Origin of the sequence: Croceitalea sp. P059 (assembly GCF_031846365.1) — a bacterium.
Taxonomy (GTDB): Bacteria; Bacteroidota; Bacteroidia; order Flavobacteriales; family Flavobacteriaceae; genus Croceitalea; species Croceitalea vernalis.
On record NZ_JAVRHW010000001.1, the window covers coordinates 57672 to 115342 of the forward strand.

A 57671-nucleotide genomic window follows, 5' to 3' on the forward strand; every position below is an offset into this window, starting at 1 on the left:
AAGTTACTTAAAACAACAAGGTGTTTACCATCAATTACGGGTAGCTCCAAAAGCATATTACAAAACAGTAAAATCAAAAACGACTCTTTTGGGCTTAGCCTCAAACTTTCGTGAACGGCTAATTGAAAAACTTCATAAAGCTCCTTTTGGTAGTGAAGAACTAAGTATTATTCAAGCCTTATTATTAGGTCAAAGAAACGATATTACCTCTAACACCTATGACAATTACAAAGATGCTGGAGCAGTGCACATTCTTGCCGTTTCTGGGCTTCATGTAGGTATCATTTTATTGCTGCTTCAATTTCTATTAAACCCATTAGAGCTGCTGCCAAAAGGAAAAACAGTAAAACTTGTGATCATATTGCTTTTACTTTGGGCATTTGCTTTTGTAGCAGGTTTATCACCTTCTATTTTTAGGGCAGTAATGATGTTCTCATTTATTGCGTATGCTATGTATTTGAACCGTCCTAGCAACACCTTTAATATTTTAGCATTATCAATGTTTTTTATTTTGCTGTTAAAACCTTTGGTTCTTTTTCATTTAGGGTTTCAAATGAGTTATGCGGCCGTTTTTTCTATCGTTTTAATCTATCCTAAATTACAGCGGTTTTGGTATCCAGAACATTGGTTTTTAAGAAGAGCATGGCAATTATTATCCGTTAGTTGTGCCGCCCAACTAGGTGTTTTACCTCTAAGCCTATTTTACTTTCATCAATTTCCTTCTTTGTTTTTTATTTCCAATTTGGTTGTAATTCCCTTTTTAGGAATAATTCTTGGAATAGGAATTTTGGTTCTGGTTTTAGCACAACTAGATACATTGCCTGACACTTTAGTACTGGCATACAATTATTTAATAGGAAAAATGAATACAGTAATTGCTTGGGTTGCTCAACAAGAAGCTTTTGTTTTTAGAGATATTCCTTTTGACCAGATTCAACTACTACTATCTTATGCTTTAATCATGATTTTTATTATAATAGTTTCTAAGGCTACTTTTAAGAATATCAGCTGGTTTTTGATAGTTCTATTTACTTTTCAAAGCTGGGTAATTTACAGTGAAAGGAAATTAAGTAAAACTGAGCAATTCATTTTAGGACACCAAACCGCGCACACGTTCTTTCTTCATCAAATAGGAGATGATTTATCTGTTTTAGAAAGTAATCAAAAACCACTTAAACGTATCATAAATAATTTTAAAATTGGAGAACGTATTAATTCAATTAGTAGAGATTCACTCCAAAACGTATATCGTATTGGTTCCAAAAGTTTATTTATTATAGATAGTTTAAATGTTCTACCGAATCAGAATAATCTAGATTACTTTTTACTGACTCAGTCACCACAACTCAATCTTGTCAGGGTTATTGATAGGTTACATCCAAAAATGATTTTAATAGATGGTAGCAATTATAAGAGTTACGTTACCCGATGGAAAGAAACCTGTATTAAAAAAGAAATCCCTTTTCACTATACTGGTGAAAAGGGAGCCTATTATTTTGAATTGGAAAGTTCAAATTTTAATTAATGTCTCCCATCCATTTTTTTATAAAAGGACTGATAGCAAAAAATATTAGTCCTGCGCCAACCGAAACCCAAACTACATTTAAAAATATGTTCGGCATTTCAAGGACATTTTCCGGATCGAAATTACCTCCTATTAGACCAGCAATGAGATTTCCTAAAGCGGCACCCACAAACCAAATACCCATCATCTGACCAAGATATTTTTTGGGAGATAATTTACTGGTAGCACTTAGACCTACAGGGCTAATTGTTAACTCTCCAATCGAATGTAAGAAATAAGTGAGAATCAAGGCAAACATACCTGCTTTAGCCCCACTTGCAGCAACATGAGCTGCCTCAACCATAACCCAAAAACCTAATCCCAATAAAATCAAACCTATAGCGAATTTAAAAGGAGTTCTTATATTAATATTTCTCGCCGCTAGTTTTACCCAAAGGGCACCAATAATAGGTGCAAAAATAATTATGAAGCCAGAATTAAAAGACTGCAACATACCTGCTGGCATTTCCCAACCTCCTATAAATCTATCTGTAAAATCTCTGGCAAATAGGTTAAGTGAAGATGCGGCTTGCTCAAATCCAGACCAGAAAATCGCGATTCCTACAAAAAGAATAAAAATTACTGAAACTTTCTTCTTTTCCTCAATTGAAAGGCCTCCATTAAATAGTATATTTAAAAAATACCCCATTGTAATAACTACAATAATTAACCCAAGAGCCTTTGCTATGCCTGTTGCTGTAGTAACGTCAATATAATTTAGAAATTGGAGAGAAACTAGCAAAACAGCCACAATGGCAATAATAGCATAAGTTATAGTATTATTTGATTTTTCAACCTTGTCTATTTGCTTTACCTTAGGTTCGATTCCTATATCTCCAAGGTGTTTAGGAGCATAAAATTTATAGGCAAATAAACCCAAAAGCATTCCCACTGCCGCTAAACCAAAACCTAAATGCCAATTATATTCGGCAAGAAGAGGTACAAATATTTGTCCGAAAAAAGATCCTAAATTAATTCCCATATAAAAAATAGAAAATCCTGCATCCCTTTTAGCACCGCTTTCATTTGAATAAAGCTCTCCAACTAATGTGCTAATATTCCCCTTTAGCAATCCCGTGCCTAAAGCTACGAATGCAAGACCAGTAAAAAATATGGCTGGAGATCCGGGAATTGCAAGAATTAAATGTCCAATCATAATTAAAACGCCACCATAAAAAACGGCTTTTCTTTGACCAAAAACATTATCAGCAAGCCAACCTCCTGGAAGAGTCATTAAATATACACAAGCAGTATATAGACCGTAGACGGCACCTGCGGTTTCTGTAGTTAGTCCAAGTCCTTCTTGCACAACATCTGTTGTCATAAAGAGAATAAGGATAGCTCTCATTCCGTAATAGCTAAATCGTTCCCACATTTCAGCGGCAAACAGCACATACAATCCCTTAGGATGACTAAACTTTTCTTTACCGCCCTGCGATTTTACAACATCCGACATATCTTATTTTATTAGTTGGTTTGATTAATAATGACTTTAATTATCCTTTTATCTTCTCACTTTTTAATAAAGATTCCTCTTTTTGAGGTCTATCACGAAGGTTCTTATGAGCAAACTCTGTCATTTTTTTATAAAGATGATTTCTTGTATTACCTCCAAAAATACCGTGATTTCTATCAGGGTAAATAGCCCATTCAAAATCTTTATCTGCCTGAATCAAAGCTTCAATCATACGCATTGAATTCTGCACATGCACATTATCATCACCTGAACCATGAACCAATAGATAATCACCTTGCAATAAGTCTGGATAATTAAAAGGTGAATTATCATCATAACCACTTGGGTTTTCTTGTGGAGTTTGCATGTAGCGCTCTGTATAAATAGTATCGTAAAAACGCCAGCTTGTTACGGGTGCAACAGCTATAGCCATTTCAAAGGTTTCACTGCCTTTTAACAAAGCATTGGTTGACATAAAACCTCCGTAGCTCCAGCCCCAGATTCCTGTTCTATCTTCATCAATATAAGGGAGTTTACTTAATTTATCTGCCGCCGCAATCTGATCTTCAACTTCATATTTTCCCAATTCTAATTGTGTGACTTTTTTAAAATCACGTCCTTTTAAACCTGTTCCCCTTCCATCAACACAAGCAATAATATAGCCTTCGGAAGCAAGCATTTGATACCAATAATCATTCGTTCCATTCCAACGATTAGCTACAGATTGAGAACCTGGTCCGCTATATTGATACATTAAAAGTGGATATTCTTTGGAAGGGTCAAAATCAGCTGGTTTTATCAGCCACATATTCAAATCATTTCCATTAATTGAAATTGTAGAGAACTCTTTATTGCTCATTTCATAACCTTCAAGTTTAGTTGCCAAAGAACTATTATCCTTAATTTGTTTAAGCATTTTTCCGTTTAAGGCTTTATGTAATGTAAAGACATAAGGAGTGTTCGCACTTGAAAAAGTATTAATAAAATAGGTGTAGTCCGCACTAAAAGCCGCTGAGTTAGTACCCTCAGATGTAGTTAATCTCTTTTTATTATCACCAGAACTGGAGATACTATATACATCTCTATTAATTGAGCCATTCTCGACAGACTGATAATAAACCCTATCTTCTTTTTGATCATAACCGTAATAATTGGTTACCTCCCAATCACCTTTTGTGATTTGATTCATTAAGTTACCGTCTTGATCATGCAAATAAATATGATTGTAACCATCTTTCTCGCTAGTCCATATAAAACTATCGTCTGCTAAAAACGTTAGATTATCATGAATATCTACATAAGCCTCGTCCTTTTCTTCAACAAGCGTTTTTACCGAGTTGTCAGTTGCATTGATCTCATGTAAAATCAAGTGGTCCTGATGACGATTTATGGTTTGTACACTTAGATAATTCGGATTATTCATCCATTTTATTCTCGGTATATAATACGGTTCACCTAAATCTACATTGGAACTAGTGCCTTTTTCAACATCATACATTAACAAATTTACTGTAGCATTTATCTCACCTGCTTTTGGATATTTAAACTGATTTTGGGTTTGATATAAATCGGAACCATAAACATCCATTGAAAAATTAGGCACCTCCGTTTCATCAAAACGCAAAAAAGCTATTTTAGTACCATCACTGTTCCATTCATATGCTTGAACAAATGAAAACTCCTCTTCATATACCCAATCCGTTACACCATTGATTATAGTTCCTTTTTTACCGTCGGTAGTAAGTTGTTCAGTCGTGTTCTCTTTTAAGTTATTAATGTAGATATTGTTTTCAAAAACATAGGCTACTTTAGAACCATCTGGAGAGAACTCTGGCTCTTGAATTTTATTGTCTGAAATTTTCACTAGGGATTTATCAGCAATATTGTAAACATAATAGATTCCGATTCTTGATCTTCTAAAAACTGGTTCCACCTCTGTTGCCAAAATGACTTTAGATTCATCATCACTAAACTCATAAGAACTGAATGGTGGTATGGCGTCTGAAGATGAAACTATTGTCCCCACTTTTTCCTGTGTTTTATAATCATAAGTATCTATACTTCTAGCTCCAGAACTTCTATTAAAATTTAAAATGGTGTATTGCTTTCCATTTTTCATAGAACGAAGAACATCTAACTGCTGTGTTCTAAAAGTTCCTCCCCAAATTTCTTCAAGTGTGATTTTTTGTTTTTGAGCTAAAGAAAAAGAAGCGATGAATAAAGAAAAAAGAAGTAGAAAAGTAAGTTTTCTTGTGATCATATAAATTGATTAAAAACTATCAAGTTTACTAATAATTTATCGAATAGTAAACTTTAGCTATTGATTTGAATAACAATAACAAGATCAGGTGGTGTATTTATTATATTTGAACCTCTAAGAAAGAACTATGCACACACCTGTACAAGGGTTTTCAAAACTTACTAAAGAAGAAAAAATTGACTGGATTGCCAAAAATTGTACCGAAAACGAAACAAAAACTAAAGGAATTTTAAAACGTTATTGGAATAGTGATGCTTCTTTACAAAAAGTACATGATGAATTTATTGAGAATACCATCTCTAACTACTACTTACCCTTTGCAATAGCACCCAATTTTTTAATAAATGAAAAATTGTATGCTATACCTATGGCAATAGAAGAAAGTTCTGTTGTCGCTGCTGCAAGTAAAGCCGCAAAATTTTGGCTAACAAAAGGAGGGTTCAAGACTACTATTGTAGGCACTGAAAAAGTGGGGCAAGTACATTTTATGTATAACGGTAAAAAAGAAACGCTTTTTCAATTTTTTAATACCATCAAATCTCAATTTTTAAATGACGCCGGGGTAATCACCCAAAGTATGGAAAAACGTGGCGGTGGCGTCACCGATATTGAACTGCGTGATAAAACAGAACAACTGTGTGACTATTATCAACTGCATTGCACCTTTGAAACATTGGATGCAATGGGTGCTAATTTTATTAATTCTTGTCTCGAACAATTTGCTAAAACTCTAAAAGAACAAGCGAATTTGTACAAAGGCTTCACAGCTGACGAAAAAGAGTTTGAAATTGTCATGAGTATTTTAAGTAACTATGTTCCTAATTGTATTGTTAAAGCCGAAGTCAGTTGTCCAATAGGTGATTTGACAGAAGGTGAGCTTGAAGGAGGAAAGTTTGCTAGAAAAATAGTTCAAGCAGTTCATATCGCCAAGTCAGAACCCTTCAGAGCTGTAACCCATAACAAGGGTATTATGAATGGAATTGATTCCGTGGTTTTAGCCACAGGAAATGATTTTAGAGCTGTTGAAGCCGGTATACATGCTTATGCCGCAAAAGATGGTACATATTCTAGTCTTACGCATGCCACTGTTGATGATGGAATATTTAGATTCTGGATTGAAATTCCATTAGCCTTGGGGACTGTTGGCGGACTTACGTCGCTTCATCCTTTGGTAAAGCTAGCCTTAGAAATATTACAAAAACCGAATGCAAAAGAATTAATGCAGATTGTTGCCGTTGCAGGTCTTGCTCAAAATTTTGCTGCACTCCGTTCTTTAGTTACCACTGGCATACAGAAAGGGCATATGAAAATGCACCTTTTAAACATGCTTAATCAATTGGGTGCAACCGATGAACAAAAAAAACAGTTGGTTGTTCACTTTAAAGACAATCTAGTTTCAAACGCATCGGTGAAAGAAGCTCTTGAAAAAATTCAAAAAGATTAATGAAAGAGAATTTTTACAGTAACGGTAAATTATTAATCACTGGTGAATACGCTGTTTTGGATGGAGCAAAGGCTTTTGCAATACCAACAAAATATGGTCAAAGTTTGGTTATCTCTAAAAATGATTCAGGCACTATAGAATGGACAAGTTTTGACAATGAGCAAAATAGCTGGTTTAAGGCAATAGTTTCTATTCCAGATTTAAATGTACTTTTTACTACTAATGAAGAAATTGCCAATACCCTTAGTAAAATTTTAGAAGCTGCTAGAAATTTGAATTCAGACTTTTTGATTACAGATACTGGTCTTGAAATCGCAACCCACCTTGGCTTTCCAAAAGACTGGGGCCTGGGAAGTTCTTCAACTTTAATCAATAACATCGCCAATTGGGCGGAAATTGACCCCTACAGCCTTTTGGAACAAACGTTTGGAGGTAGTGGTTATGATTTGGCCTGTGCGGCAAATAATAAACCAATAGTTTATCAATTAATAAACGATAAGGCAACCGTTGAAAAAGTAGATTTCAAAGTTCCTTTTTCAGATAAACTTTTCTTTGTCTATTTGGATAAAAAACAAAATAGTCGTGATGCCATTAAAAATTATAGAGCGCAATCATTTGACAAAGATATCTTGATTGATTCTATCTCAACAATAACGGAAAAGACAATTAAGTCAAAATCTCTTTTAGAATTTGAACTTCTAATAAAAGAACATGAAGCATTACTCTCTAATGTTTTAAAAATAAAAACTGTTCAAGAAAATTTATTTTCAGATTATACTTATGGTGTAGTTAAAAGCCTCGGTGGCTGGGGTGGAGATTTTGTACTCGCTACTGGCACTAAAAAAACCCCTGAATATTTTAAATCCAAGGGTTTCAATATTGTTATTCCTTATCAGGAAATGATTTATTAATAAAAAGTAGCTCTATTATCTTCAATTTCTGCCCCTTCTTTTAGGGCATTGTAAACGGCTGTATTTACTGCATTTTTATTTGCAGTGGTAAGTGTATTACTAAATGTACTAAAATTCGGAAGCGTAACAGCATCATTCTTTTTGGTAACCTTAAACATAAATATCCCGGTCTCACCTTCTAATAAACCTGATGTTTGACCTTCGTCAAAAGCAAATGCATTACCAACAATCATCGGCTCTCTACCTGCCCCTGGAATGGTTGGTGATTTTCTGCTTAAAGCTGAAGCATTAGAGACAGTAACATTATTATCCTGTGCTAAATCTTCTAAACTCTTACCTTGATTAGCCGCAATAATTTGTGCAGCTTTACGCTCTTTTCTAATTTTTGGAAGTGCTTGAGCTGAAGCATCTTCAGAAGCCATTAAGCCTTCTCTATAAGTTTTGGTAACTTGTACAACTGCATAACCGTTAGATAGATCAAAACGCTTTATATCGCCTACATTAGTATCATCATTAAATGCCCATTGCACAATATTACGTTGTGTACCAAGTCCAGGCAGATTTTCATCCATCTCTTTCAACTTGTTAACTGGTAACACAGCATATTCACTTTCTTTTGCAATATCATTAAAAGATTCAGGAGCGGCATCTGTGGTAGCCATTTCAAATTTTGTAGCATCTGTAAACAATGTGTTGATTGTTTCATCAGAAGGCTCAATTTCTCTTGACAAGGTTGCCACCTGTAAAATATCTTGCTTGTCATCTACCTTAATCACGTGAAAACCAAATTCAGTTTCTACAAGACCAACAGTACCAACATCATTACCAAAACAGAAATCATTAAACTCATCTGCCATAATACCTTCTTGAAAATAACCCAAATCACCACCTCTTGGTGCAGACGGACCATCAGAATTATCACGAGCTAATGCAGTAAAATCCGCGTCAGCCTTTTTAGATTCAGTCAAAAGTCTTTTAGCTTCTGTCTCAGCTTCTTCCTTTGTTCTTTTTATTTCAGGGTTAGCTCTTGTTGCTCCCTCATAAGTAATTAAAATATGGCTAGCTTTTGCAGAACCGTTCTCTTTGGCATCTACAACTTTAGAAACCTTGAAAAAATCTCCATCTCTATACGGACCATACATTCCGCCCACGCCAACATTCATTAAAGAATCTGCAGCAATTGCTGGCAGGTCTTTTTTTGCCTTGTAAATAGTATCAAACTTAGTATCAGAGTTTCTATCCAAAAAAGCCATGATATCTGTGGTACTCTTGAAACCAGGAATAGTATCAGTTTCATCTCTATCTTCCGAATACTCCAATGAATCCTCTAAAAGTTTAACTACCTCAGCTCTAACATTATTTTCATCTTCTAAAGAAGCTTTTTCTTCAAAAAAGGAAAACCTTAGGTCTCTAGCACTTTCTTGATTATAATCGTCCGGATTTTCTTTTATATACGCAGTAATTTCCTCTTTAGAAACTTGTATCGTACTATCAGCTATACTGCTATAAGGTACTCTTACATACTGTATATCAACTTTATCATTGGTTAATTTATAATCAAACTCACCTTCAGCTAAAGTTGCACCAGCACCTGCTTTTACGAGGTTAAAATACATTTGTTCTTTTGCAGATTGCATAATTGATTTTTCAATCTGCAACCAATTATCATAACGTAAAGGGTCGGTTTCTCTCCAATCAGCAATAGCAGTTTTAAAAACTTCTACATTAAAAACCCCATTCTCATCTTGAAAAGAAGGTTCTTGAGCGTAACCAGTATTTTTAATAAAATCAACAATCTGATCACTTTCAACATCTACCCCTAAGTCTTCAAACTGTTGGTTTAAAATAGTTCTCCTTACTTCTTGGTCAAATACGGTATTCACCAATTGTGTTGATGAAAAATTACTACCATACTGTCTCTGAGCTTGCTCCAACTTTGTATTGAAGTCTTCCATCGAAATTGCTTCATCATTAATTTCAGCCAATGTTGAACCTACTTTACCTCCTGCAAAATCATTATTTGTAAAAACACCAGAAATCACAAAAGCGAACAATGCCAAACCAATAATCAATATCAATACAGTTGTTCGTTTTCTTATATTTTCTAAAATTGCCATTTATGCCTTGTTTTCTTTAATTTCAGTGGGCGAAAATACTATTTTCTTTTCAAATAGGAAAGGTAAAAAGAGGGGTATGAGCCTTTGACACCATCAATTCTGGTTGATTATTCGCTATCTAATCGATGCAAACGAACTAAATCAATTTTATTATTAGAAACTTCTAATATGTGAAACAAAAAGTTGTCAACTTTAATCTCCTCGTTTTGTTCGGGTATTTCCGCTGTATGACTCATAATAAGACCGCCAAGCGTTTCAAAATCATCTCCCTCAGGAAGTTCTAACTTATAATTCTCATTTAGATAATCAACTTCTAAACGTGCTGAAAATTTAAACACATTATCGCTAAGTTGCTCTTCATCTAAATTGGTCGTATCGTGTTCATCTTCTATTTCTCCAAAAAGCTCTTCTACAATATCTTCTACCGTCATAACACCCGAGGTTCCTCCGTACTCATCTAAAACAACAGCCATGCTCTTTCTTCGTTTGGTGAGCACATTCAATATATCATGAACCAACATAGTTTCTGGCACAAACTCTACCGGCAATAAAATACTTTTAATAGATTTTGGTTTTTTAAACAGTTCGTACGAGTGCACGTATCCAATAATATCATCTATGGTTTCTTTGTAGACCAATATTTTTGACAAGCCCGTTTCGGTGAAAAGTTTAGTAAGGTTTTTAGGAGTGTCATTAAGTTCTACAGCAATAATTTCAGTTCTTGGCACCATTACTTCACGAGCTTTCACCTCAGAAAATTCTAAAGCATTTTGGAACAATTGTATTTCAGAGTCAACGATGTCTTCCTCCTCAACTGATTCCATTTGTTCTGTTATATAATCCCCAAGTTCAATCTTTGTAAATGCTAATTGTACTTCATCACCTTCAGTTTTAAAAAAGGTTCTTAAAATAAAATCTGAAACTTTAATTACAAACCAAGAAATTGGATAAAACAGCATATAAAAAACATAGGCTGGCACTGCAAAAAACTTCAATAAAGTATTGGAATAAATTTGAAATAAGACTTTAGGTAAAAATTCTGCCGTAAGCAGAATGACCATTGTAGAAATGAGTGTTTGTGACAACAGGCTAAAATCTGTCAACAACAGATTAATAAAAGATAAGTCTGTGGGTAAAAATTGGACGAACCATTTCATCAAAAGGTCTCCCATAAAAAGACCATATACTACTAAAGCAATATTATTACCAATTAACATGGTAGCAATAAATTTTGAAGGTTTTTTAGTTAACCAAGTCAATACTTTGGCTAAAAATCCTTCCTGCTTTTTTTCTAGCTCTATATGAATTCTATTTGCCGAAACAAAAGCGATTTCCATTCCTGAAAAGAATGCTGAAAACAATAAGGATAGAATAATTATGAGAACAGCAGTATCCACAACTACTTCTGATTTTGTTTAGCTCTATCTTCAAATCGTTTACGGTACTTTCTTCTAAAAATAAACATAGCTAAAGAAACCACTGCAAAGAATATAAAGATATATGTCTCCTTTGGATCCACTGACCATAAGGTTACTATTTTGTAAATAGCAGCTATAGCCACAACTAAGTATAAGTATTCAGTGTATTTTAAAATTTTAACCATTTTATTCGTCCTCAGAAATTGTCATTAACCCATATGTTTTGTGGGCATTAAAAAATGTAAACTCTCTATTAAAATCCATCCCTTCACCATCCATCACAGTACCTTCTTCAAGGTTGGTGTAAGTGAACTCCTCCTCTGTAAAAATCCATTTATTGGTTCTATCCCAATACAATTGAGGAGTCTCAAGTTTCTTTCCGTCATGCGAAGTTAATACAACATTACCTTGTAAATCAATAACATTTGTTTTGGAATATATTATAGCATAATCTGCTTCGATAATACTCTTCTGTCCCTTTTCATCAAAAACGTCAAGATGCAGTCCTTCAGGAAATTCTTTAAAGCCAAAGGTTAAGTTATCAAAGTCTTTGTTTATTGGACTCTTTAAAATGGCAACTACTCTTGAGGCAGAAGAGTCTTGTGTTGAGACTTCTTTAATAGCTTCAGTATAAGTGAAGACAAAATTTTTGGCAATCCCTTGCGGATAAATATTAGTAGCAGCCTCTTCACCTACTCTTTCATAGTTATCACCGCAGCCATAAAAAAGGATTGCCACAGCAAAAGCTGTGGCAAATCTTAAATAATAATATGTGTTATGTGCACTCAACGCTATAAGTTCGGCACTTTAATACTACCACCAACCCAGCAACTAAAAGTTACAGTTTTTCCGGCCATAGCATTATTAAATATCATCGTCTTGTCTGGAGCTCGTTGATCATAACTTGCAGCCGTTTTATTAGCTCTTGACTTTAAAGAAGGATCAACTCTACCTGCCTTACGAGCCATATCAGCAGCTTTCCAATAAATCGCACGCTTTTCAAAAGGAGTACTACCACAAGCGTTAGCACTACTAGCATACAAATTTGCGATTAGTAAATAAGCTTTTCCATTAGCCCCATTAGCGTTTATAGCTTTTTGCGCATAATTTCTTGCTTGAGATTTGCTACCTTTTCTAACAATAGTTGCAATCTTGTATAAGATATTTGATTTTCTGTAAGCATCTGATTCTAGTTCTACTGCTTTGTTAAAATCAGCAATTGCTCCTTTACTATCTCCTGACTTTGATTTAAGAGTGCCTAAATAAACATACACATCAGCAGAAGGATCTAACTCAGCCTGTACCTCAACCATTTTACTAAATAAAGGATCATCAGTACATTCTTTACTAAACATTCTTCCAACGGCTCTTTTAACCCATGTAACATCGTTCTTTTTTGCTTCAAAACTCTTTTCGTATAATGGAATAAGGTTCCCACAGTCAGCAAGTGCTCCTAATTTAGAGTCAATACTACTAGCAATTTTACCGTAAGATTCAGAGTTAACAGTAGCAGCTCTCTTTTGTCTTTTCTCTTTAGAAGTTAATGGAGTACCTGCATCTTCTTTAGCTAAAATTTTAGAAAGAACTCCGGTCAATTTTTTATTCTCTTCTTCAACTTTTTCAGTTACATCATCATATACGTCAAAAACCTCTTGCAATTCTTTTTTACCTTCATTATGCAAATCAACTAAACTTGAAAAGTATAAGTAAAGTGCTTTAGGGTTTTTAAAATTCTTTTTATCCTCTTTAAAAGCTTTACCTAACATATCATAAAGCTTATCGTTTGATGCCATTTTGTTTTCATACATCAAAAGGCCTTTATCAATTTCTCTATCAGCCATAGGAAATTTATCAGCAAAGTACTTTCCACTATCATCATAAAGCGTCATTAGGTCTTGAACATAACCATCTTTATCTGCTCCAGAAGAGTTTTTAATTTTATGTTTTAGAATTCTTTCACCATAGGTAAAATTGGCCTTATTAATATCTGGGCAAGCCTCATAAACCATTTTCCATGGTTCGTAAGCTGCATCATAATTCTTGACTTTTGCATGTTCTGCATAGATTGACAAATTGGTCATGCATTCAGGGTTTTGGGCTTGGGCCATACTTAAACCCATCACCATCAAGACCGCTATCATCGTTAAGTAGAGTTTCTTCTTCATCTTATTAATTTTAAAGTGGTTAATGTACAAATTTTTATAAAACTAACTTACAGAAGGCTGGTTACACCTTGGTTATTTATGAATTCTTCAAAAAACTTTAGTTTATTTTCCTTTTTTGGAACCATCTATCGTTTAATGATAAGCCAACGTTAACTTGGAAATAACTTTCTTCAATAAGTCCGGCGTCAGTAGTTCCTCGTCTTCCTAATTCAAATCCTATATTTAAATTTGAAAAGCTTGTAGGACCTCCAGTTACACCATTCATTGGTAAACCAAATCCAAAAGTTATGCCAAAGTTGTTTATTTCCTTATCATTAACTATTAAACCCGTTTGCTCGTAACGCAATCCGGCTCGGTATGTAATTCTATTTAAATAGCCTGAAAGTGAACGATAGTCAGGAATAAAGTAGGTTCCAAAAGCCATAACACTGGCATCTTCGTAAGCAACATTTTCTTGGCCCAGAAATTCGTTACTAAAAGAACTTAGTTGTTGAAAACTATACTCACCACCTATAAACCATTTTTTATTTTGCCCAAAACCAAGACCAACCGTAGTTACTGTCGGTATTTTTAATTCGGTATTTTTTAAGCCCTGAGCTTCTAAATCAATATCAAAAACTTCTATCTCTCCTCCCTCTAAAGAGAATGAACCTATTCTTGCGCTATTCTTGGAAACCAAATTCACTTGAGTATTAACACCTATATGAGTATATAATGTGTATTTCTCTTTTATAGTTGGTGTATAATTAAGGGCATAGTTAAAATCGAAGCCGTTAATTCGTGAAACTCTAGTGTCTAGCGTTCCTAATTGTACGTTCTGAACACTTTGAATACGTTGATACGTAAGCGAACCAAAATTAAAATTAGCTGTGGCACCAATACTTAAATTTTTCTTGGGTTGATACCCAAAAGACAAATAAGCTCTGTTCAAACCCCCTTCACCAGAAAATATATTAGTGACGGTATCTTGAACTGCGTTGGTGGTTTGCTGATTTAAACTATAACCAACGGAAGAAAAAGGCATGATACCAAAACCAATACCAGCATTCTTTGTAATAGGTAAACCTATAGCCAGGTAATCTAAATTGGTTACGGAAGCATTTTGTTCTTCTATAGCATCTTTTAATCTATACTCCGAGTGAGAAATACCAGCTGTATAAGTTGTCAATTTTAATTGAGAATAAGCGGAAGGATTTTTTAGATTTACATGTATACTATCAGCATACATCTGAAGCCCGCCCATCATTTGATTTTCAACAGTACCATTACTTCTAAAATCACCAACACCAAAAATTGAATAAGGAGAAATAGTACCATTTTGAGCATAAGAGCCAAAAGACAAAAGGCATATGCATCCAATCAGAAAATTCTTAACCATCTAGTTTTTATTGTATTCCAGCAGGTAATTTAACCCCTCCAACAGAAATTTAGAATTCGCAAATATGGAATTTTTTAGCCGTTTGGCAAAAAATTGAGCGTCACCGCCTGTTAAAATAACTGTTAAAAATTTAAAGCGGTCTTTATATTGATTTATTACCCCGTCTAGTTCTTGGCAAATTCCGTTGACTACACCGCTCTGCATAGACTTTTCAGTAGAGTTCCCAATAAAATCTAAAATTGGTTCTCCTATCAATAATGGAAGTTGCGCCGTTTGATCATTCATTGCTTTAAAACGCATATTCATGCCAGGAGAAATGGCCCCACCCAAATATTCTCCGTAATCATTCATCATTTCATAAGTAATACAAGTACCCATGTCAATGACCAAAGTGTTTCCTTTTGGATTTTCATAAAAAGCTCTTGTTGCTAAAGCGATGCGGTCAATCCCCAATGTTTGCGGATTGATATAACTATTTTTAAAAGGAATTTTTGATTCGTGTGAAAGCAAATGAACTTTGCAAAAAAGAGATAGTACTTCATACTCTTTTTTAGGATGACCTCCTACTGAAGAAATGATAGCATGAGTTATTTTTGGATACACCTCAAATAAATCTCTGACCATAGTTAGAAATAGTCCTGAATCGGAATGCTGATCAATGACTAATTTCTTTTTATCAAAAACAGCGTATTTCACTCGAGTATTACCTATATCGACTACCAAATTCATATTGCAAAAATACAAACAAAACGATTTTAACAGTGCTTAGTTTGAATATACAGGCAACAAGAGATTTTCACAATTACCTTTTAAGTTTTGGTAATAGCCAAAGCAACCCGATACTTAAAAGAAAGCATAAAAAAGGCCATACTCTTGACAACGATTTAAAAACAACTACTTTTTCGGTCAATCCAGTTGTTTCTTTAAATCGTATTTGGTTTTTAGTAATAATTTCAGCTCTTCGTAGAGTCTTCCATTGGGTTGAATCCATAACAAAATAAGCGTAGCGCAACAAACTATCATTCTTCATATTGACCGAATTCCATCCAGACTTAGTGGGATAGGTTCTCGTTCTCCATAACTCATTATTTATAGGATCTTGACTTAAAGGAATTACATATCCGTCAGCGTGGATAACAACAGGCTCCATTAGGGTTGAGGATATCTCCAAAGGATAAGGTTCATCTAAAAAGGCAAATTGGTTTATAGCACTAATTGCTCCTTGCCGAATATTTACTTTAGCAACCTTTGTAATGATTTGAGACCATATTTGACGGTATTTCTCAAAATGACCATCTAAAACTAGTTGATAAGTATTCTTTAAGGTTGTTGTTCCTATTTTTCCGTTCCCGTTATACTCAAGAAAAGAATGTTTTGCGAGAGCAAGACCATTTAAGCTGAGACTATCAGAAAACTTATAAGGATATTTTTCAAATTTTAATTCGGGAAAATCTGCGATATCTATATTCTTTTCCCCATCACTCACCACCTGAATTTGATTAAAAAAGCTTACTCTCTTAAATAGTTGATCATCTGGTTGCATAAATACTCCTAATCCATCGTCATATGAAGCATTAGATAAATTGTTCTTGGCTGATCTTGATAGTCCTAAATAAGTATCAGTATCAAGGATAACCAAATCAAATTCTTCCAAACTCTCTTTTGAAAACCTATAAAATGGGTTGCGTTTGGTATTTAAATACTCAAATTTATATTTACCCTTTGTGATTTGACTGCGAACGACAAGCTTATGACCAGACTCACTTAAAAAATTCTTTAAATATTTTGTCTCAAAAGAGGGGAATTGATTTATTATCAAAATATTTAATTGCTCCTTTTTATTAATAACAGTTGGTAGTTGATTTATCTGTATTTCTTTACCTAGACTATCTTTCTCAACTAACTTATAGACAAGGTTGCCTTCAACTTTAGTTTTAGTCTCTAATTTAAATTGACAAGTAATAGAATCTGTTAAACTTATTGAATCTAAAACATTCCCAGCTGGTCCTTGCAACAACAAATAATGCCCTTTAACAGGTTGATTATAAACACCAATAACCGAAAAGTTATCACCTTCAATCAATTCTTGATTGTATTTTAATCTAATAATTCCTGAAAGATTTTCACCTTCTAAATACCTAACAGATTTACCTTGAAGCTGCCAAAAATCATATTCTGGAACTCCATCACCTAAAATTTTAATCTCGCCAACTGAATCTAATTGAGAGCTTAAATCAGATGCCTTTTTGTATGTGGTTATCTTTAGTTTGGGGAAAACTTTTTTAAGGCTATCCAATTTTTTAGTCTGATAACCATCGGTCAATAAAACTCCTGTAGTATCTTGTTCCTTAGCTAAAGAAGGCTCTAGAACCAATACGAGCAATGAAGTGATAGCAACAAAACCTAAAAATAAATTCAAAAGAAATGTTTTGTTAAACAAACCATTCCACTCTTTCCACCAAAATATTATGAATAATAAAAGACCCAGTATTAAAACAGGAGTTGTCATATCATCGTTTATAAACCGAATCCTATCAATCATCCTTTGTGATTTCTTGAAGCAATAATTGATTTATTTTATTGGTATACGCTGTATTCAATGAAGGGGTCGCATCATTATTAGGTATGGCAGCTATTAATCCACTTTGAACTTCTTTTAATTTTTTAGTGTTAAAACTACTCCCCTGAGAAAGCAATTTTAACTCTTGGAGAGTAATCAAATAATTTCCAGGTTTAGCAATTGCCAAAATTGCCAATTCATTTCCTGCTCTTGAAAATAGTTCTTGATCTTGTTGATTAATAGCCCCATTAGAATTAAGCAACTCATTCAATCTTGAAATTGCTTCTCTCATATATGGGTATAACCGTTCATCATCAAGTTCCTTATTCTTAATAACATTTTTAATTTCATCAAGATCACCCGTTAAACGCTTACTTTCTTTTATTGGAGGCGGGTCAAATCCAATTCGATGCACATAAATACGGGCACTATTCTTTATTTCTTGAATCAGTTCTAAAGCTTTATATTGATATGGAAGCGATTTTTGTGGCTCATATAATCTTAAATAGAGCTCGGCATCCCACATTTCGGCCATTGCTTGTTTCAGTTTGCTTTTTAACGACTTGGCAAAAAGTGTAGATGACTCAGGGTCTTCGTGATTATGCAAATATTCTTCTAATGGATCTTCTTTATCTTTAGAATTTTCAGATTCCTCATGTTCATGGTCTTGTTCGTGTTCAACTAAATTGTGATCATTATCACCATCATGGTCATGGGTATACTCATCTAAATGATCTTCGTCTTCATTTGATTCAGAAGACTCGTTAGTAGATGAGTCAAAAGCGCCTTCTGATTCATCACCCATAAACTCACCGTACTTTAATCGCAGTGCTTTTTGGTCAAAACCAAGTTCATTACTTGTAAAATTGAATTCCTGCTTTTTAAGAACTGACTTTTGAGCAATGAGTTTTTCTGTATCGATAATTAATTGACGCTGGCTTCTGAAATAATCAGGCATTAAATCAGCTCCTAAAGTTCCTTCAACAGCAAATCCATTTGTTACTGTATCTCTAATTACTGAGAAGTACGTCTCTGTTCGCCCTATGTTAGCTTTTGGTTCTTTCAAATCTTGCGCCTCAACATAAAAATACAGTTCGTCACCGGGTTCCATTTTCATGTTTCTAAGGTCAATCCTCTTGTTTAATAGTACTTGTTTAGCGCCTTTTTTAAAAGTGGTATCAAAACTTAATCTTTCTTCACGAAATTTAACTGACTCACCTGAACCTTTACTTACTGTTGCAATGATAGTCGCTGAAGCAATACCAAAATCATCACTTATACTGGTCGTAAATTCTATTATTTGTTCATCATCATAATCAAATGTGCTGAACTGAGGTATCTCTTGAATTTCAATAAATGGTGTTTCATCTTTGATTATTTCCAATGAATATAATTCAGATAAGTATGAATTTCCGGCTTTATCAATAAACTTTAGGTTATAAATATTTGCATAGTTTACTGGTAAAGATTTTAAATAATTTGGGTTGCTAAAACTCATGTTATGTTCTTCAGATCCAATTTGCATTAAAGCGGCTTCAACCTCTTTGTCAAATTGTACTGCCCAATTAATTATTGATCCTTCTAAAACCTTAAGATTAAAATTCGTTGTAGTGTTATTATTCTTTTTTGTGTAAGCTGGATAATTAATAGTTACCAATTGTTTAACCACATTTGGAGAAATCTCTTTTTGTTGTAAACTATCTGCGGTTACAAACTGGATCGTCTCATTAGACGTATTTATAATTTCATCGTTTTCAAGACTATTTAAAAAACCTGAATAATGAAGCAAAACACCCAACAACACCAGTGAAATACTTACAACTATATTTCTAAGTATGTTATTCTTAAAAGTGATAGCACTTTCATTATTATTTAATTGCTGTGCAATCTTAACCTGCTGTATCCTTCCTAGTAGAGATAACTCTTCTTCAGATTCTAATAATAAAGAGGTGCTGAATTCCATTTTTGGAAGAAAACTATCTAGATAATTACAGACCTTTATTAAAGTGTATTGTTTTGGTTTTAGAATAGCTATATAAATAGCAAGGCTCAAAATAAAAACCAGCATTGAAACAATTAAACTATTAGTGATAATAAAACTTAAAATAGCTAGACCTAAACAAAAGATAACAACTTCCGCAATTTTTATTAAAAGCCATTTTTGTCGAGCGTTCTTTAAAAGTTGAAGTGCTTGTATCATTGTTTTCTCAATTTAGCTAAAACACGTTCAACACCTAGAAATACAAATAAAGCCAACCACACCCATGAAGAAAGGTCTACTAATTCAGCTCTAGAGAAGCTACTTTCCACTTTGTTATCTATTAAATTTGGTTTTAACTCAATTGGGGATATTGCTCTTTGATCAAATAATTCTAGCTGGTCTTTTAAGTCTTTTTCTAAATCTAAAAGGGCCAGCAAATCCTTAGTGAAATTACCATTAATAACATTTTCTACAGTTAGTCTTTTAGTTAAAACGTAATCATTCACAGAAGAGGTATTTTCAACTAAATGCTTGGCAAAAAGGTCTGCTTTATATGTAATTCTTTTACCTTTTGTGATTGGCAACTGCTCTGATTTCAACCAAACCAAAACATTCAAATTTTCCGCTTTACTAGCAATCACATCTGAATCCAGTTCAATTGAAATTGGTGAATTTGTATAATTCGCAATTACATTAAATGCTTTTTGAAAGTAAATGGCTTCATTATAAAAATTTTCTTCAAATAAAATTCCAATTGAAATTGAGTCCTTTCCTTTCAATCTAACCGACTCTAAATTATTTGAGAATTCAATGATTATACTATCTTCTTTTCTTTGAAAGTTTTCACTTCTTTTATCCAATAGAACAGTTTCAAAACTTGTTCTTTGGATACTACTTTTTATTTTAATAAGGGCGATACTGTCTTTAAAATCTTTGGCAATCAACCAATTTTCATTGTCTTTAGCCTCATTTAAAACAATCCAATTAAGTTTGGCAGCAGTGCTTGGTCTAATACCGCGAACGGCTGAAATATTGCCTTTACTAAAAACAACAATACTATCAGCAGGCAACTCTTCTAGACCATCTACTAATTGCCAATAATTAGGTGTAATATTCCGTTCAAAAAAAGGTAGCTCTTCTAACTTAACTTTTGGAAAACCCTTAGTTAAAAATCTTAATTCTGCACCTTCTGGCAATTCTTTTAAATATGTTTCTAACGAATTTTCATGAATTAATGAAGGTTCAAAAACATAAATTACTTCTTGTTTATTTACTTCAGTTTTGAACTTTAGACCTGTTAAAATTAAAACTAATAAGCTGATTATAATAAGTCTTAAAAAAAGAAGTAAAAGTTCGTTCAGCCTGATATTTCTTGCCTGCTTGGTTTCAGATTGTGGCAAGAATTTAATGCTACCCACTTTTATTACTTCGACATCACCTTTGTTTAAAAGATGAATAGCTATTGGCACTAAAAGTGCCATTAAACCCCATAGATATGTCGGATTCAATAAGGTCATCTCAACTTAGGCTTTTTCTTCTTTTTAAAAACAGCTGTAAACCTTCTTCAATAGGTGCATTAAAATGAAAAAGCTCATATCCAATATCTTTCATTAAAAAAGAGTTTTTTACCTTTTTTAAATGTTCTTCAAATGCATTCAAATAATACTGTTTGACGTCTTTAGAATTCACTTGAATACGCTTATTGGTCTCCAGGTCTTCAAAAACAACATCTCCTGAATAGTCAAACTTAGTTTCATTTTCTCCAACAATTTGAAGCACGGCAACTTCATTTTTTGAAGTTTTTAAATGACCAATCCAATCAGACAATTCTTGATCATCTTCATGCATATCAGTTATAAAAAAAAGTAATTCCTTATGATTTCTATTGTGTACTTTATGAATATCATCAGAGGTTTTAGGCCAAATTCCGGCGCATTTAATTTGAATAAGCTCTGCTAAAATTCTATTGTAATGCTGTTTATGCGTAGTTGGATATAACCTATTTATTTTTTCATTATTTAATGAAAAAAGGCCTACAGCATCACCCTGCTGGTGAGCTAAATAAGCTAAAGAAGCTGCTAGTACACGGGCATAATCCATTTTTGACAATCCCTCTTCTGTATAGTTCATTGAGGCACTGGCATCGATGATAAATTTTACAGCCACTTGAGTTTCAATATCCGCCTGCTTAATATAATATCTACCGGACCTCGCCAGCATTTTCCAATCTAAGAGTCGCATATCATCACCGGCCTGATACCCTCGGTATTGACTAAATTCTAAACCCTGCCCAACGCGTCTACTTTGATGTTTACCTGATAAGAATCCATCAACAATAACGCGAGCTATTAAAGAAAGCCCCGATACGCTATTGATAATATTAGGCTGAAATAAATCTTTGTAGCTAGATTTCACTTGGTTCTATTTTGGTGAAAACTGAAGATGTTCTATTAATTTAATGGCAACTACATCTGAAGTAATTCCTTCCGCTTCAGCACGGAAATTAACCAGTATTCTATGTCTTAAAACTGGCAAGGCAACACGTTTTAAGTCATCTAAGTTTACTGCAAATCTACCCGCCTGCAATGCTCTAGCTTTAGCAGTCAATATCATGGCTTGCCCCGCTCTTGGCCCAGCACCCCAACTAACCCACTCCTTGACAAAAGAATTGTTTGATGTATTTGGCCTTGTCGCACGAACTATTTGATTTACATAAGCAATGAGGTCGTCGCTAATGTAAACTTGTCTCACCAATTTTTGCAATTGCAGAATTTCATCACCGCTAATTACTTTTTCAATTTCGTCAACTTTAGACCCGGTTGTGTTTTTTAAAATTTCAGCTTCCTCTATTTCTGTTGGATAACCAATCTTTATGTAGAATAAGAATCTATCTTGTTGCGCCTCTGGTAAAGGAAATGTACCAGACTGTTCTATTGGGTTTTGAGTTGCCAAAATAAAGAAAGGTCGATCCATCTTATAGGTGATACCAGAATAAGTTACCTCAAATTCTTGCATAGCTTCCAATAGTGCAGCTTGCGTTTTTGGTGGCGTTCTATTGATCTCGTCAGCCAATATTATATTTGAGAAAATAGGCCCTTTATTGAACTTGAAAAACTTTTTGCCTGTTGATTGGTCTTCCTCCATTATTTCAGTCCCAATAATATCAGAAGGCATTAAGTCTGGTGTAAACTGTATCCGATTAAAATTTAGGTCCACAGCTCTTGCCAAAGTTCTTATCAAAAGTGTTTTTGCTAAACCTGGAACACCCTCTAACAAAGCATGACCTCCAGCAAGAAAAACAATCAAAAGTTGTTCAACTGTTTCTTCTTGACCAACAATTACTTTACCAATTTCTTTTTTTAAAAGTTCTATTTTATGGGTAAGTGCTTTTATTTCTTTTTCCGCAACTACTAAATTATCGTCCATTATAAATATTAAGAAGTTAAAGCGTACATCACGATATTAACACCAAATCGTGTGTTATCTATCTTGTACCATCGCTTGTTTCTAAAATCATAGTCCCATTCACAACCATAATCTTTATTACTATACAAAACACCAACTCGATTGTTGACCTCAATTGCTTTTAAGTACTCATGAACCAAATCATCTCCCCAACCGTTCAATTCTTGTGAAGTAGTCGGCGGCCCATCATCAAATTCAAAAAATACAGAATATATCTCATGATTATTTGGTATTTTCTTTAGCGAATCACGGCCAAAAATTTCTTCCATTTGGCGCTCAAAAGACTTAGCAAACAAACCATCAATATCATGGTTACAGTCGTCTACAAATACGAATCCTCCATTGTTTATATACTTTTTAAAATTTTCTTTCTCTTTTTTAGAAAATTGAACCAGTTTATGACCAGACAAATAACAGAACGGACACTTGAAAATATCTTCACTGGCCAAAGGCACAATGTTTTCTATGGTATTCACACGTAAAGTGGTGTACTCAACTAAAGAATTCAAAAGGTTAGAAGGCATGCGTTGATCAACATCCCAATCACCTGATTCATATTGTAGTCTAGTAAAGAAAAAGTCGTTACTCAACAGTATTTACTTCTATTTCGGATTAAAATAAAAACTGGTTGCGATTATATTGATCACAACCAGTTGTATAAAGTTATTTAAAATCTATACCGCATCAGATAAACTTGTAAAAGTAAAGTCTCTAATTTTCATGAATGGAATCAAATTTCCTTCTACCCTAACTTGTTGACCTAAAGTCTCTAAGTTATTTAGCATAATAATTGGGCTTTCATTGAATCTTAAATTCTTAATTGGATGCTTAATAGCACCATTTTCGATATAAAAAGTTCCATCTCTAGTCAAGCCAGTGTAAAGTAATGTTTGTGGGTCAACAGATCTGATATACCATAAACGTGTAACTAAAATTCCCTTTTTAGTACTCTTGATTAAATCTTCAAGAGAAGCATCACCACCACCCATGATAAAATTACTTGGGAATGGAACAGGGTCAACGCCCTTTTCTTTTGCCCAAAAACGACCATAAGCTAAATTTTTAACTACGCCATTTTCTATCCATGTTGTTTTCTTCAAGGGCTGACCAGCACCATTCCAAGTTGCACTCGGAACTTCTGGATTAAGAGGGTCTGACCATAATTGAACTCTTTCGTCAACAATTTTCTCCCCAATTTTATTACCACCATCTTTAGACATAAAACTTCTGCCTTCATCTGCTGTACGAGCGTTCATTGCTCTGCCTAATCCATTTAATAGTCCTAAACCTGCCGATGGTTCTAAAATCACCGTATACTTACCAGGTTCAATTGCTTTAGCTTCTTTTGACATTACAGCTTTATCAATCGCCGTATTACTAGCTTCTGTCGCATCAAACTTTGATACATCATTTACATCTCTAGTTACCCAACCAGATCCAGTACCATCATTAGTTCTCATTGTAACTGTAAATTCAAGGTTGGTTTCTTTGTTATATGCGAACAAACCTTTTGAATTCATCATCGCACTAAAACCAGCTGAATCGTCTAAAAAACCAGCCGCAGTAACATCTTTTGCAGCTGCAGGGGTAATACTACTATTAGCAACTTCAGCTCTATACTCAGGAGTAATATTAGCTGTAGCATCAATATAATTAATTGCCTCATCATAAGTCTGTGGACCTAAGGGGCCCATAAACTCAGGATTCTCAGGGGAAAGTTTTGCTAACTCCTCTGATCTTTCAACTACTCTTTTCAATGATTCATCATCAAATTCATCAATGGTTGCAGTACCCATTTGTTTACCAAAATTTGACTGAACTACTAAAGTCTGATTCGAACGATATCCGGCTGTGGAAACAGAGTTTCTTGCATATCTAATATTCCCGCTTTCACCACCATCCAAATTGACTTCACAAGCATCTGCTTTGGAAAAGCTCAATGCTTTTTCCATTATCTTTTTTGCTTCTTCTTTTGTATATATTGCCATTTTATTTTTTCTTTTAATGAAATTTGGAATTAAACTGTTCTACCTGTATTAATAACATTAATGTCATCAAATCTTGTGGTAGAACTACCATGGGATACCGCACTTATTTGTGAAGGTTGCCCTTTTCCGTCAAAGAAAGACCCAAACATTCTGTAGTCGCTCTCATCACATATTTTAGAACATGAATTCCAAAATTCTTGCGTATTAGATTGATATGCAACATCATTGAGCATACCTGCTATTTCGCCATTCTTAATTTCATAAAATGCTGTACCTCCAAATTGGAAGTTGTAACGCTGTTGATCAATAGAGTAAGATCCTCTACCAGCGATATAAATGCCCTTTTCAACATCTTTAATCATGTCGGATGAAGAATACTTTTCTTTACCAGCTTCAAGTGAAACATTTGGCATACGCTGGAATTGAACATCATTCCAACTTTGAGCATAACAACAACCATGTGATTCATCTTGGCCAAGAATGTTAACTTGATCTCTAATGGCTTGATAATTCACCAAAGTTCCATTTCTAACTAAATCCCATTCCTTGCATTTAACACCTTCATCATCATAACCAACAGCTCCTAAACTACCTTTTTGAGTTTTATCGGCTACAAGATTAACAAGATTACTTCCGTAATTAAAGTTACCTGATTTCCATTTATCTAAAGTTGCAAAACTAGTTCCAGCATAATTAGCTTCATAGCCTAATACTCTATCTAATTCTAGCGGATGTCCAACTGATTCGTGTATCGTTAATCCTAAGTGATTAGGTTCTAATACTAAATCATATTTTCCTGGGTCTACAGATTTTGCGGTAAGCATTTCTTTAGCTTGCTTGGCAGCTGTGACAGCATCTTCAACAATGTCATAACTATTTCTGTATAACATCATCCCATCTGGACCTGCAATTTTTTCAGAAGCTAATCCATCCATATACTCATAACCCATACCCATTGGAGCACTCATAGCCTGCCGAGTCTTAAACTTACCAGCTGAACGGTCAACTGCAGTTACTCCAAAAGTTGGCCAAATTCTATGAACGTCTTGATCAATATATGAACCGTCTGTTGAAGCAAAGTACTTTTGCTCATTTACCATAAACAGAGCAGAATTCACAAAATTTGCTCCATTATCTAAGGCTGCCGCATTTGCTTTTAAAAGCAAATCTACTTTTTCAGAAACTGGAACATTTTTAAAATCTTTTTGAATTGGAGTTTTCCAAGAAACCTCACCATGTGATTGAACTGGTGCTAATTTTACAGGCTCTTTCTGAATCTTAGAATTTGCCTTTGCAATTGCAACAGCTTGTTCTGTAGCTTTCTTAATACCATCTTCGGTTACGCTATTGGTAGAAGCAAAGCCCCAAGTACCATTAGTGATTACACGAATTCCGATACCAAAAGACTCTGTATTTACAACATTTTGAACCTTGTCTTCTCTAGTGAATACGTACTGATTCAAGTACCTACCTATTCGAGCATCAGCATAAGTAGCTCCTAAGGATTTAGCTGTGTTTAAAGCAACATCAGCCATACGTTTTTTTACAAGTACATCCATACCTGGTTCTAGCAGGGCTTCAGTAGCAATGTTATTACCCATCATTGTTGTAGGCAATAAAAGAGCTCCAGCACCTAAACCAGATAACTGTACAAAATCTCTTCTTTTCATTTAGTGTCTTGTTTTGTTGTTTGAAGTAGTTAAAGATTGATGATACCATCTTCAAACTGGTTGTTATTTAAGAAAGCATGTTCTAAATGACCTTCTATTCGTTTTTTGAACGATTAGCTCCTAAAATACTGAATTTTCTAGGGTAGATTGCTACGCTTTTAGATTTTATTAAGAGTTTTTAATAGGATTAAGAATCTTTAATAGAATAGCAATTTCAAAGTAAAGGACAATTGGTACTAAAGAAAAACAAAAAACCCCGCAAATTGCGGGGTTTGAAGTGGTGCCTCCAGGAATCGAACCAGGGACACATGGATTTTCAGTCCATTGCTCTACCAACTGAGCTAAGGCACCATGCTTATTAAAGCGGCTGCAAATATAATTTCTAATTTAAGATTAACCAATAAAAAAACATAAAAAAACTACCCGTTGCTTTTAATAGCCATTTATTTACTAAAAAAGTTATTTCAATTATCCTTTCCAATATAATGAATTGCCATCCACACGCTTTTTGATACAACTTATAAATTAACCTTAATTAAAAAGTAAGAATTAGATACTTTTAAAAAAGAAAACAAACCATTTCAGAAAATGAACACTTTTGACAAAAAACTAGGCTATTTGTTTTGGTATTTTACGGTTCTCGTATCTATTGCATTACTTTTGAATAGTCTAATTAGATATTTTAATTAGTTATTTACTTCCAAATAGATTTAAGGCTTTTAATCGTTTGATTTTTAATCTCTAAATTGGATTTTGAATTATTCTTAATAGTCATTTTAGAATATTCCTCACTTGGGAATAGCTGCGAAGTCATTGCATATAGCCCATTATCAAGAAAAATCTCAATTGAAGATTGGTCTATGTAAATTTTAACTTCAAATTCTTCCGATAATTCATTAACTGACATGTAATGTAATTTATTACCAAAATCATAATTGAAGTTTGTGATTCCTGATTGACTGCGATCTAACATGAATAAATTAGAAACTGAGTCAAAAATGATGTTGACCTCCTCATTAATTTCATTACTTAATGAAAGCTCAAAGTCCTTCTTATTGGCAGTAAAAGTAATTACAGATTGATTTAAATTTTCATTTTCAAGCATAAATTCTTCACCTGCCTTTAAATTATTATTAACACCAATTTTTTTACCTTCTAAACGAAGTACTTGTTCTACCGGATAATTAGCCAAGTAATAAGAATCATTTTGTTTTCTAAGAGTTAATTTTCGAGGTAATGTCATTGCACTGCGCCAGATACCTGTGGGGGTCTTAAGTGCATACTGCCAATTACTCATCCATCCAATAAAAACCCTATCCTGTTTTGGGGTATCATTATAGGTTACCCCTGCATAATTATCAGTACCCCAGTCCAACCATTTGTATTCTATTTGATCAGACGTAAAATTATCCCCGTCAAAATCTCCTATGAAATACTGTGTTCCGCTTCCTCCGTTAGGGCTGCCGTTTCCAATACTAATAATGAGCACCCATTTTTCTTCATCTGTTCCCTCTACTTTTAACTTAAATAAATCTGGACATTCCCAAACACCTCCGTGTGCCCCTTGACCTACTCCAAAATCACTAATATGATTCCACTGCTTTAAATCTTTTGAGCGATAAAACTTTGCATGATTACCCGCAACTAAGGTCATGATCCAACTTTCTGTTGGATCATGCCAAAAGACTTTAGGATCCCTAAAGTCTTTCATTGTGGTATTATCTATTACAGGATTATCTTCATACTTTGTCCAAGTATCACCATTATCAAGACTATACGCAATACCTTGTGTTTGGGTATTAATTCCTCCTGATTTTTCAATATCTAATCTAAAGTAAGTGTATATCGCTACCAAGGGCACTTTGCCATCTTTGCCAAAACCCGTGGTATTCAATTTATCAATGACAGCACTTCCTGAAAATATAAACCCTTTTTCATCTGGGAATAAGGCGATAGGTTTGTTTTTCCAATGCACTAAATCTTCGCTTGTCGCATGCCCCCAATGCATAGGACCCCAAACTGTTGCATTCGGGTAATGTTGATAGAACAAATGATAAATTCCTTCGTGGTAAACCAAACCATTAGGATCGTTCATCCAGCCTGTTGGAGGAGTAAAATGATATTGCGGACGATATGTTTCTTGATAAGCCTCATCTAGCTGTTTATTGATCTTATCTATTTCAACCTTTCTTTTACAAGAAATAATAACTAAAAAAGCAAAAACTAGAAGGACAGCGCTGCGCATACTAAGAAATAAGAATGATGAAGTTGAAGATAAAGAATTTAAAATAAGCCCTCATAAATCGTATCTTTACCATTGAAATATATTGACATGCGTTTTTTTCTAGCAGCCCTAATTATTGCTTGCTTTTTCTCTTTTACATTTTCGCAAAAGACCATTGATGAGACTTTACAAAAGTTCAATAGTAATAGTGTAGATTACATAACTGTAGATGAGCTGAAAACACTAAACCAACCGCTACTTTTTGATACCCGTAAGAAAGAGGAATTTGATGTTAGTCATATAAAAGATGCCCAATGGGTGGGGCACCAAACGTTTAAAATTGATACTATCTTAAAAGACTATCCCAATAAAAACACGCCTATTGTAGTCTACTGTTCCATAGGAGTACGGTCAGAAAATATTGGTGAAAAGCTATTAAAAGCCGGTTACACTAATGTCAAGAATCTTTATGGAGGTATTTTTGAATGGGTAAATCGTGAAAATACCATTGTTGATTCTGATCAGAATGAAACAGAAAAAATTCATGCATTTAGTAAGCATTGGGGCAAACTATTGACCAATGGCGATAAAGTCTATAAAACCAAATCAAAAAAAATTGAAAAAAAAGCCAACTAACCTACTCTTAATTTTTACAAGAAATCCTGAACTAGGCAAATGTAAAACACGTTTAGCGGCAACTACAGGTGATAAAATTGCTTTAGATATCTACAAGTTTCTTTTAAAACATACTGTGGCGATAACCAGAGAGCTTAAGACTGAAAAATATGTATACTACTCAGAAGAAATTTGGGAAGATGATGTCTGGGATTCAAAATTGTACACAAAAAAACTACAAGAAGGAATCGATTTAGGTGAAAGAATGAAAAATGCTTTTAATGAAGGCTTTAAAAGCGGCTTCGAAAGAATCATTATTATTGGTAGTGATATGTATGATTTATCTCATGAAGATTTAAATAGTGCTTTTGAAAAATTAAATCACCATGATGTTATTGTTGGCCCCGCCCAAGATGGAGGGTATTATTTATTAGGCCTAAAGTCTAATCAAAATGAGCTGTTTTCAAATAAAGCTTGGGGAACAGGCACCGTTCTAAAACATACACTAGAAGACCTTAATGAAACCAACTACAGCTTAATCGATGAAAGAAATGATGTAGATGTTTTTGAAGACATCAAAGATATTAAGGTTTTTCAACATTTTTTTAAAACTAAAATATGACAAAGAAACAACTAAATGAATCTGCTGAATATTTAAAAAATAAAGGTTTTGATTCTCCTGAAATAGGCATTGTCTTAGGAACTGGTTTAGGTCAATTAGTCGATGAAATTGAAGAACCAATTGAAGCGCATTACCATCATATACCAAATTTTCCACTCGCTACTGTTGAGTTTCATACGGGTAAACTACTTTTTGGTTTTATAGAAAATAAAAAAGTGGTCGTTATGCAAGGTCGTTTTCATTTGTACGAAGGTTATGATCTTTTAGATGTTACCTATCCTATCCGAGTTATGCATGAATTAGGAATTCAAAAGTTATTTATTTCGAATGCGGCTGGTGCAGTCAATTTAAATTTTAAGAAGGGAGATATTATGCTTCTTGAAGATCATATTAATCTACAAGGAGGTTCTCCATTGGCATTTAAAAATGTTGCGGAATTTGGTGATCGTTTTGTTGATATGAGCGAACCGTATGATTTTGAAATGCGAGAAAAAATAACAGCCATTGCTGCACAAGAAAACATATCACTTCAAAAAGGAGTATATGCTTCTGTAGTAGGTCCACAATTAGAAACAAAGGCAGAATACAGAATGCTTAAAATACTAGGAGCAGATGCTGTGGGAATGAGTACTGTACCTGAAGTTATTGTTGCAAACCATTTAAGATTACCAATTGTTGCAATTTCAGTTTTAACAGATGAATGTGATCCTGACAATCTACTACCTGTTAATATTCAAGAAATAATAGAGATAGCTGGTAAAACGGAGCCTAAAATGATAAAAATATTCAAAGAATTAGTCAAGGTATTGTAAGTAATACTTCTAAATTTCCACTATTTGATTGTGTACATTGAATTTTCATGAGTAGTAGTTTGTCTTCTAAAATAAGCATCATTATTCCTGTTTTAAACGAAAGTCATATTTTGGCTGGTTTGATTGATCTTATCAAAAAAAATAGTTCAACCAATACTATTGAAGAAATCATATTAGTTGATGGCGGCAGCACTGATAATACTGTTGAAATAGCTGTAGGATTGGATTTGAAAATTATCAGCTCCAAAAAAGGACGGGCTCATCAAATGAATACTGGCGCTAAAATCGCCAAAGGTGAAATACTGTATTTTCTACATGCAGATACTTTACCACCAAAAAAATTTGATAACCTTATTATTAAGGCCTACAAAGCTGGTAATAACACTGGCTGTTTTCGAATGGAATTTGATTCAAAAAACTTATTTCTTCGTGGTTTCGCCTACTTGTCTAAAATTAATCATACCCTCTGCAGAGGTGGAGATCAATCTCTTTTTATTTCAAAACAACTTTTTGAACAAGAGAATGGCTTTGATGAACGCTACCTAATCTATGAGGATAGTGAGTTTATCAGAAGACTATACAAGACTACTAAGTTCATCGTTCTGCCTCAAAAAGTAATAACATCTGCCAGAAAATATCGAGAGAAAGGATGGATTAATGTACAATTTCATTTTGGTATGATTCATTTAAAAAATTACCTCGGCGCCGGCCCCAATGACCTTTACCGATATTATCAAAAACATCTAGTAGTTTAATTATTGAAATTCACACTATTTGATTTTATATCTTAGAGCTGTGAATACTTTTCAGACCATATGCGCTATTGTGTTATCAATCGGTGCTTTACAAGGCCTCATTTATGGTATTATTTTACTATCTAATAAAGGACCAAACAGGGTTGCTAATAAATTCTTAGCTCTTATACTTTTCTTTTTCTCCTATCGCCTGGTAGTCGAGGTTTTGCAATTTTTCGGTCTCGGTATTTATGACTTTTGGTACCATATTATGCTAGAATACAATTGGATCTATGGTGCTTTAATTTACTTTTTTGTTATTGCGCTAATCAAACCAAACTTTAAACTATCTACTTCTCATTGGATTCATTTTTTACCAGTTATATTAGAATTTCTTTGGAGTAATTTTATCAAATTTCAAAACTTTTATTGGGATGGAACAAGAGAAAGTCTTACTTGGCTTGGCTATTGGGGATATGTAGTTTGGGTGCAATTTCCGACGATGTATATCGTCTGTGGTGCTTTAATAATTTATTACAGTTACAAGGCAAGAACCGAATTGCTCTTAAAACTTAAAAATGAATCAACCCTTTCTAAAGAAAAGATTCAGTGGATTTTAAACTTGCTATTAATCTTAAGAGTATTCTCCATTTTCTTTATGAGTATTACCTTAATAGATTTGATATTTTTCAACTATGCTTTTGATAGTTTTTACAGGGTTCCGTTATTCTTGGGCTTAGCTATTATAACATATGGTATTGGTTTAGTCGGTTTTAGCAAAAGAGATACTGTTCTAATAAAACCAAATAGAGTTCTATCAAAAAAAGAAGAGAATGAATTAAAGAAGATTTCAATTGAATTAGAACATTTAATGACGACACAGAAGATTTTTACAAATCCGGAATTATCATTAAGAAGTTTGGCGGATACTTTGAAAATTAAACCTTACTTATTAACCAATTGTTTAAATATAAAATACGGAAAATCATTTAATACCTATGTAAATGAAAAACGAATTGAAGAGTTAAAACTACTACTAGAAAAACCTGAAAACGATAAAATTACGCTATTAGGACTTGCTTATGAAGCAGGCTTTAACTCAAAAGCCTCTTTCAATAGGTCAGTTAAAAAAATAACAGGGAAATCGCCTAAAGCCCTAAAATCAAAAGAATAATAGACTCATATTTTTAATCGATACTTTTTCAATTTTTAAAAAGGTCTCAATTTTATAACTGCAACGACTAGTATTCATCTAAATCCAATATTTGCTTCATAATTATAAATCAATAACTATGAAAGCATTTATCACTACTATTTTTTTCTTATTTCAAGTATTTGCCCTATCAAGTCAGGTTGACTATGGCACACCTAAAGGGAATCAGATTCCAACAAAATTGTCAAAACTTCCAAGATTAATACTAGTAAACAACTTTCCAAATGAAATAGATGCGGTCAAAATTAAAGATCGTTATTATTGGAAACATACAACTTCTATACTATGCAAATTTGATAATGTAGAAATAATAGAATTCGGGGCATTTCTTTTTTACAATAACCAGTGGAATTTAAGACAGACTTATAATTTGAAAGAGTTAGACAAAAAGTTTGATACTAAAAAACAACAATTAAAACTTGGCCAACCTTATACTTGGCGAAATAATTGGAGAACGGACTCTAAGCTTTTTGGTGGTTGGGCCATGTGGTATTTCATTGGAGTCACAAGTTCTGGGGAAAAAATATGCGGCTACCAAAAAATTAACACAACAAATAATCTATTAAATCAATAAATCATGAAAAATATTCTTCTACTCATTGCAATATTATTTTTTCATCAAATTACTGCTCAAAATTATAGCTTAAACAAAGAAGTTCAATCGATAAATTGGACCGGAAAGGCTGCATTTGATGCGTATTCACTTACTGGAACTATTAATACACAACAAGGTTCTGTATTAGTAAAAGGAGATACCATAGTTCAAATGAGCATTGTTATTGATATGAAAAGCCTTGATCATGACTATAAAGATTTAAAAGGTCACTTAAGAGGAAAAGACTTTTTTGAAATTAAAAAGTACAGTCAAGCAAAATTTGTTTTAACAAGACCTTCAATTATTAAAAATGGTAAGGTAAGCTTAACCGGAAACCTTACGATTAAAAACATTACGAAAGAAGAGACATTTACAGCAGGTATCTTAAAAAAAGAAAAAAATACCATTGAAATAGCCCCTATAATGAATATTAACAGAACTAGTTACGGTGTAGAATACAATTCACCTACAATATTTCAAAGTTTAAAAAAGAATGCTATCGCAGATGATTTTGAGCTTAATGGTAAGCTTATTTTTAAAACGATTAATTAGTCTTATTTCTAGATTCAAAATCCAATATAATTCCTTCAGAAATCCATTTTGCTAAAGCTTGTCGGTTATCTGAATCTAAAATGCGTTTTTGATCCTTTTTACTTCTGATATTTCCTATTTCAATATAAGCCATAGCTGGTATTGTGTTCTTAACCATATAAAGGTTACTGCGATCTTCAAAAGTACCCTGGTAGCCTCTATTTGGTTGAAAAAGAGCATACTTTTTTTCAAATGTTTGATGAATACTCTCAGCTAAACGTCTTCCATTTTGACTGCGTTCATGGTAATAGAAGAATACATCAATATTCGTTCCTTTACTTCGGCTATCAACATGTGTGACAAGTAGCCTTTGGTATTTTCCAAAGTTTTTATGATATAATTTATTAACGGCCTCTGTTCTTTGTTTTAAACGCGATAACTGATTTAATGGAATCTCAAGATTTGGATAAACAATTTCATCAGTATCTAAATCTAAAACCCTTTGATCTCGTATTCCGTCGTTTTTATCTTGTACAATTAAAACTACTTTTCCACCATGTGATTTTAACTCTCTGGCTAAACGCAGCGTTACATCGTAAGCATACTCATCTTCAGCTATTAATTTACCATTGAAATTCTCTACCGCTCCTGGATCGGGCCCTCCATGACCAGAAACTAGGTAATAAACTGCTCCTTCTAGTCGATTACTTAGCGAGTCAATCTTAGTGAAATCTGTCCCAAATATTTCATTTTCAGGGTCCTTAATAATCTCAACTTTCTTTAACTCTCGAATTAAAATTGTATCAGGTAAAATATACTTTTCACCAACTTTTAAAAACTCTTCTGTTGTAAGTAAGTCTTTATTTATCAGGACAAACTCATTGTAGAATTTTGACGGGCTTAAACCATGCTTTCTAAGTAATGAGTAAATCCCATCACCTTGTTGAGCAGTAACAACATTCAAAGTATCTTGAGCTGAAGTGGTTGCTATAAAAAGGATAAATAAGCCATGTAAAAAATACCTCAAGATTGATAAATTAGAAAAGCGACTATTCCTCTAAATTTAATTCAGCATAGTCATTCAACATTCCTTTTCTTATCCAAGTAGCAAAGGTTTTTTTATCTGAATATATAGAGAAACTTTCTTGTTTTACTTTTTTAATTCCTGTAGATATATCAATCACTGATATTGCTGGTAAGGCATTTTTAGCAAGAAAAAGGTCATTACCATCTTCAAAAATTCCTGAAAGGTTTTCAATACTACCTTTGCGAGATGTGCTGTTACCAATTATAGATTGAATATGTTCCGCAAACTTCTGCCCTTCTTCACTTTTGCCATGATGAGATATAGTCACATTTAATCTTTTGTTTGTAATTTCTTCTTTAGATCTTACAATTAACAACCGTTGATACTTACCATGGTGTTTTAAATAACGTTTATTTACAATACCTGCATATTCTTGAAACCTGAATTTTTCATTTTCGCTGGTTGCAACTGAATCTGATTTAATAATATATACTTGTGCTCCATTGACCAAAAAACTATAAGCTAATTCAGAAACAATCGTAGAACAATAACTGCTCTTTGATGTCTTTTCTTCAGCAACTAAATAGTAAACAGCATTACTTAAATTATCGGATTTTAGACTAATCTTATTTAATTCTTCATCATAAAGTGCTTTTTCGGCACCATCACTTACATTAACTATTCTTCCTTTTTCAATAAATGAATCTGAGGCTGTAGGTATTTTATAAATTCTGCCTAAATGAAGTTCACTTCCATTCTTAATATTTGCTTCATTTAAGGATATAAATGCCGCATAGTATTTAGAAGGGTTTAATCCTTCTTTTCTAAGAATCGAAAAAATACCATCTCCTTTTTTTGCAACAACTGTGCGCAAAAAATCTTGTGATGTGGCACTACAATAAATAAGTAATGCAAAAAGTAAAACAAAGAATCGTTTCATAATAATGGTCTAGTGTGCCTTACAAAGGTTACTAAAAATACTGCCCAATACCAAAAACAATTCCTTTTGAGGCTTTTTTTGTTACACCATGTCCATAATCTATTCTAAAAATAGCATTGAAAATTCGTTTGTGTATGAATCTAATACCAACACCTGGGTAAACTCTTAAATTTTGATCATCAGTAAAATCACCAAAATCACCACCCGGGTTACGCCAACTTCCTCCATCAATAAAAATATTGCTCTGTAGAACGAACCAATCTTTATCAATAATCGTATGTCGATACTCTGTATTCAGCACAATTGCGGCTGTACCTCTATCAATTAAATTTCCTACCCCTCTTATGTTAAGGTTATTATCAACCGCAAAAGGTGCAAAAGGAGTATCCAAATTACTGGAAATACCCAAACGAAGACGATTGGCCCAATTTCCTTTTTTACCTACTCTTAAAAAGAATAAGAAATCATTAAAACCAATGGTAAAATCAGGTAAAGTCTGATCTTTACTGCGAACCAATTGCAAATTCAAAGTGCTTCTAAAACCAGATAAATAGTGATAGTAATATTCCAAGCCATTGAAATCATAAATAAATTTATAGAGATATTTATCTACATTAAGATTTTGAGGAACATTGGGATCAGTAACCCCAGATAAATAAGAATAGTCTTCAGTAAAAAAACTCAATCCCAATTCAAAGCGATTTCTATAATTTGGTTCATACAAACCCATTATTTCAATAGACTCATTATTGTATCGGTATTCGGCTGTGCCATTCTCTAAAAAAACAGGTTCTTGAGTGGTTAAATCTTGATAGTTTATGGCTATGCCTAATTTATTTGAAAACAAATAAGGAGCCCTAATATTTACACCATAGGAATTGAAAATATCATATTGGTAAAAACCTCCAATAATGATATTACGGCCTAAAAAATTAAACTCTTGCAGACCTACCCTAAAAGCAAATTCATCATTATTTGAAGTGTACACATTTGCAAACGGAATTACGGTAAAGTTCTCTTCAATACCATAGTATATATTGTATTCCGTTTCATTGTTCGCTTTGAATACTTGAAAGTAGGCGTGCGCAATAGCCGGGAGTCTTTTTAACCTAATAATATCTTTTTCAATAAGAGTTGAATCTAACTCAGAACCAGGTTTAACTCTAATGATTCGTTTTAAAAAATTAGTATTCGTTTTTTTATTTCCTTGAATTTTCACATCGGCGACTGTGGCCTGTGAATAAACTGCTATTGAAAACAATAAAAAAAGAATGCAGATAAAATTTCTAACTACAGTTTTCAACTTTTTTGATTAAATATAATAATTGCAAGTTACTGAACTTCAAATGTGATCTCAGAAAATAAATTCACCCAATTGTCTTCACTAACTGCCATTAGTGTAAAACCATAATTAGAGTCTATTTCCAAGGCCGGAGGTTCAGTTTCTGTTATGTTTAAAACAACATTGTCTAAATTATAATATTGGAACATCTTTTCAAATGTGTAAGTGCCTGACAATAAATTTCCATTTTCATCTGAAACTACATGAAAGTAAATTTTAGAATCGTCGGCTATTCCATCTTGCCAAGTGAAAACTGGCATGAAAGAATTCGCATCAACTGTTATATTATCGGATAGATATTCCGTGGGTTTTGTATTTTGTTTTAGTCGAATAGGATTCGATAGATGGATTATTCCTTCTTCTTCAAATGTAACAATGACCCATTTCTCTTGTTGAGGAGTAATCTCATATTTTAAGAGATATCCGTTGAAAACATCAATAAGTTCACCTTCGCCTTTTAAATAATTAGAAAAATTATTTTTATCAGTTTCTAGAGAAACTGTTTCGTAAAAACTAATATTATTTACTCCTTCTCTTGGATATAAAAAAACACTGATAGTATTAAGATTTTCATTACTTGCTGCACAGGCAATTACATTATCTATTACAAATTCTCTATTGATTAAAGTTGTGTCTAAGGTAGTATCTGTCAATGGTTCACTATCATCAGAATCACATGATACGACTAAACAGAAGAAAAGAAGATACAACAGGAAATACTTTTTCCTTATCATTGGCGAAAATCTTGTTACCTAATAGTCGCCATAATTGTTCCTAATTACATCTTCTGCAGGTTTATTTTGTGGTGTGAAACGATTATCATCAATTCCCCCCGATTTTTCATAGTGGATAAACCATTTCCAAATAAAACCTCCTGCAAACCAACCTTCTTTCCAGAACTCATCAAATACAACTTGTGTCGCGTCAGCTTGAGCTGTAAGGTTTACTTCCATTTCTCCTCGATCTACTAACCAAGGCTTTTTACCTGTATAATCCATACTTCGGTAACCAAATTCAGTAAAAAGGATAGGTTTTCCCTCTTTTTTAGAAATATTCTTGAGTTGAATCTTCCATTTTTGCCAGCCTTCACTCATCTGAGTTTTGGTAGGGTTTTTTGCATCTGAAATCGGAAAATAAGCATCTACTCCAATATAATCCAATTCTGCCCAAAAAGATGTTCTAGTGTATTCATCCCAATTCGCGGCATAGGTCAGTTTTCCTGTATAAACAGTCTTTACTTTTGCGATTAGTTTTATCCAAAATTCTGGTCGGTTCTTCACAAATTCCTTTAACTCTGTTCCTATACAATATATTTCTGCATTAACTTCTTGGGCAAGTTCCGCATAGGTTAGAATAAAATCTTCATAGGTCTTTTCAAGTTCTTGCCATGATTCTTCTGTCTCCATTTGTATATCACCTGTAAACTCTCCTTTCCAAACCCAAATTTGTGGTTTAATCATTACCTTGATACCATTCTTATGAAGCAGCTCTGAGTACTGTTTTGCGCCAGAGCGGGTTTCACCAAACCACTGTCTATCTGTATTAAAAACAACATTTGATGCAGTTAAATTTCGAATAAAACCAAAAGGCATTACTGCAGCGTAATTAGCTTTAACATTAAGTACAGGATTTATATGAGCTTGGGTGACTTTGTCACGTGAGGCCACAAAGCTTATTCCATTTATTTTTTCAGCTATTTGACTATTGCAAGAAAATTGAAGCAGGCATAAAAAAAGAAGCCTTAATACTTTCATAGTTAAAAGTTAAGGCTTCTAAAATACTTGTTTTGTTTACTATAGACTAAAAAACAGCTCGCAAACCTATGTTAAAAGTTTCACCTAGACCTGTATTTTCTCCTCTAACAAAGTTGGTGTAGAGTATCTCAAGGTTTAATTCATTTGTTAGTTGATATTTAGCTCCTCCTCCTAAAGCGGTAAAATTTTGAGTAAAATCATTACCCAAATCTAATCGCTGAGAGTGTTGTGCTAATCCTAAAACAGTGAATTTAGAGCTCGGAAAATAACTTAAAAATACTCCAGGAGTAAGATTTAAACTATTATTAGCAAAACTTTTTTCTTTGTCTCCAAAATTTAATTCAGAATTTAATTCGGTAAACAATTGCCATTTCTTTCCAGGGAAAGTATAGTCATAAAAAAATCTATTCTGCCATGTAAAACCATTTTGATCTAAAAAAACTCCATTGTCGTCATTCTCGCTACTTACAAGAGGAATTGAAAATGCACTTAATATAGAAAAATTACCCACATTTTTAAATGGAACAAACTTAATTGCAGGAGCAATAGAAGTTAACCCAGAGGTTGTTCTGCGCTCATTACTGCCATCTTCCAAAATAAAATCCCTGCCATTCGCTCGATACTCAACTATCGCTCCCACATTTACTCTTTTACTTTCAGATACCCCCGTAAAGGCCTCTAAAGTTGAAGTAAAAAAGTTTTGTCGAATACCGTCATCTGAAGCAAAGGTACTTTCATTTTGAGTGTATAAATTATTAAATAATTTCAAATCCCACTGACCCTGGTCAATCAATTTTGATGGTGTTAGGTTTTGAATAACACTTCCTCCATCACTAGTGTCGTCTTGTGCAATAATATTCAGAGTAGACAAAAAAAGTCCGACCAATAGAATATGGTTTCTTAAATTTTTCATTGTAGTTATTTTAAAATATTATTTTTATTTGGTTTCATTCAAAGCCCAGTCATATTCGTAGTAACTAACCTTAGCTTTAGAGTCAATTTTTTCCTTTCTAAATTGATTAACATAATCAATCTGACTTTTTCCATCTTTAGTGAAATCGGCTTTATACCATTCAAAAAGTTGAGATAGTTGCACCTTTTTACCTTTTACTCTAATAAAGTTGGGGTCATTCAATGCAAGTTCTGTTTGTGTTTGCAATTGATGGTCTAGTGTTTCGGGCAAATATGCCTTATTAATAATAGGCGGACAGCCTAATCCGGCGCAAACTAATACAAAATGAAATCTCGCTTCATCAGGAAAGTTGCCTCGTAATACCTTATGCTCAATTTCATTAAGAGTAATATTTTCACCTCCTATTTGATAAGTAATCTCATCAAAAAAGCCCTTTTTATTCAATGGCGATTTAATCGGGTAGTTATCAACTATTCCTTTTATAACAGCAAGATTATAAGCATTAATCCAAAAGGATTGATAAATCTTTGCATCCTCTTTTAAAACCGAAATATCATTTGCTAAACTAATTAGTTGATTTAGGCTAGTGGGGTTTTCTTTAATTGTTTTGTAATCTACCTTTCCGTCTTCAATATGAGTATTAAAAAACATGTTAGTCTCTTTAAAAAAATCTGAGGTCGTCTGTGCTTTGCTTAACTCGACCAAAAAGAAAAGAAGCACTAAGGTTAGTGTGGTTCTATTTTTCATTTCAATTATTTAATTGATTAAAATCTGAGGCATAAGTCGTAGCTATTTTCAACAACCTACAAAGCCAATAATTTTTTAAGAATTTTTTAAGATTATATATATCAACACATTAGCCGTTCGTAATATGGTAATAAACCTTACAATATCATGAGGTATTTAAATTCTTTCTAAATTAATTTCTTGTGTTAAGTTCATACCTTTAAAAACGACACAATTGACAACTAATAAAAAACCAATGGAGAACATTGTTATCATCGGTAACGGTATTGCAGGTATTTCAGCTGCAAGACATATCCGAAAACTATCTAACAAAAGAATTATTATTGTTTCAGCCGAAACTGATTACTTCTTCTCAAGAACAGCGTTAATGTATGTATATATGGGTCATATGAAATTTGACCATATACAACCTTATGAAAACTGGTTTTGGGAGAAAAACAAAATCGAACTCGTTCGTGCTTTTGTAAATAAGGTTGATACTACAAACAAACAACTATTACTTGATGGTTCAAGAGCTTTAAAATATGACAAGTTGATTATTGCTACTGGTTCAAAACCTAATAAGTTTGGTTGGCCAGGGCAAGATTTACATGGTGTTCAAGGACTATATTCCAAACAAGACTTAGATCTTTTAGAAGTTAATGCTCCTAACAAGGAGGTTTGTAAACGAGCTGTTATCGTTGGTGGTGGTCTTATTGGAATAGAGCTTGCTGAAATGCTTAGAAGCAGAGATATTCCAGTAACATTTTTAGTTAGAGAAAGTAGTTTTTGGAATGGAGTACTACCGGAAGGTGAATCACAACTCATTAACGAACATATTAAAGAACATCATATTGATTTACGATTAAGCACTAATCTTAAAGAAATAAAAGCTGATGAAAATGGTAGGGTCAAATCTATTATCATTCAAGAAACAGGCGAAGAACTATTATGCGACATGGTCGGACTTACTGCTGGCGTAACTCCGAACATAGATTTTCTAAAAGATTCTGGTATTGAATTGGGTCGTGGCATCAAAGTAAACCGTCACTTAGAAACCAATGTAAAAGATGTGTATGCTATTGGAGATTGCGCCGAACAACATGAAGCCATTGGAAATAGACGACCAATTGAAGCTGTTTGGTACACGGGTCGCATGATGGGTGAGACTGTTGCCCAAACCATTTGCGGGAATAAATTAGAATATAAACCTGGGCATTGGTTTAATTCAGCTAAGTTTCTTGATATAGAATATCAAACATATGGCTGGGTATTTGGAGCTCGCGGCAAAAAAGATTACGAAAAGCAATTCCATTGGCGACATGCGACTGAAAAAATTTGTATTACGGCGTCTTTTCATAAAGATTCTAAACAATTTTTAGGCATAAATACTTTTGGGATTCGAATGCGGCATGAAATTTTTGATAAATGGCTAAATGAAGAAAGAGATATAGATTATATCATGGAACATTTGATTGATGCCAATTTTGATCCAGAATTTTACAAGCATTATGAACAAGAGATTGTATCTAAATATAATACCGAATTCAGCAAATCAATAGCAACTAAAAAGAAAAGCTTTAAAAGAATATTCAACCTAACCAATTAATTCATTGTCATTCTCTTATAGAATGATCAGGATTTTTGAACCTTAAAAATATGAGCACTTACGATAGAAGTATGGCCTTAACAGGGCAACCACCAGCAACATTAAGCAGAAATCAAAAAGTAGCAACTCTAATTGGACTCTTTGGATTAGCGATAATCTTACTCGCAGCTTTTAATGTTGACTTTCCTAACAAAACTTTGTGGCTTAGCATATCATTAGCCGCTATATCAGCAGGTACTATTTGGTTTGCTTGGGATATGTATTCAAATAAAGAACCTGGCATTAAAAATGACGGCGTTTGGTTTAAATCCATATCAAGTAAAGGTTTTTGGGGATGGGTTGCTGGCATTGCATTAACTGGTTTTTATATCATACTATATTTTTATCCTGAATATTTAGGCTTGGTAGCTAAAGGTGATAATAAAGGTGTAATTGGTCTTTTTGATCCTTTAAGTAGAGCTTTAAGTGGTAACCCTGCGAGTCAGTGGTTCGTATATGGAACGCTCTATACTGTTGCAATTTTAGCATTTGGAATAAAGTTTCTTTGGAAGTATCGTCACAATCGTTATGAAAGAATAAGAACCATGAGTGTTATGTTCTTTCAAACTGCTTTTGCCTTTATTATTCCTGAACTAATGGCGAGACTAAACGGAAGCTCAGTTTTAAATGGTGGTAGTTTGCCATATTATGATTTAAAAAATATGTGGCCTTTGAACTATTATAATTTTGAGGGTTACCGAATCAAAGCATTTTTAAGTTCAGGAGATATTGGCTTTGGTCTTTTGGTTTTCGGAATCGTTACGGTTTTTGTGATAAGCCCTATACTTACTTATAAGTATGGTAAACGCTGGTATTGTTCTTGGGTTTGCGGTTGCGGTGGTTTGGCAGAAACTGCTGGTGATTCATTTAGACAGTTAAGTGACAAAACAGTCAAGGCATGGAAAATAGAACGCTGGGTCGTTCATAGTGTTGTGGTTTTTGTAACCCTGATGACCACGGCAGTTGTGTATTCTTATTTGGGCAATGACACGAGTAAATACTGGTTAACAAAAAGTACTTTTTTAATAAGTGTCGCAGCTTTTTTAACTACTGTGTTTGCCTTAGTTATGATTTTTAAAAGGGAACAGCTTCAAAAGGATGCTAAATATGGAGCGATAGGCTATTTGGTAATCATTTTAGCACTAATTGGAATGCACTTTTTCAGCGGAGAAGGCAACGTTTTTCTTTTTAAATCAGAAACACTTCGTAAATCATATTCCTTTTTAATAGGAAGTATTTTTTCTGGGGTTATTGGAACTGGGTTCTACCCTATTTTTGGAAATCGTGTTTGGTGTCGCTTTGGCTGTCCAATGGCAGCAATTCTTGGATTTCAGCAACGTCTGTTTTCAAAATTCAGAATTACTACAAATGGTGGGCAATGTATCTCATGTGGCAACTGTTCCACTTACTGTGAAATGGGAATTGACGTTCGTGCCTATGCTCAAAAAGGTGAGAATATTGTGCGCTCTAGTTGCGTTGGTTGTGGTATCTGTTCTGCTGTTTGTCCTCGTGGAGTCTTAAAGTTAGAGAACGGACCTTTAGAAGGTCGTATTGATAGCAACCAGGTTTTATTGGGTAATGATGTTGATTTAATGACATTAGTGAATAAAAAGTAAAATGCTTATTCGAGTTAGCTTATTTTTTTTATTTGCCTTGATGACATCAACTAAGGTATATCATCGCCAATATCATAGTAATGGTAAAACAAAATCTCAAGGCTGGATTATTGAAAAATCAAAAGAAGATTTTTGGAAATTCTATCATTTTAATGGGTCATTAAAAAAACAAGGGCATTATAAGATGAATGAAGAAAAGGGCTATTGGCACTTTTATTCTGAAGACGGAAAACTAGAAATGGAGGGGCATTTTAATCAAGGTAAGAAAGTAAAATGGTGGCTTTTTTATGATGAAAATGGAAGTATTAACCATAAATGTCAATTAAAAGACGGAGTTAAAAATGGCTATTGTCTAAAATATACCGACCAAGAACTCAAATCTGCTGAAAAATATAAAAACGGAAAGAAGATAAAAGAATGGTTTAGCTTTGGCAGCTTTAAAAAAGAAAACAAACTTTCTGATCTCAAATGAGTCCGATTATTAAAGTTATCATTCCCGCGTTTAATGAAGCCGATTCCATCGTTCATGTGATTAACGAAATCCCAAGCTCAGTTAACGAGATTATTGTTGTTAATAATAATTCATCAGATAACACTGTCTTAAATGCTGAAAATGCAGGTGCTACAGTGCTTACTGAAAATAGAAAAGGTTATGGCTATGCTTGTCTAAAAGGTATGGCTTATATCGACAAACAGTCCAAACTACCGGATATTGTCGTATTTATTGATGGAGACTATTCAGATTATCCAGAAGAGTTAGATAAGGTAGTAGCTCCAATTATAAATCAGAATATGGATTTGGTCATTGGTTCAAGGACAAAAGAATTACGTGAAGCAGGCTCCATGACATTTCCACAAATTTTTGGTAACGCTCTTGCAACATTTTTAATGAAACTTTTCTTTGGGGCAAATTTTACGGATTTAGGACCTTTTAGGGCTATTAAATACGAAAAACTCAAAAAATTGGAGATGGAAGACAAGACTTATGGGTGGACGGTTGAAATGCAGTTAAAAGCATTGCGAAAAAAAATGGCATATACCGAAGTACCAGTACGTTACAAGAAAAGAATTGGTGTCTCAAAAGTATCTGGTACCGTAAAAGGTGCTATATTTGCAGGCGTTAAAATATTAGGTTGGATATTCAAATACAGCATTAAATAATATGGGACTTACAATTGCTTACATCATTATCGCTATTTATAGTTTCGCATTAATTCTGATATTCTGCTATAGCCTAGCTCAGCTAAATTTATTGGTCAATTATTTGAGTAATAAAAAACAAAATGACGAAGCACCTAAATTCAATCTTTTAGACCCACGCGAAATTCCGCATGTCACTATTCAATTGCCTATTTATAATGAAGAGTATGTAATGGATCGTCTTTTAGAGAACATTGCTAAAATTGAATATCCTGCTAGTAAATTAGAAATTCAAGTCTTAGATGATTCTACTGATGATACGGTTATAGACACCGCAAGACAAGTAAAGGAATTACAAGCAAAAGGTTTAGACATTCAACATATCACCAGAACGAATCGTCAAGGTTTTAAAGCTGGCGCATTAAAAGAAGGCTTAGAAATAGCTAAAGGAGAATTTGTTGCTATTTTTGATGCTGATTTTTTACCAGAAAGTGATTGGTTAAAAAAAACAGTTCCTTATTTCAAAGATGCTGAGATTGGTGTAGTTCAAACGCGATGGGGGCATATTAATCGTGATTTTAATTCTTTGACTAGAATACAAGCCTTCGCCTTAGATGCTCATTTTACCTTAGAGCAGGTTGGTCGTAATTCAAAGGGGCATTTTATCAATTTTAATGGTACTGCCGGTATTTGGAGAAAAGAATGCATTATTGATGCTGGAAACTGGGAAGGTGATACACTAACCGAGGATCTTGATTTAAGTTATCGTGCACAATTAAAAAATTGGAAGTTTAAATATTTAGAAGATGTTGAGACTCCGGCAGAGCTTCCTGTTGTGATGAGTGCCGCTAGATCACAACAATTTCGTTGGAATAAAGGTGGTGCTGAAAATTTTAGAAAGACTGTTTCAAGTGTTGTAAAATCTAAGAACATAGATTTTAAGACCAAATTTCATGGAGTAATGCATTTATTGAATAGCTCTATGTTTTTATGTGTTTTTGTCGTTGCTTTATTAAGTATTCCAATGTTGTATATTAAGAATACTTATGGACATTTAGAGTGGGTGTTTGAAGTAACTAGTTTCTTTATTGTTAGTACCATTATTCTTTTCTTTTGTTATTGGTATACCTACAAAAGTATTCAAGGTAGTGGGTTTGATAAATTCATTGATTACATTAAACTTTTCTTTACATTTTTCTCAGTTGCTCTAGGGCTTTCTTTGCACAACTCTATCGCAGTTATGGAAGGGCATTTAGGCAAGCGCAGTGAATTCGTAAGAACACCCAAATTCAACATTAACAACATTACTGATAGTTGGAAAGGCAACAAATATTTAGCAACCAAGTTATCTCCAAACATGATTATTGAGTTTGGTTTAATGCTTTACTTCCTATTCGGAATGTATAGCGCTATACCTTTAAATGATTACGGATTGTTTCCATTTCATTTAATGTTATTCTTAGGTTTTGGCTTTGTATTTTTTAAGTCCCTCACGGCAAAGGCGTAATCATGCTTACTTTTTGGAAAGTACACAAAATCTCAATTCTTCTGGTTTTGGGAAGTTTGATGTTTTATAAAGTTTTTGCTTACGACCTTCAACGGGATGATTTTACCAAATTAATCACCCTTTTTGCAGCACTATTTTTCTTTTGTTTTCAACTAATCAAGTTCGAAAAATGGAATTTTAAATTTCTGCTTGTTACAGGTCTTCTTTTTAGATTAGTATTCCTTATTGCAGAACCAAATTTATCACAAGATTTTTATCGTTTTATCTGGGATGGAGAACTAATCAAAAATGGGATTAATCCATATTTGTATACTCCAAATACTTTAATTGAAAAATCAGATTTAACCATTGCCAATGCGCAACAGCTTTACGATGGTATGGGTTCTCTAAGTGCTAGGCATTATAGCAACTACCCTCCCTTAAATCAAATCATATTTACAATCTCCAGCTTTTTAAGTGGAGGAAGTATATTAGGTTCTTTGATAGTGATGCGAATTACCACAATTCTAGCTGATATAGGTATCTTATATTTTGGACGAAAATTATTGCAAAACTTAGGACGTTCAAACCATCTTGCTTTCTGGTTTTTTTTAAATCCTCTAGTAATAATTGAGCTAACAGGTAATTTGCATTTTGAAGGAGTCATGCTTTTCTTCTTTGTTTGGGCTATTTATTTAATATCCACGAATAAATGGAAACAAGCAGCGCCAATTTATGCCTTCTCCATTTTGTTAAAGCTAGTTCCAATTCTGTTTTTGCCGCTCTTTTTAAAACATTTAGGATTAAAAAAAAGCACACTGTTCTATAGTTTGATTGGTATAACCTGTATTGCTTTTTTACTTCCATTTTATTCCTCAGAATTCATTGCTAACTATTCTAAAACGGTTGGACTTTGGTTTTCAAATTTCGAGTTCAATGCATCTGTTTATAATTTGGTTAAAAAAATTGGGGTTTTGTATTTTGAAGCTAAACCTTGGGAATTAGTCAAATCTTATGGCAGTCTTATTCCAAAAGTGATTATCACATTGGCGTTATTACTTACTTTTTTTAGAAAAAATCAGAACATAAAAACACTCATGAATTCCATGCTTATTTTACTTTCTAGCTACTATTTTTTATCTAGCACAGTGCATCCATGGTATATTATTTTTCTATTGATTTTAGGTATTTTAACTAATTATCGCTTCCCTATAGTTTGGTGTTTATTAGTAATTTTAAGTTATTATGCATACACAAACCCTGGCTTTAAAGAAAACTTATGGTTGCTAACCATTGAATATTGTTTGGTTTTAGGCTACCTCGGATTCGAAGTTTTTAAAAATCGTAACATAATGTCAAGCTTTCGTAAAAAATTTAACCTAAACTAGCCGCTTTCAATTTAATTTGTACATTTACTCCGTAATGAATGATAAAAATTACATATTTAATGATACAGGTATCCAGAACCCTGTTCGTCCCTTCGCTTTCCGTCGTCGCCCGTAAGGGTGCATCATTTCTATGGGAATAGGTGAGTCCATTCCCGCAAGTTCCACAAAATTTATTCAAATTATTACTTAAAAAAACATAGCAATGGAAATCATTGTTGCTAACGAATCACATTTTAAATACGCACAAATCATAAGCGATACCATCACAGATTCTGCCAAGGTTCGCGGTACTGGTATTGCGCGTAGAACCCCTGAATACATTATTAAAAGATTAGAAAATGGGAATGCCGTGATTGCCTTAGAAGGCGACAAATTTGCCGGGTTTTGTTATATCGAAGTTTGGGGAAATAAGGGCTTTGTTGCGAACTCAGGGTTAATTGTTCACCCAGATTTTCGCAATCAAGGCCTTGCTAAGAAAATTAAGAAACGGATTTTTGAGTTGTCAAGAGAAAAATTTCCAAAAGCCAAAATATTTGGAATTACAACAGGTCTTCCTGTCATGAAAATGAATTATGAATTAGGCTATAAACCTGTAACCTTCTCTGAACTCACAGATGATCCTGAATTTTGGAAGGGATGTCAAACTTGTAAAAATTTTGATATCCTGACTAGAACCGAACGAAACATGTGCCTTTGCACGGGAATGTTGTATGACCCTTCAACTAAAATAAAAGAGAAAGAAAAATTAAACAGTAAAGCGTTTCAAAGATTGAAAAGCATAAAAGAAAGCCTGTTTCTAAAGAAAAAAACAAAATGAAAAAACTAGTATTAGCATATAGTGGCGGATTAGATACATCTTATTGTGCCAAATATCTTTCAAAAGAAGAAGGATATGAAGTTCATGCTGTAAGCGTAAATACCGGTGGATTCTCATCTGATGAGATAAAAACCATCAATGACAAAGCTATTGCTCTTGGTGCCTCTAGTTATACATCCATTGATTCAGTTCAAATTTTTTACAATAAAGTAGTTAAGTTTTTGATATTTGGTAATGTTTTACGGAATAATACCTATCCTCTTTCGGTTAGTGCAGAGCGAATTATTCAAGCTGTGGAAATTGTCAATCATGCAAAAAAAGTTGGTGCAAAATATATTGCTCATGGAAGTACTGGCGCAGGAAATGACCAAGTGCGTTTTGATCTAATTTTCCAAACGCTTGCACCCGAGATTGAGATTATCACACCAATTAGGGACAATAAATTATCTCGAGAATCTGAAATAACGTATTTGAAAGAAAACGGTGTAGATTACTCTTGGGAAAAAGCAAAATATTCTATTAATAAAGGCCTTTGGGGCACTTCAGTCGGTGGTGATGAAACATTGACATCTAATCTACCCTTACCAGATGCTGCTTACCCAAGCCAGTTAAAAGAAAAAGAGCCAACACAAGTAAAACTAACTTTTAGTAAAGGCGAGTTGGTTGCCATTAATGGGGAAAAGAACAGTCCTGTTTCTAACATTGAAAAGTTGGAAGCTATGGCGTCCAAATATGCTATTGGAAGAGATATTCATGTGGGAGATACCATTATCGGAATTAAAGGAAGAGTAGGTTTTGAAGCCGCCGCTCCTTTAATAATTATCAAAGCCCATCATTTGTTGGAAAAACACACTTTGAGCAAATGGCAGCAATATCAAAAAGAACAGCAAGGCAATTTTTACGGAATGCTTTTGCATGAGGGTAATTATTTAGATGAGGTAATGAGAAATATTGAAGCCTTTTTGACGGATACCCAAAAAAATGTTTCTGGAGATGTTTTTGTGAGTTTATATCCTTTTCAGTTTAGATTGGATGGAATTACATCACCTCATGATTTAATGAATGCGTCTTTTGGTAGTTATGGAGAAATGAATAAAGGTTGGTCAGCTGATGAGGCCAAAGGGTTCATAAAGATTCTATCCAACCCAGGTAAAATCGCTAACCATGTAAATCAAAATCATGATTAAAGCAGGTATTATTGGTGGCTCTGGATATACAGGCGGAGAGCTTATAAGACTTTTGATAAATCATTCTCAAGTCGAAATTGACTTTGTCTTTAGTACTACAAGAGTCGGAAAAAAATTATCATCAGCCCATCCAGATTTATTAGGGCAAACAGAACTAGAATTCACAGGAAAAGTAAATTTAAAAGTTGAAGTGGTTTTCCTTTGCCTTGGACACGGAAATTCTTCTAAATTTTTAGCAGAAAATTCGTTTTCAAATACAACGAAGATTATAGATTTAAGTAATGATTTTAGACTAAAAGCAGATTCTAACTTTGAAGAAAAACAGTTTATTTATGGCCTACCAGAATTATTCAAAAATTCTATTTCCGATGCGCAATACATTGCTAATCCTGGTTGTTTTGCGACGGCAATTGAGTTGGCTTTATTACCATTAGCAAAGAAAGGGCTCTTACACAACGATATTCATGTTAATGCAGTAACAGGTAGTACAGGTGCAGGAATAAAACCATCTGATACCACCCATTTCAGTTGGCGAAACAACAATGTAAGTTGGTACAAGCCTTTTACACATCAGCATTTAAGTGAAATTAACGAAAGTCTAACAGCTTTTGACAATGAAATAGGAAGATTAAATTTTCTACCAAACAGAGGTAATTTTCCAAGAGGTATACTGGCCACTGCATACACCGAATTTCAAGGAAGTATAAAAGAAGCCAAAGCACTATATCAAAAATATTACGAGAATGCTGTATTCACTCATATTTCTCATGAACCTATTCACCTAAAACAGGTCGTTAATACGAATAATTGTCATATTCATTTACACAAGCATGAAAATTTATTACTGGTTACTTCTGCAATAGACAACTTATTAAAAGGAGCATCAGGGCAAGCTGTACAGAATATGAATTTGATATTTAGATTAAATGAGGGTGAAGGGTTACAATTAAAAGCAGGGGTTTTTTAAAAAGAAAAGCAGAACAATGAAAATAGCGATAATAGGAGCTGGTAATTTAGGATTAGCAATTGCAAAAGGAATTTTACACAGCAATGGGGCAACATCAATGTACCTTACCAAAAGAAATACGGCAGAAATTTCAACATTTGAAAAGTATGGAAATGTAACCGTTACGACTGATAATGCGGAAGCTGTGAAAAATTCGGATATTCTAATTTTTGCTGTTCAACCTGGTCATTTTGAAGCTATTCTTAATGATGTTAAAGATTTATTGAGTGAAAAACATGTTCTAATTAGTACCATAACAGGTTTCGGAATTCAAAAAATTGAAACCGTAATTGGAACTGATAAATATATCATTAGAAGTATGCCCAATACAGCAATTTCTGTTGGTAAGTCAATGACTTGTATTTGTAGTAATGATTTGGGTAAAAAACGAATTGATTTAGCTAAAGCAATTTTTAACAGAATGGGGCATTCTATAGAAATTCCTGAAGAACAAATGCAAGCAGCGACAGTTATTTGCGCTAGCGGTATTGCATTTTGGATGCGTTTAATACGTGCTACTACCCAAGGGGCAATTCAACTAGGTTTTGATGCAAAAGAAGCACAAGAACTAGCTATGCATACTTGTAATGGTGCGGCAAGCCTATTAATTGAGTCGGGTAATCATCCTGAAGAAGAGATAGACCGTGTGACTACACCTAAAGGTTGTACTATTTCTGGTTTAAACGAAATGGAACATCAGGGTCTAAGCTCCTCATTAATAAGAGGTATTGTTACCTCATTTGAAAAAATAAGTGATATAAGAAAAGGATAATTATGAAACTATTTGATGTATATCCGCTTTATAATGTAACTCCAGTTTCAGCAAAAGGCGTTGAGGTCATTGATGATAAGGGAGAAAAATATTTAGACTTTTATGGCGGGCATGCAGTAATTTCTATAGGACATTCACACCCTCATTATGTTAACCGGTTAAAGAATCAGTTAGATAATATTGGTTTTTATAGCAATTCAATTCAAAATCCTTTACAAGCTGAGCTAGCAAACAAACTAGGTGTACTTTCTGATTGCGATGACTATAACTTATTTCTATGCAATTCAGGAGCAGAAGCAAATGAGAATGCCTTAAAAATGGCATCATTCCAAACTGGGAAATCAAAAGTAATTGCTTTTAACAACGCTTTTCATGGTAGAACCTCAGCAGCAGTAGCCACCACGGATAATATAAAAATTAATGCTCCTATAAATCTGCAACAAAAAGTTACATTTCTAGCTTTTGAAGATTTTGATGGTTTGGAAGCCGCTTTAAAGACCGGGGAGTATTGCGCCGTAATTCTAGAAGCTATTCAGGGAGTTGGCGGTTTAGATGAACCAAGTTCAAAATTCTATCAATTTATTGAGGCAAAATGTAAAGAAAATAATGTCTTAGTTATTGCCGATGAAGTACAATCTGGTTTTGGCCGAAGTGGTAAGTTTTTTGGGTTTCAACATCACGGTATAAAACCAGACATCATATCCATTGCCAAAGGTATGGGTAATGGCTTTCCAGTTGGTGGAATATTAATTCATCAATCTCTTAAGGCCTCTTACGGCATGCTTGGAACAACCTTTGGTGGAAACCATTTGGCATGTGCGGCAACTATGGCTGTACTAGAAGTTTTAGAAAATGAAAATCTTATTGAAAATGCCAACGAATTAGGTTGTTATTTCTATGGAAAGACAAAAGAAATTATGGCGATTAAAAAGGTCAAAGGCAGGGGATTAATGTTAGGTTTAGAATTTGATTTTGAAGTTGCAGATTTACGCAAAAAACTCATTTACAAGCAACATGTTTTTACCGGTGGTTCAGCCAATAAAAAACTATTAAGATTTCTACCGGCATTAAATATCACAAAGAATCATATTGATGTTTTCTTTGATGCTCTTAAAGCAGAACTAAAATGAAACACTACCTATCTATTAACGACTTAGAAAATTTACAGGAAGCTGTAAAAGAAGCTATTGCTATAAAAGAAAATCCACACCAATTGAAAACAATAGGTAACCAAAAAACAGTTTGCCTATTATTTTTCAACAATAGTCTACGAACTCGTTTAAGCACTCAAAAAGCAGCAATGAATTTAGGCATGCAAGTTATGGTAATGAATTTTGGTAGTGAAGGTTGGCAATTAGAATTTGAAGACGGAACTATCATGGATCAAGGCAAATCTGAGCATATTAAAGAAGCTGCTCAGGTAGTTTCCCAGTTTGCTGATATTGTTGCTATTAGAGCATTCGCTGGTTTAATCGATAAGGAAAAAGACGAGGCAGAACTCGTATTGAACGGATTTCGAAACTACGCTAGTATTCCCGTGGTTAATATGGAAAGCTCTGTGACCCATCCTTTACAAGCCTTGGCTGATGCAATTACATTAGAAGAAAACAAGACTAAAGAAAAACCTAAAGTAGTTCTTTCGTGGGCACCACACCCGAAAGCACTGCCCCATGCTGTTGCTAATTCTTTTGTGGAGATGATGAAATTACAAGATGCAGAGTTTGTGATTACACATCCTGAGGGATACGAGTTGAATCCTAAAATCACAAAAGGATGTACAATTGTTCACGACCAAGAAAAGGCTTTAGAAAATGCGAACTTTGTATATGTAAAGAATTGGAGTAGCTACTCAGATTACGGTGAAATATTATCTCAAGATAAAAAATGGATGATGACAAAAGAAAAATTGGGTAATGCCAAATTCATGCATTGTTTGCCAGTCAGAAGAAACGTGGTGGTCGAAGATGCTGTTTTAGATAGCAATCAAAGTTTAGTAATTGAACAAGCAAATAACAGAACCTATTCGGTACAATTAGTATTAAAGAGAATTTTAGAAAAACTGTGAAACAGCAATTATCCATAATAAAAATAGGTGGTAACATCATTGAAAATGAGTCTGAACTTTTTAAGTTCTTAGACTTATTCTCAAAAATTGATCGGCCTAAAATCTTAGTTCATGGAGGGGGAAAAAAAGCCAACCAAGTTTTAGAAAAAATGGGCATTGCTACTAAAATGGTAAATGGCAGAAGAATAACCGATGCTGAAAGTTTAAATGTTGCCGTTATGGTTTATGGTGGATTAACCAACAAAAAAATTGTTTCTAAGCTACAATCTTTACAATGCAATGCCATTGGAATGAGTGGGGCTGACGGCAATTCCATTCATGCTCATAAAAGACCTGTAACTGATATTGATTACGGCTTTGCAGGTGATGTAGACGGTGTAAATACAAATCTCATAAGTAATCTTTTGAAACTTGAGCTTTCGCCAGTTTTCTGTGCTTTAACTCATGACCAAAAGGGACAATTATTAAATACTAATGCGGATACCATTGCCTCAGAATTAGCGATTGGGATGAGCACAACCTTTGAAACTACGCTCTATTATTGTTTTGAACTAAATGGAGTCCTTCAAAATTTTCAGGATAAAAACTCAGTCATTAAAAAAATTGATTCAAATTCTTATGAAAGTTTAATATCTGAAGGCAGTATTGCAAATGGCATGCTTCCTAAAATGCAGAATTGTTTTCACGCCCTTAAAAATGGAGTAAAAGAAGTAAGAATAGGTAATTTAGGCCTATTTGAGAAAGAAAATACCAATTACACAACACTAGTTTTATGACGATTGATAAAGACACACTAGCACAAGAAGCTTTGGATTTATTGAAACAACTAATTGCAATTCCTTCTCTTTCAGAAGAAGAAGAGAAAACCGGTAATGCTATTGAAGCTTGGTTGAAGAAGTTTGGAGTAGAGACCAAAAGACAGTACAACAATATTTATGCGTACAACAAATATTATGATGAAAGCAAACCGAACCTATTATTGAACTCCCACCATGATACAGTTGAACCAAATTCCGCTTATACCAATGACCCGTTTGATGCTCATATAAAGGATGGAAAGCTATATGGTTTAGGAAGCAATGATGCCGGAGGTTGTTTATGTTCATTATTAGCAACGTTTGTTCACTTTTATGAGCGAGAAGACCTCAGTCATAATATTATCATGGCTGCAACCGGTGAAGAAGAAGATGCCGGTGCGAAGAGCCTATCAGCCCTGTTGCCTATTCTTCCAGAAATTGATGTCGCTATTGTAGGCGAACCAACAGAAATGCAACTTGCCATTGCTGAAAAAGGATTAATAGTATATGACGGGAAAATTCTTGGTACTCCTTCACATGCAGCACATCCAAATGATGACAGTGCTATTTACAAGACAGCAGCAATTTTGGATTGGTTCAAAAACTATGAATTCGAAAAAGTGTCAGAAGTATTGGGGCCAGTTAAAATTACCGTTACACAACTAAACGCCGGCAGTCAACACAACGTTGTACCTGCGCATGTTGATTTGGTCATTGATACAAGGGTAAATGATTGCTATTCCAATGGAGAAATTAATGACATTCTTCAAAAAGAAGCACCTTGTCAATTAACCCCTCGATCTTTGAACAAAGACAGTTCTTCAATTTCACTTGACCATCCTCTGGTACAATCTGGCATCGCGCTAGGTAGGGAAACCTACGGTTCGCCAACATTATCTGACCAAGCAAAATTGAGTTGCCAATCCTTAAAATTGGGACCAGGTTATAGTCCTCGCTCGCATTCTGCAGATGAATTTATTTATGTAAGAGAAGTAGAAGAAGGGGTAGGTTTGTACATTGATATTCTTGAAGGATTCTTAACATCGACCAATAATTAATAAATAATGGACCATTAGTTATAGTCCATCGCTAACTGATAATTGAACTATGAAACTCTGGGACAAAGGTTTTAATACCGATAAGAAAATAGACTATTTCACTGTCGGCAACGACCGTGAACTTGATTTAGTTTTAGCTAAATATGATGTAATAGCTTCAAAGACACATGCTAAAATGCTAGGCAAAGTTGGTTTGATAACTGAGGTAGAATCCAAGGCTTTGATAAGTGAATTAGATGCCATTGCTAAGTCAATTGAAAAAGGAGACTTCACTATTGAAGAGACTTTTGAAGACATGCATTCCAAAATTGAATTCCTATTAATTGAAAAGCTTGGTGATACCGGTAAAAAGATTCATACAGCTAGATCAAGAAACGATCAAGTTTTAGTGGCGATGCATTTGTATTTAAAAGAAGAACTAACTGAGATTAAATCTCAAGTAAAACTCCTTTTCAATAAACTCCTTCTTCTTGCAGAAAAGCATCAAAAAGTCTTGCTTCCAGGTTATACTCACTTACAAATTGCTATGCCATCTTCATTTGGACTATGGTTTTCGGCTTATGCAGAAAGTTTAATTGACGATCTGTTTTTTGTGCAAGCGGCATATAAAATTGCTGATCAAAATCCGCTAGGAAGCGTAGCAGGTTATGGTAGCTCGTTTCCAATTGATAGAAGTTTTACAACAAAAGACATGGGTTTTAATACTATGAAATATAATGTCGTTGCTGCCCAAATGGGCAGAGGAAAGGTGGAAAAAGCTACTGCCTTTGGCATCTCTAGTATTGCTGGAACCTTGTCCAAATTGGCTATGGATATTACGCTTTATATGAGTCAGAATTTTGATTTCATTTCCTTTCCAGATGAGTTAACTACTGGTAGCAGTATTATGCCTCATAAAAAGAATCCAGATGTGTTTGAATTAATTCGCGCCAAATGCAATAAAATTCAGGCTATTCCTAACCAACTTACATTAATTACCAATAATTTACCGAGCGGTTATCATCGTGATTTACAGTTGGTAAAAGAAATTATAGTTCCTGCATTGCAAGACATGAAAGCTTGTATAGAGCTTATGACTTTTAGTCTAAATGAAGTTAAAGTTAAAAAAGACATTCTCGAAGATCCTAAATATGATTATCTATTCAGTGTTGATACTTTAAATGAAATGGTAAAAACTGGCATACCCTTTCGAGATGCCTATAAAACCATGGGCAAAGCCATTGAAAATGGAAATTTTAAACCTAAAAAGGATATAGACCATTCTCATGAAGGCAGTTTAGGAAATTTGTGTTTAGATATGATTAAAGCAAAAATGAAAAACCTGTAGTACTAACTACGCTTTAGATAGCAAAAGAATTTCAATATTTGTTTCTCCTCAATGTTGATAGTAAAATATTCAAAAAATAAACAAGTTGCACCGCTATAAATAATAGGAAAGCCAAAAGGAAAATGGCAGATTCATCATATTGGTGATATATTTTGTCACTAGCTCCTAAATAAGGAAAGTCTTTATCTTCTATTCTAAAATATTTTGGAAAACAAAGTGGAATCAATAAGATTAATGAACCTATAAAATGTGCCAATTGAAGGCTTGAAATCATTTTAATATTAATTCTGGCTAGTATCCAATAGCCTAATCCAATTAAGCCAAACCACTGTGCAAAAATTATAAAGAAAGTAGTATAATCAAAAACGAGATAAGTATCGTAAATATTAATAATTAAGGTCGCATCATTCTGTGAAAGAGACATTGCACAAAAAAGTAGTAAAAAACTAGCGACACGGAGAAATGCGCCTTCTGGCATTTCATTTACTTACTATTTTATCATCCCCAAATTAATTACTTCTTGAGCCGTAAGGTTTCTCCAATGACCACGAGGCAAATCTTTTTTGGTTAATCCAGCAAAAACTACTCGGTCCAGCTTCACTACTTTATATTCTAGATGTTCAAAAATGCGCCTTACGATTCTGTTACGACCTGAATGAATTTCAATTCCAATTTCTTTTTTGGTAGTGCCACTAATGTAGGAAACCTCATCTACTTGAACTGGTCCATCTTCCAATTCAAGACCAGCTTGAATTTTTTTCAAATCCGCTAGAGTAACATTTTTGTCGAGTACAACATGATAAATTTTACGAACTCCGAATTTCGGATGGGTCAATTTCTTGGTGATATCTCCATCATTCGTAAACATTAAAAGACCCGTTGTATTTCTATCTAACCTGCCCACAGGAAATAATCGATTATTAGATGAACTAGAAATTA

General features: G+C 33.8%; 51 protein-coding genes and 1 tRNA gene (2 of these 52 cut by a window edge). 25 read left to right on the forward strand and 27 right to left on the reverse strand.

Features of this window, described 5'->3' with window-relative positions:
- Positions 1–1525: the 3' portion of a ComEC/Rec2 family competence protein gene (locus RM542_RS00235; protein WP_311383689.1), read on the forward strand. Its footprint begins 512 nt before the window's first position; only the last 1525 of its 2037 coding nucleotides appear in the window; its start codon lies off the left edge, out of view; it ends in the stop codon at positions 1523–1525.
- Here the strand turns inward: RM542_RS00235 and RM542_RS00240 are convergent.
- Positions 1518–3020, reverse strand: coding sequence for a peptide MFS transporter (locus RM542_RS00240; RefSeq protein ID WP_311383690.1), 1503 nt, complete (start codon positions 3018–3020; stop codon positions 1518–1520). The genes RM542_RS00235 and RM542_RS00240 overlap by 8 nt on opposite strands.
- 40 nt (positions 3021–3060) lie before the next feature.
- Positions 3061–5280, reverse strand: a complete 2220-nt coding sequence (locus tag RM542_RS00245; protein ID WP_311383691.1) for a S9 family peptidase — start codon at positions 5278–5280, stop codon at positions 3061–3063.
- Between the two features lie 127 nt (positions 5281–5407).
- Between RM542_RS00245 and RM542_RS00250 the strand changes: the two genes are divergently transcribed.
- Positions 5408–6724, forward strand: coding sequence for a hydroxymethylglutaryl-CoA reductase, degradative (locus RM542_RS00250; protein ID WP_311383692.1), 1317 nt, complete (start codon positions 5408–5410; stop codon positions 6722–6724).
- On the forward strand, positions 6724–7635 hold the full coding sequence (locus RM542_RS00255) for a GYDIA family GHMP kinase (protein WP_311383693.1): 912 nt from the start codon (positions 6724–6726) through the stop codon (positions 7633–7635). Before RM542_RS00250 ends, RM542_RS00255 begins: the two co-directional genes overlap by 1 nt.
- On the opposite strand, the gene RM542_RS00260 is transcribed toward RM542_RS00255, so the two are convergent.
- The 16 genes from RM542_RS00260 to RM542_RS00335 all read right to left on the reverse strand — a co-directional run bounded on the left by RM542_RS00260 (position 7632) and on the right by RM542_RS00335 (position 28622).
- A complete protein-coding gene (locus RM542_RS00260) occupies positions 7632–9752 on the reverse strand; it encodes a SurA N-terminal domain-containing protein (RefSeq protein ID WP_311383694.1) in 2121 nt (706 codons plus the stop codon). The two genes, RM542_RS00255 and RM542_RS00260, sit on opposite strands and share 4 nt — an antisense overlap.
- A gap of 107 nt (positions 9753–9859) precedes the next feature.
- The gene (locus tag RM542_RS00265; protein WP_311383695.1) at positions 9860–11149 is read right to left on the reverse strand and encodes a hemolysin family protein; all 1290 of its coding nucleotides are present in this window, start codon (positions 11147–11149) and stop codon (positions 9860–9862) included.
- A gap of 207 nt (positions 11150–11356) precedes the next feature.
- Positions 11357–11959, reverse strand: coding sequence for an LPS export ABC transporter periplasmic protein LptC (gene lptC / locus RM542_RS00270; RefSeq protein ID WP_311383696.1), 603 nt, complete (start codon positions 11957–11959; stop codon positions 11357–11359).
- A gap of 2 nt (positions 11960–11961) precedes the next feature.
- Entirely contained in the window at positions 11962–13335 is a 1374-nt protein-coding gene (locus tag RM542_RS00275; RefSeq protein ID WP_311383697.1) for a hypothetical protein, read from the reverse strand.
- Between the two features lie 97 nt (positions 13336–13432).
- Entirely contained in the window at positions 13433–14713 is a 1281-nt protein-coding gene (locus RM542_RS00280) for a hypothetical protein (RefSeq protein ID WP_311383698.1), read from the reverse strand.
- Positions 14714–15442, reverse strand: a complete 729-nt coding sequence (locus tag RM542_RS00285; RefSeq protein ID WP_311383699.1) for a type III pantothenate kinase — start codon at positions 15440–15442, stop codon at positions 14714–14716. It abuts the gene before it with no gap.
- 73 nt (positions 15443–15515) lie between these two features.
- Positions 15516–17255, reverse strand: a complete 1740-nt coding sequence (locus RM542_RS00290) for a hypothetical protein (RefSeq protein ID WP_311383700.1) — start codon at positions 17253–17255, stop codon at positions 15516–15518.
- Positions 17248–19473 (reverse strand): tryptophan-rich sensory protein, encoded by a 2226-nt coding sequence (locus RM542_RS00295; protein WP_311383701.1) that lies wholly within the window; start codon positions 19471–19473, stop codon positions 17248–17250. Before RM542_RS00295 ends, RM542_RS00290 begins: the two co-directional genes overlap by 8 nt.
- The gene (locus RM542_RS00300; protein WP_311383702.1) at positions 19470–20771 is read right to left on the reverse strand and encodes a BatA domain-containing protein; all 1302 of its coding nucleotides are present in this window, start codon (positions 20769–20771) and stop codon (positions 19470–19472) included. The genes RM542_RS00295 and RM542_RS00300 overlap by 4 nt, the downstream gene beginning before the upstream one ends.
- 1 nt (position 20772) lies before the next feature.
- Positions 20773–21669, reverse strand: coding sequence for a DUF58 domain-containing protein (locus RM542_RS00305; protein WP_311383703.1), 897 nt, complete (start codon positions 21667–21669; stop codon positions 20773–20775).
- A 6-nt stretch (positions 21670–21675) separates the two neighbouring features.
- Positions 21676–22680 (reverse strand): MoxR family ATPase, encoded by a 1005-nt coding sequence (locus RM542_RS00310; RefSeq protein WP_311383704.1) that lies wholly within the window; start codon positions 22678–22680, stop codon positions 21676–21678.
- Between the two features lie 8 nt (positions 22681–22688).
- The gene (locus RM542_RS00315) at positions 22689–23309 is read right to left on the reverse strand and encodes a DUF4159 domain-containing protein (protein WP_311383705.1); all 621 of its coding nucleotides are present in this window, start codon (positions 23307–23309) and stop codon (positions 22689–22691) included.
- Positions 23310–23393: 84 nt separating this feature from the next.
- Positions 23394–24707, reverse strand: a complete 1314-nt coding sequence (locus RM542_RS00320) for a TldD/PmbA family protein (protein ID WP_311383706.1) — start codon at positions 24705–24707, stop codon at positions 23394–23396.
- A 29-nt stretch (positions 24708–24736) separates the two neighbouring features.
- Positions 24737–26377: a TldD/PmbA family protein gene (locus RM542_RS00325; protein WP_311383707.1), complete on the reverse strand. Its 1641-nt coding sequence runs from the start codon at positions 26375–26377 to the stop codon at positions 24737–24739.
- 278 nt (positions 26378–26655) lie between these two features.
- Positions 26656–26728: transfer RNA gene (locus tag RM542_RS00330), tRNA-Phe, on the reverse strand.
- 343 nt (positions 26729–27071) lie between these two features.
- Positions 27072–28622, reverse strand: coding sequence for a glycoside hydrolase family 32 protein (locus RM542_RS00335; RefSeq protein WP_311383708.1), 1551 nt, complete (start codon positions 28620–28622; stop codon positions 27072–27074).
- A gap of 87 nt (positions 28623–28709) precedes the next feature.
- Here RM542_RS00335 and RM542_RS00340 point away from each other — a divergent pair, with 87 nt between their 5' ends.
- From RM542_RS00340 to RM542_RS00370, 7 genes are all read left to right on the forward strand, one after another.
- Entirely contained in the window at positions 28710–29237 is a 528-nt protein-coding gene (locus tag RM542_RS00340; protein ID WP_311383709.1) for a rhodanese-like domain-containing protein, read from the forward strand.
- Entirely contained in the window at positions 29218–29838 is a 621-nt protein-coding gene (locus tag RM542_RS00345; protein WP_311383710.1) for a TIGR04282 family arsenosugar biosynthesis glycosyltransferase, read from the forward strand. Before RM542_RS00340 ends, RM542_RS00345 begins: the two co-directional genes overlap by 20 nt.
- Positions 29835–30650: a purine-nucleoside phosphorylase gene (locus RM542_RS00350; RefSeq protein WP_311383711.1), complete on the forward strand. Its 816-nt coding sequence runs from the start codon at positions 29835–29837 to the stop codon at positions 30648–30650. The genes RM542_RS00345 and RM542_RS00350 overlap by 4 nt, the downstream gene beginning before the upstream one ends.
- 47 nt (positions 30651–30697) lie before the next feature.
- Positions 30698–31405 (forward strand): TIGR04283 family arsenosugar biosynthesis glycosyltransferase, encoded by a 708-nt coding sequence (locus RM542_RS00355; RefSeq protein WP_311383712.1) that lies wholly within the window; start codon positions 30698–30700, stop codon positions 31403–31405.
- 19 nt (positions 31406–31424) lie between these two features.
- Complete coding sequence (locus tag RM542_RS00360; protein ID WP_311383713.1) at positions 31425–32558, forward strand: AraC family transcriptional regulator; 1134 nt, start codon at positions 31425–31427, stop codon at positions 32556–32558.
- Positions 32559–32676: 118 nt separating this feature from the next.
- Positions 32677–33171, forward strand: coding sequence for a hypothetical protein (locus RM542_RS00365; RefSeq protein ID WP_311383714.1), 495 nt, complete (start codon positions 32677–32679; stop codon positions 33169–33171).
- Between the two features lie 3 nt (positions 33172–33174).
- Positions 33175–33744, forward strand: coding sequence for a YceI family protein (locus tag RM542_RS00370; RefSeq protein WP_311383715.1), 570 nt, complete (start codon positions 33175–33177; stop codon positions 33742–33744).
- On the opposite strand, the gene RM542_RS00375 is transcribed toward RM542_RS00370, so the two are convergent.
- From RM542_RS00375 to RM542_RS00405, 7 genes are read right to left on the reverse strand one after another with little or no spacing between them, the layout of a single operon-like run.
- A complete protein-coding gene (locus RM542_RS00375; RefSeq protein WP_311383716.1) occupies positions 33737–34750 on the reverse strand; it encodes an N-acetylmuramoyl-L-alanine amidase in 1014 nt (337 codons plus the stop codon). The genes RM542_RS00370 and RM542_RS00375 overlap by 8 nt on opposite strands.
- A gap of 22 nt (positions 34751–34772) precedes the next feature.
- A complete protein-coding gene (locus tag RM542_RS00380; protein ID WP_311383717.1) occupies positions 34773–35690 on the reverse strand; it encodes a hypothetical protein in 918 nt (305 codons plus the stop codon).
- A 31-nt stretch (positions 35691–35721) separates the two neighbouring features.
- A complete protein-coding gene (locus RM542_RS00385; RefSeq protein WP_311383718.1) occupies positions 35722–36993 on the reverse strand; it encodes a POTRA domain-containing protein in 1272 nt (423 codons plus the stop codon).
- 29 nt (positions 36994–37022) lie between these two features.
- Entirely contained in the window at positions 37023–37766 is a 744-nt protein-coding gene (locus tag RM542_RS00390; RefSeq protein WP_311383719.1) for a hypothetical protein, read from the reverse strand.
- Between the two features lie 18 nt (positions 37767–37784).
- Positions 37785–38786, reverse strand: a complete 1002-nt coding sequence (locus RM542_RS00395) for a glycoside hydrolase family 113 (RefSeq protein WP_311383720.1) — start codon at positions 38784–38786, stop codon at positions 37785–37787.
- A gap of 46 nt (positions 38787–38832) precedes the next feature.
- The gene (locus tag RM542_RS00400; RefSeq protein WP_311383721.1) at positions 38833–39699 is read right to left on the reverse strand and encodes a hypothetical protein; all 867 of its coding nucleotides are present in this window, start codon (positions 39697–39699) and stop codon (positions 38833–38835) included.
- Between the two features lie 24 nt (positions 39700–39723).
- Positions 39724–40446, reverse strand: coding sequence for a DUF547 domain-containing protein (locus RM542_RS00405; protein ID WP_311383722.1), 723 nt, complete (start codon positions 40444–40446; stop codon positions 39724–39726).
- A 235-nt stretch (positions 40447–40681) separates the two neighbouring features.
- On the opposite strand from RM542_RS00405, the gene RM542_RS00410 reads away from it, so the two are divergent.
- From RM542_RS00410 to argH, 15 genes are all read left to right on the forward strand, one after another.
- Entirely contained in the window at positions 40682–42034 is a 1353-nt protein-coding gene (locus RM542_RS00410; RefSeq protein WP_311383723.1) for an FAD/NAD(P)-binding oxidoreductase, read from the forward strand.
- A 50-nt stretch (positions 42035–42084) separates the two neighbouring features.
- Positions 42085–43689: a 4Fe-4S dicluster domain-containing protein gene (locus RM542_RS00415; RefSeq protein ID WP_311383724.1), complete on the forward strand. Its 1605-nt coding sequence runs from the start codon at positions 42085–42087 to the stop codon at positions 43687–43689.
- Positions 43690–43729: 40 nt separating this feature from the next.
- Positions 43730–44161, forward strand: coding sequence for a hypothetical protein (locus RM542_RS00420; protein WP_311383725.1), 432 nt, complete (start codon positions 43730–43732; stop codon positions 44159–44161).
- A complete protein-coding gene (locus tag RM542_RS00425; RefSeq protein ID WP_311383726.1) occupies positions 44158–44850 on the forward strand; it encodes a glycosyltransferase family 2 protein in 693 nt (230 codons plus the stop codon). The genes RM542_RS00420 and RM542_RS00425 overlap by 4 nt, the downstream gene beginning before the upstream one ends.
- A 1-nt stretch (position 44851) precedes the next feature.
- Complete coding sequence (locus RM542_RS00430; protein ID WP_311383727.1) at positions 44852–46336, forward strand: glycosyltransferase family 2 protein; 1485 nt, start codon at positions 44852–44854, stop codon at positions 46334–46336.
- Between the two features lie 2 nt (positions 46337–46338).
- Positions 46339–47703 (forward strand): mannosyltransferase, encoded by a 1365-nt coding sequence (locus RM542_RS00435; protein WP_311383728.1) that lies wholly within the window; start codon positions 46339–46341, stop codon positions 47701–47703.
- Positions 47704–47905: 202 nt separating this feature from the next.
- The gene (locus RM542_RS00440) at positions 47906–48520 is read left to right on the forward strand and encodes a GNAT family N-acetyltransferase (protein ID WP_311383729.1); all 615 of its coding nucleotides are present in this window, start codon (positions 47906–47908) and stop codon (positions 48518–48520) included.
- The gene (locus RM542_RS00445) at positions 48517–49707 is read left to right on the forward strand and encodes an argininosuccinate synthase domain-containing protein (RefSeq protein WP_311383730.1); all 1191 of its coding nucleotides are present in this window, start codon (positions 48517–48519) and stop codon (positions 49705–49707) included. The genes RM542_RS00440 and RM542_RS00445 overlap by 4 nt, the downstream gene beginning before the upstream one ends.
- Positions 49700–50674, forward strand: coding sequence for an N-acetyl-gamma-glutamyl-phosphate reductase (gene argC / locus RM542_RS00450; RefSeq protein ID WP_311383731.1), 975 nt, complete (start codon positions 49700–49702; stop codon positions 50672–50674). The genes RM542_RS00445 and argC overlap by 8 nt, the downstream gene beginning before the upstream one ends.
- Positions 50675–50690: 16 nt before the next feature.
- Positions 50691–51485 (forward strand): pyrroline-5-carboxylate reductase, encoded by a 795-nt coding sequence (proC, locus tag RM542_RS00455; RefSeq protein ID WP_311383732.1) that lies wholly within the window; start codon positions 50691–50693, stop codon positions 51483–51485.
- A gap of 2 nt (positions 51486–51487) precedes the next feature.
- Entirely contained in the window at positions 51488–52615 is a 1128-nt protein-coding gene (locus RM542_RS00460) for an aminotransferase class III-fold pyridoxal phosphate-dependent enzyme (RefSeq protein ID WP_311383733.1), read from the forward strand.
- On the forward strand, positions 52612–53550 hold the full coding sequence (locus RM542_RS00465) for an acetylornithine carbamoyltransferase (RefSeq protein ID WP_311383734.1): 939 nt from the start codon (positions 52612–52614) through the stop codon (positions 53548–53550). The genes RM542_RS00460 and RM542_RS00465 overlap by 4 nt, the downstream gene beginning before the upstream one ends.
- Positions 53547–54326 carry an acetylglutamate kinase gene (gene argB / locus RM542_RS00470; RefSeq protein WP_311383735.1) on the forward strand — a complete coding sequence of 260 codons (780 nt, stop codon included), beginning with the start codon at positions 53547–53549 and terminating at the stop codon, positions 54324–54326. Before RM542_RS00465 ends, argB begins: the two co-directional genes overlap by 4 nt.
- The gene (locus RM542_RS00475; RefSeq protein ID WP_311383736.1) at positions 54323–55405 is read left to right on the forward strand and encodes a M20/M25/M40 family metallo-hydrolase; all 1083 of its coding nucleotides are present in this window, start codon (positions 54323–54325) and stop codon (positions 55403–55405) included. Before argB ends, RM542_RS00475 begins: the two co-directional genes overlap by 4 nt.
- 49 nt (positions 55406–55454) lie before the next feature.
- Entirely contained in the window at positions 55455–56732 is a 1278-nt protein-coding gene (argH, locus tag RM542_RS00480; protein ID WP_311383737.1) for an argininosuccinate lyase, read from the forward strand.
- A gap of 31 nt (positions 56733–56763) precedes the next feature.
- Here the strand turns inward: argH and RM542_RS00485 are convergent, their stop codons facing one another.
- Together RM542_RS00485 and RM542_RS00490 are read right to left on the reverse strand one after the other, a co-directional pair.
- Positions 56764–57210: a hypothetical protein gene (locus RM542_RS00485; RefSeq protein WP_311383738.1), complete on the reverse strand. Its 447-nt coding sequence runs from the start codon at positions 57208–57210 to the stop codon at positions 56764–56766.
- A gap of 12 nt (positions 57211–57222) precedes the next feature.
- A protein-coding gene (locus RM542_RS00490; protein ID WP_311383739.1) for a pseudouridine synthase crosses the window boundary here: on the reverse strand, positions 57223–57671 show its 3' portion. It continues 412 nt past the right edge of the window; only the last 449 of its 861 coding nucleotides appear in the window; its start codon lies beyond the right edge, outside the window; it ends in the stop codon at positions 57223–57225.

Excerpts from the sequence above, each read along its gene's own strand:
- RM542_RS00295 (WP_311383701.1), bottom strand. The coding sequence starts at position 19,473 with ATGATACAAGCACTTCAACTTTTAAAGAACGCTCGACAAAAATGGCTT.
- RM542_RS00335 (WP_311383708.1), bottom strand. The coding sequence starts at position 28,622 with ATGCGCAGCGCTGTCCTTCTAGTTTTTGCTTTTTTAGTTATTATTTCT.
- RM542_RS00250 (WP_311383692.1), top strand. The coding sequence starts at position 5,408 with ATGCACACACCTGTACAAGGGTTTTCAAAACTTACTAAAGAAGAAAAA.
- RM542_RS00430 (WP_311383727.1), top strand. The coding sequence starts at position 44,852 with ATGGGACTTACAATTGCTTACATCATTATCGCTATTTATAGTTTCGCA.
- RM542_RS00415 (WP_311383724.1), top strand. The coding sequence starts at position 42,085 with ATGAGCACTTACGATAGAAGTATGGCCTTAACAGGGCAACCACCAGCA.
- RM542_RS00420 (WP_311383725.1), top strand. The coding sequence starts at position 43,730 with ATGACATCAACTAAGGTATATCATCGCCAATATCATAGTAATGGTAAA.
- RM542_RS00355 (WP_311383712.1), top strand. The coding sequence starts at position 30,698 with ATGAGTAGTAGTTTGTCTTCTAAAATAAGCATCATTATTCCTGTTTTA.
- RM542_RS00310 (WP_311383704.1), bottom strand. The coding sequence starts at position 22,680 with ATGGACGATAATTTAGTAGTTGCGGAAAAAGAAATAAAAGCACTTACC.
- RM542_RS00380 (WP_311383717.1), bottom strand. The coding sequence starts at position 35,690 with ATGAAACGATTCTTTGTTTTACTTTTTGCATTACTTATTTATTGTAGT.
- argC (WP_311383731.1), top strand. The coding sequence starts at position 49,700 with ATGATTAAAGCAGGTATTATTGGTGGCTCTGGATATACAGGCGGAGAG.
- RM542_RS00290 (WP_311383700.1), bottom strand. The coding sequence starts at position 17,255 with ATGATTGATAGGATTCGGTTTATAAACGATGATATGACAACTCCTGTT.
- RM542_RS00395 (WP_311383720.1), bottom strand. The coding sequence starts at position 38,786 with ATGAAAGTATTAAGGCTTCTTTTTTTATGCCTGCTTCAATTTTCTTGC.
- RM542_RS00300 (WP_311383702.1), bottom strand. The coding sequence starts at position 20,771 with ATGACCTTATTGAATCCGACATATCTATGGGGTTTAATGGCACTTTTA.
- RM542_RS00405 (WP_311383722.1), bottom strand. The coding sequence starts at position 40,446 with ATGAAAAATAGAACCACACTAACCTTAGTGCTTCTTTTCTTTTTGGTC.
- RM542_RS00445 (WP_311383730.1), top strand. The coding sequence starts at position 48,517 with ATGAAAAAACTAGTATTAGCATATAGTGGCGGATTAGATACATCTTAT.
- RM542_RS00255 (WP_311383693.1), top strand. The coding sequence starts at position 6,724 with ATGAAAGAGAATTTTTACAGTAACGGTAAATTATTAATCACTGGTGAA.
- RM542_RS00435 (WP_311383728.1), top strand. The coding sequence starts at position 46,339 with ATGCTTACTTTTTGGAAAGTACACAAAATCTCAATTCTTCTGGTTTTG.
- RM542_RS00460 (WP_311383733.1), top strand. The coding sequence starts at position 51,488 with ATGAAACTATTTGATGTATATCCGCTTTATAATGTAACTCCAGTTTCA.
- RM542_RS00245 (WP_311383691.1), bottom strand. The coding sequence starts at position 5,280 with ATGATCACAAGAAAACTTACTTTTCTACTTCTTTTTTCTTTATTCATC.
- RM542_RS00280 (WP_311383698.1), bottom strand. The coding sequence starts at position 14,713 with ATGGTTAAGAATTTTCTGATTGGATGCATATGCCTTTTGTCTTTTGGC.
- RM542_RS00275 (WP_311383697.1), bottom strand. The coding sequence starts at position 13,335 with ATGAAGAAGAAACTCTACTTAACGATGATAGCGGTCTTGATGGTGATG.
- RM542_RS00325 (WP_311383707.1), bottom strand. The coding sequence starts at position 26,377 with ATGAAAAGAAGAGATTTTGTACAGTTATCTGGTTTAGGTGCTGGAGCT.
- RM542_RS00260 (WP_311383694.1), bottom strand. The coding sequence starts at position 9,752 with ATGGCAATTTTAGAAAATATAAGAAAACGAACAACTGTATTGATATTG.
- RM542_RS00440 (WP_311383729.1), top strand. The coding sequence starts at position 47,906 with ATGGAAATCATTGTTGCTAACGAATCACATTTTAAATACGCACAAATC.
- RM542_RS00350 (WP_311383711.1), top strand. The coding sequence starts at position 29,835 with ATGACAAAGAAACAACTAAATGAATCTGCTGAATATTTAAAAAATAAA.
- RM542_RS00285 (WP_311383699.1), bottom strand. The coding sequence starts at position 15,442 with ATGAATTTGGTAGTCGATATAGGTAATACTCGAGTGAAATACGCTGTT.
- RM542_RS00475 (WP_311383736.1), top strand. The coding sequence starts at position 54,323 with ATGACGATTGATAAAGACACACTAGCACAAGAAGCTTTGGATTTATTG.
- RM542_RS00465 (WP_311383734.1), top strand. The coding sequence starts at position 52,612 with ATGAAACACTACCTATCTATTAACGACTTAGAAAATTTACAGGAAGCT.
- RM542_RS00425 (WP_311383726.1), top strand. The coding sequence starts at position 44,158 with ATGAGTCCGATTATTAAAGTTATCATTCCCGCGTTTAATGAAGCCGAT.
- argH (WP_311383737.1), top strand. The coding sequence starts at position 55,455 with ATGAAACTCTGGGACAAAGGTTTTAATACCGATAAGAAAATAGACTAT.
- proC (WP_311383732.1), top strand. The coding sequence starts at position 50,691 with ATGAAAATAGCGATAATAGGAGCTGGTAATTTAGGATTAGCAATTGCA.
- RM542_RS00410 (WP_311383723.1), top strand. The coding sequence starts at position 40,682 with ATGGAGAACATTGTTATCATCGGTAACGGTATTGCAGGTATTTCAGCT.
- RM542_RS00370 (WP_311383715.1), top strand. The coding sequence starts at position 33,175 with ATGAAAAATATTCTTCTACTCATTGCAATATTATTTTTTCATCAAATT.
- RM542_RS00340 (WP_311383709.1), top strand. The coding sequence starts at position 28,710 with ATGCGTTTTTTTCTAGCAGCCCTAATTATTGCTTGCTTTTTCTCTTTT.
- RM542_RS00400 (WP_311383721.1), bottom strand. The coding sequence starts at position 39,699 with ATGAAAAATTTAAGAAACCATATTCTATTGGTCGGACTTTTTTTGTCT.
- RM542_RS00485 (WP_311383738.1), bottom strand. The coding sequence starts at position 57,210 with ATGCCAGAAGGCGCATTTCTCCGTGTCGCTAGTTTTTTACTACTTTTT.
- RM542_RS00240 (WP_311383690.1), bottom strand. The coding sequence starts at position 3,020 with ATGTCGGATGTTGTAAAATCGCAGGGCGGTAAAGAAAAGTTTAGTCAT.
- RM542_RS00365 (WP_311383714.1), top strand. The coding sequence starts at position 32,677 with ATGAAAGCATTTATCACTACTATTTTTTTCTTATTTCAAGTATTTGCC.
- RM542_RS00390 (WP_311383719.1), bottom strand. The coding sequence starts at position 37,766 with ATGATAAGGAAAAAGTATTTCCTGTTGTATCTTCTTTTCTTCTGTTTA.
- RM542_RS00320 (WP_311383706.1), bottom strand. The coding sequence starts at position 24,707 with ATGGCAATATATACAAAAGAAGAAGCAAAAAAGATAATGGAAAAAGCA.